At 61.6% G+C, this 55,983-nt stretch carries 57 protein-coding genes (1 of these 57 only partly in view); 36 read left to right on the top strand and 21 right to left on the bottom strand.

Annotated elements, in window-relative coordinates; translation table 11 throughout:
• The 4 genes from LB538_RS25955 to LB538_RS25940 all read right to left on the bottom strand — a co-directional run.
• Window positions 1-247, bottom strand: partial view of a hypothetical protein gene (locus LB538_RS25955; protein ID WP_224532376.1) — the 5' portion only. 59 nt of this gene lie to the left of the window's left edge; only the first 247 of its 306 coding nucleotides appear in the window; its start codon is at window positions 245-247; the stop codon falls past the left edge of the window.
• Between the two features lie 360 nt (window positions 248-607).
• Window positions 608-1,072, bottom strand: a complete 465-nt coding sequence (locus LB538_RS25950; RefSeq protein ID WP_224532375.1) for a hypothetical protein — start codon at window positions 1,070-1,072, stop codon at window positions 608-610.
• Window positions 1,073-1,251: 179 nt separating this feature from the next.
• A complete protein-coding gene (locus tag LB538_RS25945; RefSeq protein WP_224532374.1) occupies window positions 1,252-1,740 on the bottom strand; it encodes a hypothetical protein in 489 nt (162 codons plus the stop codon).
• A gap of 63 nt (window positions 1,741-1,803) precedes the next feature.
• A complete protein-coding gene (locus tag LB538_RS25940) occupies window positions 1,804-2,646 on the bottom strand; it encodes a PRC-barrel domain-containing protein (RefSeq protein WP_318011914.1) in 843 nt (280 codons plus the stop codon).
• Window positions 2,647-3,226: 580 nt separating this feature from the next.
• Here LB538_RS25940 and LB538_RS25935 point away from each other — a divergent pair.
• The 9 genes from LB538_RS25935 (at window position 3,227) to LB538_RS25895 (ending at window position 9,531) form a co-directional block, all read left to right on the top strand.
• Window positions 3,227-3,424, top strand: coding sequence for a hypothetical protein (locus LB538_RS25935; RefSeq protein WP_224532373.1), 198 nt, complete (start codon window positions 3,227-3,229; stop codon window positions 3,422-3,424).
• 2 nt (window positions 3,425-3,426) lie between these two features.
• Window positions 3,427-3,753 carry a DUF736 domain-containing protein gene (locus LB538_RS25930; RefSeq protein ID WP_224560579.1) on the top strand — a complete coding sequence of 109 codons (327 nt, stop codon included), beginning with the start codon at window positions 3,427-3,429 and terminating at the stop codon, window positions 3,751-3,753.
• Between the two features lie 271 nt (window positions 3,754-4,024).
• Window positions 4,025-4,306, top strand: coding sequence for a helix-turn-helix transcriptional regulator (locus LB538_RS25925; RefSeq protein WP_041002472.1), 282 nt, complete (start codon window positions 4,025-4,027; stop codon window positions 4,304-4,306).
• A 17-nt stretch (window positions 4,307-4,323) separates the two neighbouring features.
• Window positions 4,324-5,379, top strand: a complete 1,056-nt coding sequence (locus LB538_RS25920; protein ID WP_224532294.1) for a replication initiator protein A — start codon at window positions 4,324-4,326, stop codon at window positions 5,377-5,379.
• Window positions 5,376-5,867 carry a DUF2840 domain-containing protein gene (locus LB538_RS25915; protein ID WP_224532295.1) on the top strand — a complete coding sequence of 164 codons (492 nt, stop codon included), beginning with the start codon at window positions 5,376-5,378 and terminating at the stop codon, window positions 5,865-5,867. The genes LB538_RS25920 and LB538_RS25915 overlap by 4 nt, the downstream gene beginning before the upstream one ends.
• A complete protein-coding gene (locus tag LB538_RS25910; RefSeq protein WP_224532296.1) occupies window positions 5,864-6,409 on the top strand; it encodes a S26 family signal peptidase in 546 nt (181 codons plus the stop codon). Before LB538_RS25915 ends, LB538_RS25910 begins: the two co-directional genes overlap by 4 nt.
• A 36-nt stretch (window positions 6,410-6,445) precedes the next feature.
• On the top strand, window positions 6,446-6,775 hold the full coding sequence (locus LB538_RS25905) for a DUF736 domain-containing protein (RefSeq protein ID WP_224532297.1): 330 nt from the start codon (window positions 6,446-6,448) through the stop codon (window positions 6,773-6,775).
• Complete coding sequence (locus LB538_RS25900) at window positions 6,772-7,548, top strand: lytic transglycosylase domain-containing protein (protein ID WP_411909060.1); 777 nt, start codon at window positions 6,772-6,774, stop codon at window positions 7,546-7,548. Before LB538_RS25905 ends, LB538_RS25900 begins: the two co-directional genes overlap by 4 nt.
• A 243-nt stretch (window positions 7,549-7,791) precedes the next feature.
• A complete protein-coding gene (locus tag LB538_RS25895; protein ID WP_224532298.1) occupies window positions 7,792-9,531 on the top strand; it encodes a relaxase/mobilization nuclease domain-containing protein in 1,740 nt (579 codons plus the stop codon).
• A 404-nt stretch (window positions 9,532-9,935) separates the two neighbouring features.
• Here the strand turns inward: LB538_RS25895 and LB538_RS25890 are convergent, their stop codons facing one another.
• Together LB538_RS25890 and LB538_RS25885 are read right to left on the bottom strand one after the other, a co-directional pair.
• On the bottom strand, window positions 9,936-11,246 hold the full coding sequence (locus tag LB538_RS25890; protein ID WP_224532299.1) for a type II toxin-antitoxin system HipA family toxin: 1,311 nt from the start codon (window positions 11,244-11,246) through the stop codon (window positions 9,936-9,938).
• Complete coding sequence (locus LB538_RS25885) at window positions 11,246-11,500, bottom strand: helix-turn-helix domain-containing protein (RefSeq protein ID WP_224532300.1); 255 nt, start codon at window positions 11,498-11,500, stop codon at window positions 11,246-11,248. The genes LB538_RS25890 and LB538_RS25885 overlap by 1 nt, the downstream gene beginning before the upstream one ends.
• Before the next feature lie 285 nt (window positions 11,501-11,785).
• Between LB538_RS25885 and LB538_RS25880 the strand changes: the two genes are divergently transcribed.
• Entirely contained in the window at window positions 11,786-13,771 is a 1,986-nt protein-coding gene (locus LB538_RS25880; RefSeq protein WP_224532301.1) for a conjugal transfer protein TraG, read from the top strand.
• 5 nt (window positions 13,772-13,776) lie between these two features.
• Window positions 13,777-14,217, top strand: a complete 441-nt coding sequence (locus LB538_RS25875; RefSeq protein WP_224532302.1) for a CopG family transcriptional regulator — start codon at window positions 13,777-13,779, stop codon at window positions 14,215-14,217.
• A 91-nt stretch (window positions 14,218-14,308) separates the two neighbouring features.
• Here LB538_RS25875 and ehuB read toward each other — a convergent pair whose 3' ends face one another.
• Window positions 14,309-15,181 (bottom strand): ectoine/hydroxyectoine ABC transporter substrate-binding protein EhuB, encoded by an 873-nt coding sequence (gene ehuB / locus LB538_RS25870; protein ID WP_224532303.1) that lies wholly within the window; start codon window positions 15,179-15,181, stop codon window positions 14,309-14,311.
• 327 nt (window positions 15,182-15,508) lie between these two features.
• Between ehuB and ligD the strand changes: the two genes are divergently transcribed.
• Both ligD and LB538_RS25860 read left to right on the top strand, forming a co-directional pair.
• A complete protein-coding gene (ligD, locus tag LB538_RS25865) occupies window positions 15,509-17,278 on the top strand; it encodes a DNA ligase D (protein WP_224532304.1) in 1,770 nt (589 codons plus the stop codon).
• 309 nt (window positions 17,279-17,587) lie between these two features.
• Window positions 17,588-18,019 (top strand): hypothetical protein, encoded by a 432-nt coding sequence (locus LB538_RS25860; protein ID WP_224532305.1) that lies wholly within the window; start codon window positions 17,588-17,590, stop codon window positions 18,017-18,019.
• A gap of 992 nt (window positions 18,020-19,011) precedes the next feature.
• Here LB538_RS25860 and LB538_RS25855 read toward each other — a convergent pair.
• Together LB538_RS25855 and LB538_RS25850 are read right to left on the bottom strand one after the other, a co-directional pair.
• Complete coding sequence (locus LB538_RS25855; RefSeq protein WP_224532306.1) at window positions 19,012-20,271, bottom strand: GGDEF domain-containing protein; 1,260 nt, start codon at window positions 20,269-20,271, stop codon at window positions 19,012-19,014.
• Window positions 20,272-20,867: 596 nt separating this feature from the next.
• Entirely contained in the window at window positions 20,868-21,089 is a 222-nt protein-coding gene (locus LB538_RS25850; RefSeq protein WP_224532307.1) for an RNA-binding protein, read from the bottom strand.
• Window positions 21,090-22,633: 1,544 nt separating this feature from the next.
• On the opposite strand from LB538_RS25850, the gene LB538_RS25845 reads away from it, so the two are divergent.
• Together LB538_RS25845 and LB538_RS25840 are read left to right on the top strand one after the other, a co-directional pair.
• Window positions 22,634-23,371: a Crp/Fnr family transcriptional regulator gene (locus tag LB538_RS25845; RefSeq protein WP_224532308.1), complete on the top strand. Its 738-nt coding sequence runs from the start codon at window positions 22,634-22,636 to the stop codon at window positions 23,369-23,371.
• Between the two features lie 15 nt (window positions 23,372-23,386).
• Window positions 23,387-23,626 (top strand): DUF6894 family protein, encoded by a 240-nt coding sequence (locus tag LB538_RS25840; RefSeq protein ID WP_140695510.1) that lies wholly within the window; start codon window positions 23,387-23,389, stop codon window positions 23,624-23,626.
• 636 nt (window positions 23,627-24,262) lie between these two features.
• On the opposite strand, the gene LB538_RS25835 is transcribed toward LB538_RS25840, so the two are convergent.
• A complete protein-coding gene (locus LB538_RS25835) occupies window positions 24,263-24,730 on the bottom strand; it encodes an Lrp/AsnC family transcriptional regulator (protein WP_140721070.1) in 468 nt (155 codons plus the stop codon).
• A 126-nt stretch (window positions 24,731-24,856) separates the two neighbouring features.
• Between LB538_RS25835 and LB538_RS25830 the strand changes: the two genes are divergently transcribed.
• From LB538_RS25830 to LB538_RS25820, 3 genes are all read left to right on the top strand, one after another.
• Complete coding sequence (locus LB538_RS25830; protein ID WP_224532309.1) at window positions 24,857-27,238, top strand: transketolase; 2,382 nt, start codon at window positions 24,857-24,859, stop codon at window positions 27,236-27,238.
• 127 nt (window positions 27,239-27,365) lie between these two features.
• A complete protein-coding gene (locus tag LB538_RS25825) occupies window positions 27,366-28,304 on the top strand; it encodes a kinase (RefSeq protein ID WP_318011898.1) in 939 nt (312 codons plus the stop codon).
• The gene (locus tag LB538_RS25820; protein ID WP_411909063.1) at window positions 28,298-29,371 is read left to right on the top strand and encodes a PLP-dependent cysteine synthase family protein; all 1,074 of its coding nucleotides are present in this window, start codon (window positions 28,298-28,300) and stop codon (window positions 29,369-29,371) included. The genes LB538_RS25825 and LB538_RS25820 overlap by 7 nt, the downstream gene beginning before the upstream one ends.
• Here LB538_RS25820 and LB538_RS25815 read toward each other — a convergent pair.
• Window positions 29,366-30,703, bottom strand: coding sequence for a threonine synthase (locus LB538_RS25815; RefSeq protein ID WP_224532312.1), 1,338 nt, complete (start codon window positions 30,701-30,703; stop codon window positions 29,366-29,368). The two genes, LB538_RS25820 and LB538_RS25815, sit on opposite strands and share 6 nt — an antisense overlap.
• Window positions 30,704-30,830: 127 nt before the next feature.
• On the opposite strand from LB538_RS25815, the gene LB538_RS25810 reads away from it, so the two are divergent.
• From LB538_RS25810 to LB538_RS25800, 3 genes are all read left to right on the top strand, one after another.
• Window positions 30,831-31,097: a helix-turn-helix domain-containing protein gene (locus LB538_RS25810; protein ID WP_140721061.1), complete on the top strand. Its 267-nt coding sequence runs from the start codon at window positions 30,831-30,833 to the stop codon at window positions 31,095-31,097.
• A 168-nt stretch (window positions 31,098-31,265) separates the two neighbouring features.
• Window positions 31,266-31,994 (top strand): LuxR family transcriptional regulator, encoded by a 729-nt coding sequence (locus tag LB538_RS25805; RefSeq protein ID WP_224532313.1) that lies wholly within the window; start codon window positions 31,266-31,268, stop codon window positions 31,992-31,994.
• Between the two features lie 67 nt (window positions 31,995-32,061).
• Complete coding sequence (locus LB538_RS25800; protein WP_224532314.1) at window positions 32,062-32,676, top strand: acyl-homoserine-lactone synthase; 615 nt, start codon at window positions 32,062-32,064, stop codon at window positions 32,674-32,676.
• A 456-nt stretch (window positions 32,677-33,132) separates the two neighbouring features.
• Here LB538_RS25800 and LB538_RS25795 read toward each other — a convergent pair whose 3' ends face one another.
• From LB538_RS25795 to LB538_RS25770, 6 genes are all read right to left on the bottom strand, one after another.
• Window positions 33,133-33,519, bottom strand: a complete 387-nt coding sequence (locus tag LB538_RS25795) for an SDR family oxidoreductase (protein WP_224532315.1) — start codon at window positions 33,517-33,519, stop codon at window positions 33,133-33,135.
• Window positions 33,520-33,559: 40 nt separating this feature from the next.
• Window positions 33,560-33,985 carry a type II toxin-antitoxin system VapC family toxin gene (locus LB538_RS25790; RefSeq protein ID WP_224532316.1) on the bottom strand — a complete coding sequence of 142 codons (426 nt, stop codon included), beginning with the start codon at window positions 33,983-33,985 and terminating at the stop codon, window positions 33,560-33,562.
• Window positions 33,985-34,227: a type II toxin-antitoxin system Phd/YefM family antitoxin gene (locus LB538_RS25785; protein WP_224532317.1), complete on the bottom strand. Its 243-nt coding sequence runs from the start codon at window positions 34,225-34,227 to the stop codon at window positions 33,985-33,987. The genes LB538_RS25790 and LB538_RS25785 overlap by 1 nt, the downstream gene beginning before the upstream one ends.
• A 292-nt stretch (window positions 34,228-34,519) precedes the next feature.
• Window positions 34,520-34,936: a curlin gene (locus tag LB538_RS25780; RefSeq protein WP_224532318.1), complete on the bottom strand. Its 417-nt coding sequence runs from the start codon at window positions 34,934-34,936 to the stop codon at window positions 34,520-34,522.
• Window positions 34,937-35,171: 235 nt separating this feature from the next.
• Entirely contained in the window at window positions 35,172-35,573 is a 402-nt protein-coding gene (csgH, locus tag LB538_RS25775; RefSeq protein WP_224532319.1) for a curli-like amyloid fiber formation chaperone CsgH, read from the bottom strand.
• 35 nt (window positions 35,574-35,608) lie between these two features.
• Window positions 35,609-36,046 carry a curlin gene (locus LB538_RS25770; protein ID WP_224532320.1) on the bottom strand — a complete coding sequence of 146 codons (438 nt, stop codon included), beginning with the start codon at window positions 36,044-36,046 and terminating at the stop codon, window positions 35,609-35,611.
• A gap of 101 nt (window positions 36,047-36,147) precedes the next feature.
• Between LB538_RS25770 and LB538_RS25765 the strand changes: the two genes are divergently transcribed.
• Window positions 36,148-37,230, top strand: coding sequence for a GGDEF domain-containing protein (locus LB538_RS25765; protein WP_224532321.1), 1,083 nt, complete (start codon window positions 36,148-36,150; stop codon window positions 37,228-37,230).
• Between the two features lie 506 nt (window positions 37,231-37,736).
• Window positions 37,737-38,435 (top strand): winged-helix domain-containing protein, encoded by a 699-nt coding sequence (locus LB538_RS25760; protein WP_224532322.1) that lies wholly within the window; start codon window positions 37,737-37,739, stop codon window positions 38,433-38,435.
• 86 nt (window positions 38,436-38,521) lie between these two features.
• Here the strand turns inward: LB538_RS25760 and LB538_RS25755 are convergent, their stop codons facing one another.
• Genes LB538_RS25755 through LB538_RS25745 form a run of 3 tightly spaced genes read right to left on the bottom strand, consistent with a single transcriptional unit; the run spans window position 38,522 to window position 40,606 of the window.
• On the bottom strand, window positions 38,522-39,298 hold the full coding sequence (locus LB538_RS25755) for an amino acid ABC transporter ATP-binding protein (protein ID WP_224532323.1): 777 nt from the start codon (window positions 39,296-39,298) through the stop codon (window positions 38,522-38,524).
• Window positions 39,298-39,957 carry an ectoine/hydroxyectoine ABC transporter permease subunit EhuD gene (gene ehuD, locus LB538_RS25750; protein ID WP_224532324.1) on the bottom strand — a complete coding sequence of 220 codons (660 nt, stop codon included), beginning with the start codon at window positions 39,955-39,957 and terminating at the stop codon, window positions 39,298-39,300. Before ehuD ends, LB538_RS25755 begins: the two co-directional genes overlap by 1 nt.
• Window positions 39,947-40,606: an amino acid ABC transporter permease gene (locus LB538_RS25745; RefSeq protein ID WP_224532325.1), complete on the bottom strand. Its 660-nt coding sequence runs from the start codon at window positions 40,604-40,606 to the stop codon at window positions 39,947-39,949. The genes ehuD and LB538_RS25745 overlap by 11 nt, the downstream gene beginning before the upstream one ends.
• Before the next feature lie 420 nt (window positions 40,607-41,026).
• Between LB538_RS25745 and trbB the strand changes: the two genes are divergently transcribed.
• Genes trbB through LB538_RS25690 form a run of 11 tightly spaced genes read left to right on the top strand, consistent with a single transcriptional unit; the run spans window position 41,027 to window position 50,648 of the window.
• Entirely contained in the window at window positions 41,027-42,010 is a 984-nt protein-coding gene (trbB, locus tag LB538_RS25740; RefSeq protein WP_224532326.1) for a P-type conjugative transfer ATPase TrbB, read from the top strand.
• A complete protein-coding gene (locus LB538_RS25735) occupies window positions 42,007-42,339 on the top strand; it encodes a TrbC/VirB2 family protein (protein WP_224532327.1) in 333 nt (110 codons plus the stop codon). The genes trbB and LB538_RS25735 overlap by 4 nt, the downstream gene beginning before the upstream one ends.
• The gene (locus LB538_RS25730; RefSeq protein ID WP_224532328.1) at window positions 42,339-42,620 is read left to right on the top strand and encodes a VirB3 family type IV secretion system protein; all 282 of its coding nucleotides are present in this window, start codon (window positions 42,339-42,341) and stop codon (window positions 42,618-42,620) included. The genes LB538_RS25735 and LB538_RS25730 overlap by 1 nt, the downstream gene beginning before the upstream one ends.
• A gap of 10 nt (window positions 42,621-42,630) precedes the next feature.
• Window positions 42,631-45,081: a conjugal transfer protein TrbE gene (gene trbE / locus LB538_RS25725; protein ID WP_224532329.1), complete on the top strand. Its 2,451-nt coding sequence runs from the start codon at window positions 42,631-42,633 to the stop codon at window positions 45,079-45,081.
• On the top strand, window positions 45,078-45,836 hold the full coding sequence (gene trbJ, locus LB538_RS25720; protein WP_224532330.1) for a P-type conjugative transfer protein TrbJ: 759 nt from the start codon (window positions 45,078-45,080) through the stop codon (window positions 45,834-45,836). The genes trbE and trbJ overlap by 4 nt, the downstream gene beginning before the upstream one ends.
• 11 nt (window positions 45,837-45,847) lie before the next feature.
• The gene (trbK-alt, locus tag LB538_RS25715) at window positions 45,848-46,171 is read left to right on the top strand and encodes a putative entry exclusion protein TrbK-alt (protein ID WP_224532331.1); all 324 of its coding nucleotides are present in this window, start codon (window positions 45,848-45,850) and stop codon (window positions 46,169-46,171) included.
• Between the two features lie 2 nt (window positions 46,172-46,173).
• Entirely contained in the window at window positions 46,174-47,544 is a 1,371-nt protein-coding gene (gene trbL / locus LB538_RS25710) for a P-type conjugative transfer protein TrbL (protein WP_224532332.1), read from the top strand.
• Window positions 47,545-47,547: 3 nt separating this feature from the next.
• Complete coding sequence (gene trbF, locus LB538_RS25705; RefSeq protein WP_224532333.1) at window positions 47,548-48,237, top strand: conjugal transfer protein TrbF; 690 nt, start codon at window positions 47,548-47,550, stop codon at window positions 48,235-48,237.
• A complete protein-coding gene (trbG, locus tag LB538_RS25700) occupies window positions 48,234-49,292 on the top strand; it encodes a P-type conjugative transfer protein TrbG (protein ID WP_224532334.1) in 1,059 nt (352 codons plus the stop codon). Before trbF ends, trbG begins: the two co-directional genes overlap by 4 nt.
• On the top strand, window positions 49,289-50,425 hold the full coding sequence (locus tag LB538_RS25695; RefSeq protein WP_224532335.1) for a TrbI/VirB10 family protein: 1,137 nt from the start codon (window positions 49,289-49,291) through the stop codon (window positions 50,423-50,425). The genes trbG and LB538_RS25695 overlap by 4 nt, the downstream gene beginning before the upstream one ends.
• Before the next feature lies 1 nt (window position 50,426).
• Window positions 50,427-50,648: a DUF2274 domain-containing protein gene (locus tag LB538_RS25690; protein ID WP_224532336.1), complete on the top strand. Its 222-nt coding sequence runs from the start codon at window positions 50,427-50,429 to the stop codon at window positions 50,646-50,648.
• Between the two features lie 80 nt (window positions 50,649-50,728).
• On the opposite strand, the gene LB538_RS29400 is transcribed toward LB538_RS25690, so the two are convergent.
• A complete protein-coding gene (locus LB538_RS29400) occupies window positions 50,729-50,920 on the bottom strand; it encodes a transposase (RefSeq protein WP_224532337.1) in 192 nt (63 codons plus the stop codon).
• A 276-nt stretch (window positions 50,921-51,196) separates the two neighbouring features.
• On the opposite strand from LB538_RS29400, the gene LB538_RS25680 reads away from it, so the two are divergent.
• Together LB538_RS25680 and LB538_RS29295 are read left to right on the top strand one after the other, a co-directional pair.
• Window positions 51,197-53,866 carry an EAL domain-containing protein gene (locus LB538_RS25680; protein WP_224532338.1) on the top strand — a complete coding sequence of 890 codons (2,670 nt, stop codon included), beginning with the start codon at window positions 51,197-51,199 and terminating at the stop codon, window positions 53,864-53,866.
• Between the two features lie 782 nt (window positions 53,867-54,648).
• Window positions 54,649-54,864 (top strand): RES domain-containing protein, encoded by a 216-nt coding sequence (locus LB538_RS29295; protein WP_318011899.1) that lies wholly within the window; start codon window positions 54,649-54,651, stop codon window positions 54,862-54,864.
• Window positions 54,865-55,983: the final 1,119 nt, after the last annotated feature.

The following is a 55,983-nucleotide window of genomic DNA, read 5'->3' as shown; positions in this document are numbered from 1 at the left end:
ACCACATGGTCTCATCGATCTCACAGCAGGCGCGAAGCATGGCGTGCGCCTTCTCGAAAGCCTGGGTGGCGAGTTCATCGAATGTCATCCGCGCATCATATGGCACCGATACCACCAGTTCCTGGCCGGTCTGTGTGCCGCCTTCATCAACCTGAAGATAAAGCCAGACGACGAAATGCGCGCCCTGGCCGCTTGCGTCCGCATTGCCGATCTTGATGCGGTCGATTCCTGCTGCGGTGACTTTCATGCAAGGGCCCCTTCATTCGAATTCATGATGAAGCCGAGAAGTCCGCTGCGATCATGAAGGTTCCGAAGCCGTTGTCATTATGGTGAAGAGCCGGTTAGGCCCCCTTGAGCTTTCTTATGAACTTCACATAGGTTGGTGAAAATCAGGAATTGCTGAAAAATCAGGCCGACTGATCGCACCTAGTGCCGAACCTCGGTGGACACCGTTGGTCGGTTTACCTTTGAGGAGAGTGATCGCGGCCACCGGATGCAAAGAGAATACGGGCGACGCTCGCCCGTATTCTCATAATTAGCGGTCTTTGTGCCCAGATGCATCTGCTTGCACTTTTCACTCGCTGCCTTTTCGCTTTCCGAGGCGACGTTACTCCCTCGCATAGGTCAAAATGCGAAATACCGGCCAATGGGTAATCGCTTCACGCAATCTGCTGAAAAGCTTTCCTTCGATGCCGATGGCAGACCGAACTTGAATGGCAGCCCATCCGGCTTTCATGGTCCCGCCGACATGGCAATGGCAGACGATAGCGTGCAACTGCCAATCCGTAAGCTCGAAGAAGCGTTTCGCTTCGCCATAGGTATCGTTCTTCAATCCTTGCGCGCGCAATATCGGATCAGCGAAAGCGACGCTGAGTGCGGAGTCCAGGGACCGCGCCTTGTCACGCACGTCCAAGGTCATGTATTCCGTCCCGGGGAAAGCGGCGAGGCGCCGCTCGGGATTTCGCTCGAGCAGCATGGCCCAATGTTCCAAACGCTGCCCTCGCGTCATAGCCGGAAAGGATACTTCGACTTCCGCGACCTCATGTAGTTCTTCAAGTGTCTGATGTTTCATGGCCGTCTCCTGTTGGCGAGGCGCTCTGCCTGCAGAATGCACAGGTCGGAATGGGCCTCAGTCGTCCCTATGCAGGCGAACCAGCAGTGCGTCGGGAAGTTCCAATGGCGAGAAAATTTGACAGTGTGCCTGCTTCAATCTCCGCTGTCTGTGTGCCTTGGACCATCCCGCGCAACGAGCTACTGCGATGCTTCGACCAGCCGTCGGAGCAATGGGTAATCCTTCAGGTCCTTGTAAGGCGTGAGATCTAACTCCCCTGGCACGCACTGAAGCTGTTCTTCATCGATCGCTTTCTCGTGCCCCTTGATGACGCTTTGGTAGTGCCGCCAGGTCAGGCCAGCCCCTCTCACCGCATCTCTTTCGATGCGCGAGGCAATTTGGTGGGCGTGCAGATAATGAAGCCGCAACTCGTCCAAGAGAGCTTTTTCAACAATTTCGTGGCACACCAGAAATGGTTCGAGCCGCACGTCCTTGCCTCTCCACCTGATGGTGCGCGGCAGATGTCGGTCGATGTAAATCGTCCTTGCATCCGTGCTGTACCCAGCAATGTAGGGAATATCGAACTCGTGGCTGACCTTAACTCGTCGATGAAGTGCAGACACGACATCGGACAGGACCAGGTCGCTGATATCTTCAGAGCTATGACGGACCTCGTCGGCTAGTTTCAAGTCCGCTCCTGCGTTTTCCAGTCGAAGCGCCCGCCACACGGGCGAGCGCTGCGCGATGATTTTTTACTTGTTGACGATGATGCGCTGCTTGTCCCGGTTTTGGGCGTAAGTGGCCTTGTCGTAGGCAGTCTGCGCCTCCAACTGGTCCTTGGTGAAGTTCGTGTAGAGGTAACGGTTGCCGTTCTTGTCGGTCATGAACTTGAGGTTCTCCATAGCGACCGCGACCTTCTTTTCGCCAATGCCCAGAAAGCCGCCTACATCAACGATTATTGCGTCGACCTTCTTGTCACCAGTCAGGATGACGTCGCCGATCTCGCCGACCTTCGCATCATCTGCGCCATAGACGTTGGTTCCGATCAGATTTGCCGCACTGATTTTGTCTGACGGCATTTCGGTCAGGGACGACTTGTCGATCGAGGCTGTCGAAGTCGTATCGGTTTTGCCGTTAGCCGCTTGGCCGTTAGTCGTCTGCGCCGTGGGTGCTGCCGCGGTATCATAAGCCTTCGTATCAAAATTGGGTTGAGCTTTGAGCTCATCCTTCGTCGTCTTTGCGACTAACCAGCGATCGCCCTTCTTGTTGACCCATTGAAGCTTGCTGAAATCATAGGCTACGTTCTTTTCCCCCACGCCAAGGAATCCGCCGACGCCAATGACGACGAGCTTGGCGTTCCCGTCCTTGTCCAGGACGATGTCATTGACATCGCCTATCTTCGTCGCGTCGTCGGCGGTACTGTCATAGACCGCGGCTCCCATGATCTTGGAGACGAGCTTGCCATCGGTGACCGCGGCAACAACCTCCGTCTGGGTAGCGGGGTTGCTGGGATTTGCGGCGTGAGCACCCGCCGTGCAGAGCGCCGTCGACATGAGAGCTGCCGTCGCGGCCGCAGCTAGTATCTTGCGGATCATTGTGAAATTCCTCCTGTTGCCTGGTCGATTGACGTCGGCAGCTGCCAACGCCAATTCATCCAACGGAAGGAACTGCCTTGCGTTCCGGGAGGAGGCCAATGGTCGCAACGGGCGCCGGACTGAAGGCTCATGCAGAACCTGCACGGGTTTACCGCCCCCCGCCACCAACGAGTCAAATGACCCGACCTGCAAACAGGATTACAACTGCCGTCGATGCCGGGGACCTAGCCTAATTGTCCGAAGAGGACGTTCCGTTATCGGCCGCAACGAGACGTCCGCAATATACGGCCGCTCAATAGCAAAAGCCGGTACTTGGAGCGCGTGTCTGGACCAGCTTCGATAGCATCCAGCAACGGCATTACCAGTCATCACGCGAAGCCGAGGCCGATCCCATGCGCGATCGCCAGATGGATCAGGCTCTGATGCAGCACATGTCAGGCCCTGGTGACATCAGCACCGGCGAAATGGTCCACATCAGGTCATTTACCCGCAGATGATCGCATCGTCCCGTCTTCCATTTCACGGCGGGCACCAAACGACCTCTCGGACGGGCTGATCTGGCCGAAGGACGGCGGAAGCCTTGATCGCCTATGCCGCAATGGCGCGACGCGCGTTTCTTCCCCTGGGCGAAGCCCATTCCTCGCGCAACCAAGAAACGCGCGCCTGCGCCATCCTGCGCTTTGCTGCGGTCGCAAGCGATGCGGCAGCGGTCGCCTCCGGCCTCACGATCGCCATCGAGGCCGCATGGTGCGGGCTCGGAAACAAGAACGGAGACTGAAAATGGCTACCATCGGCAGCTTCAAGAAGACCAATGCGAACGAGTTCACCGGCGAGATCGTCACCCTCAGCGTCCAGGCCAAGGGCGTGCGCATCGTCCCCGACACCCGGGCCAGCGGCGAGAACGCTCCAAGCCACCGCGTGGTGGTCGGCAAGGCCGAGATCGGCGCCGCCTGGTCCAAGCGCTCCAACGAGGGCCGCGATTATCTCGGGCTCAAGCTAGACGATCCGAGCTTCACCGCTCCCATCTACGCCAACCTCTTCGCCGACGAGGAAGGCGAGGGCCACAGCCTCATCTGGTCCCGACCCAACCGCCGCAATAGCGAGTGACCTGGAAGACGCCCCGCCCGGCACCGGGGGGGGCGTCTCCTGATGGCGCGGAAACGTTCCGCGGCGCCGGTATCTGACCGAGGTTCCGGTTACCGGGTGCGCGGCTTGATGCGCGATACCTCCGATCGACGCACGCGCCCGAGCCACCGCCTAAGGTCTCTCAGCGGTGCGAAATAGTGCCCCTCAATTGCGCACCTGATCATCGTGCCCTTGCTCCTCCATCCTGGCCATCGATCGCCGTTCAACCGCAACGGCCGGAAGGAGAAACCTCATGAACGCCGACGCCGCGCCACTGCCGCCGCGCTACCTGCGCACTTCGGAAGCCGCGCATTTCCTCAGTCTCTCGGCGCGCACGCTTGAGAAACATCGCACCTACGGCACCGGGCCTGCCTATCGCAAACTTGGCGGCCGCGTGGTCTACGCCGTCGATGACCTCCAGCTCTGGGTTCAGCGCGGCGCGATGACATCGACGTCCGATCCGCATGGGTCGGTGCTGCCCGCCAAGCCTCAGGCCGCCCGCCTGATCCCTTATGCCGGGCGCGAAAGGCGCTGAGCCCGCTGATTTCCCCCTTGTCGGCACGACTACGCCCACCATTGGAGCGCGAACAGCTCGACCTGTTCCAGGCTCTGCCGGGCGTCGTCGCGCCACGCGATGCGCAGGACCTCATGGCCTATCCCTTCTTCTCCCTCGCCAAATCCAGGCGCATCGCACCGATCGACTTTCACGCCGGCGATATCGCGATCCGTGTCGAAGCGATGCCCGATCACGGCATGGCGACGATCTGGGATGCCGATATTCTGATCTGGGCCGCTAGCCAGATCGTCAGCGCGCGGGACGCCGGATTGCGCACATCCCGCCTGATGGCCGCGACGCCATACGAGATGCTTACCTTCATCGGCCGCGGCGTCTCCAAGCGAGACTACCTGCGCCTCAAGGCGGCGCTCGACCGCCTGCAGTCGACAAGCGTCGTCACCTCCATCCGCCAACCCGCCGAGGGACGGCGTCATCGCTTCTCGTGGATCAATGAATGGCAGGAACGTTCGGGTCGAAACGGCCGCCCGCTTGGCGTCGAAATGATCCTGCCTGATTGGTTCTATCGCGCCGTCATGGACGACACGCTGATCCTGACGATAGACCGGGCCTATTTCGGGCTGACCGGCGGCCTGGAGCGTTGGCTCTATCGCCTGGTGCGAAAGCATGGCGGGCGCCAGCGCGCCGGCTGGCGTTTCGACATCAGCCACCTGCATCGGAAATCCGGCAGTCTCTCGCCACTCAAGCGCTTCGCCTTCGAGCTGCGTGACATCGTGCGTCGTCAGCCTTTGCCGGGATATCTGCTGTTCACCGAGGTCGAAGCCAGCGGCCGCGTGTTGTTGGCTTTCGAACCGGCGCCGACGCCTGTTGATAGGATCGTGCCATCGGGAACCCGAACTATCGTGCCATCGGGAACCGCTTCCTCGTGCTTTCGGGAACCGCAATCGGCCTTAAGGAACGGACCCAAAACGAAAAATCGCGCTCTTAACTTGGAGTCTAACTCTCAATCTAACATTCTTGCGGAGCAGCCGCGCATCGACGGCGGGGAGCAGAAGCCGCGATTTGTCGGCCGACGCGGTGGAGGCGACGCATGACGCGGCCTCCTCAATCGACGCCGCGCACCGGCCTCACGACGGTGGAGTTGATCTGGATCGAGAAACGGATCGAGCACCGCATCCGCTTCGGACGCCCTGCCGATCAGACGATCATCGACACGCGGCGTCGCGTCGTGGGATTTGCGCCGGGCAGCGTTTTTGCGTTCGTCCGCTGGGCGGCGAATGACTTTGGCACCATCGTTTCGCGCATCGACATCGTGCGCGCCGTCTTGCCCGTTGAACCCTATCAGACGCTGCCTTACATCCGGCCAGGCGCCGAGATCCTGCTCAAGATCGCAGGCTGGGACAAGGTTGAGCGGGTTCTTCAACTGATCGATGCAATCGAGGCGATCGGCCTCGATCCGGTCGATGCCGCCCCTGACTATTGGCGTCAGACCCACAACCGGCTGGTTGCCGGCGGAACGCCGCGCGCCTATTCGCTCGAGCAGCACCGGGCCTTTCTGTTGCGCAAGCGAGCGACTTCATGAGCCGCGCCGCTTGCATGGCCGTGACGCTTGCGGCCGTTGCCGCGATCGTCGCTCCAGCTGCTGTGGAAATGCCGCCGCTGCTGCTATGGAACGCGTCGGCCAGCGCGCCGATCGGGCTCTATTCACTCAGGAAAATGGCCGTCCCTACGGCTGGCGCGCTCGCCGTCATCGAACCGCCGGAGACCGTCGCTCGGTTCGCCGGCGAACGCGGCTACCTTCCGCTCGGTGTGCCAATGCTGAAGCACATCGAAGGGCTTCCTGGACAGGAAGTCTGTCGCGTCGGCCGCGTCGTCACGGTGAACGGGCTTGCCGTTGGCACCGCGCTGGAGCGCGATCGCAAAGGACGCGCGCTGCCTGACTGGCAGGGCTGCCGCACCATTGTCGCCGCCGAAATCTTCGTCATGAACCGGAATGTCCAGGACAGTCTCGACGGCCGCTATTTCGGCCCGTTCCCGATGGACTCGATCGTTGGGCGCGCGATGCCGCTTTGGACCGACGAGAGGGGCGATGGCCATTACACCTGGCTTGCTCCCGCGAACTGAAATTCAGCACAGCCAACAAGAGGAAGGAGATAGTCCATGGCCGAGATCGGCGTCTTCCATGAAACGGAATCCGGTTACTCCGGACGCATTCGAACGCTGCTCGTGGACGTCGCGCTGGTGCTTGTCCCGATCAGGACGTCCAACGGCAATGCGCCGGATTTTCGCATCCATATCGGCGATGGCAGCGGCCCCGAGGTCGGCGCGGCCTGGAAGGAAACCGGGCAGACGGCTGGCGACTATCTGTCCTGCCGATTGGAAGATCCGCTGTTTGGCCGACGCTTTCGCGCCGGTCTCTTCCGCTCCGATGACGGTTCCTGGTCGCTGCGCTGGATCCGGCCGAAATGGCGGCCGGAGCGTGCTCGATGAGGGCGCCATCGGCGCCGAAATATGCGCACGAAAGCCGCCCCGTCAGTTGGTTGCCCGGTCGGAGGCAAGCACGTTGGCTTATCGCTGGCATGCTGATTTTTTGTCACGCGATGACGGAGGCCGTCGCACAGAGCGCCCCGGGGCCACGTATGCCTGCGGACGATCCATATGCCACCCATATCGCCGAGGCGTCGCATCGTTTTCGCATTCCTCAGCTCTGGATACGGGCAGTCATGCACATCGAGAGCGCCCGCGACCCACGCGCCGTGTCGCGCAAGGGTGCAGTGGGTCTGATGCAGATCATGCCCGAAACCTGGGCCGAACTGCGTCTTCGTCATCAACTCGGCCGCGACCCCTACGATCCGCACGACAACATCCTTGCCGGCACCGCCTATCTTCGCGAGCTCTATGATCGATACGGTTCACCGGGCTTCCTGGCCGCCTACAATGCGGGGCCGGGGCGCTACGAAGCCTCTTTGAGGGGCCTCCCGCTGCCGGCAGAAACCCGGGCCTATGTTGCGAAGCTTCGCCCTTTGTGGCGCGGCGGTGATGCGCCCGGCGCGCTCACCGCCGGTCATGCCAAGGCCATCACTTGGAACCTCGCGCCGCTGTTCATAGTGCGGTCCGGGTCCTTGGCGGATTCCGGTCTCTCGTCCGGCGAGCACGCTTCTGTCGCGGTCTCATCGTCACCGTTGGCGCGCGAACTTTTCGTGGCCGGTTCGCAGCCGCTGCAACTGTTCACTGGGTCGGACCTACGGACACCGCAGCGATGATGAAGTCTCCGCCAAATCGCGCCCCGGCGCCTCTTTGGGCGTCGTGGCCTTTGAGGCGCATAGGGTACAAGGCAACAACCGAAGGATGGCAAGATAAAAGGGCGCACATTGTGCTGCGGTCGGTTGGTTGCATTTATTGGGTTCTTTGCCGTTTCTCGCACATTGCGGCGCCTCGGCGCAATGTGCTGAGAACATGCAAATTATTGTATTTGCTGTACTTATGGCAAGGTGAGGGCGGGCGCCGTGTCTGATGAGCACGAGTTCCGTATCCGTCCAGGCCGCATTCGCTCGACGCGAGCTCAATCGTCGCGGCCCTTCATCGCCCAAGCGCTTGCGGCAGCGCAAAAGGCTGGCGGCAGCGTGTCCCGGTCAGGCCGGATCGGGACAGGCAAGCGCTCGCAGTTCGGACGCGGCAGGGCAGCGAGCGTTCAAGCCAATCGCTTCCTCACCGGCCGCTCCCGCCTCGCCACGATCAAGACCCGCGTGGTTCGCCATTCGAAACGTGGCGCGCCGCTGGCGACCCACCTCAATTATTTGCGCCGCGAAGGCGTCACACGCGACGACACGAAAGCCCGAATGTTCGGACCGGAGGTCGACGATGCGTCGACTGCGGATTTCGTCGATCGCTGCAAGGACGACCGGCATCATTTCCGCTTCATCGTCTCGCCCGAGGATGCCGCCGACATCGCCGACCTGAAATCCTTCACCCGTGATCTCATGGGTCGGATGCAGGAGGATCTCGGCACGTCGCTCGACTGGATCGCGGTGGACCATTGGAACACCGACAATCCCCATGTCCACGTCATCCTGCGCGGCCGGGCCGACGACGGCCAGGACCTGGTCATCTCGCGCGACTATATCAGCCGTGGCATGCGCGATCGCGCCAGCGAGCTCGTCACGCAGGAGCTTGGCCCCCGGTCGGAGCTTGAGATCCGCCGGCACGTCGAGCGCCAGGTCGAGGCCGAGCGGTGGACCGGGCTGGACCGCCAGTTGCTCCGCGACGCAGGCGAGGACGGTGTCATCGATCTCGCGCCACGTGCCGATCGCCAGCCTGACGAATTCATTGCGCCGAAGATCGGGCGGCTGCGCAGGCTGGAGACGCTCGGCCTCGCTGAACAGCTCGGTCCTGGCCAATGGATCGTCAGCGAGAGAGCCGAGGCGACGCTGCGCCAGATGGGTGAGCGCGCCGATATCATCAAACGCATGCATCGCGCATTCTCGGCCCGCGACATCGAACGCGCGAGCGCCAGCTATGTGCTGGCCGCAGAGAGCATCGGCGAGACGATTAGCGGCCGTCTGATCGAGCGCGGCCTGGATGACGAACTGAGCGGCAGTGCCTATGCAATCATGGATGGCGTCGATGGCCGCTGTCATCACGTCCGGCTCGCCGATCTCGAGGCGGCGGGCGATGGTGCGCCGGGCGCAATCGTCGAACTGCGCAAATTCGAGGACGCTCAGGGTCGGCGGCGGCTGGCGCTTGCCGTGCGCTCCGATCTCGACATCGACAGACAGGTGGTTGCGGAGGGGGCGACCTGGCTCGACCGGCAGGCGCTTGCCCGTCCTGCGGCGGCTCTTTCCGATGGCGGCTTCGGCGCCGAGGTGCGCCAGGCGCTCGATCGGCGCGTCGAGCACCTGGTCGGGCTGGGGCTGGCGGAGCGGCAGCCGGGCGGGACCGTCTTTGCCGGCAACTTGATCGACACGCTGCGCCGAAGGGAACTCGAGGCGCTGGGCGACAGGATCGCGGCCCAATCCGGCCGCTCCTTCAACCGTACGGCAAGCGGTGAATCCGTGTCCGGCACCTACAGCCAGCGCTTTGCGCTTGCGTCCGGCCGATTCGCGATGATCGATGATGGCCTCGGGTTCCAGCTCGTGCCCTGGACGCCTTCACTCGAAAGGCACCTTGGCCAGCATATCAGCGGCAGCACTCGCGGCGACGGCGGTGTCGATTGGAGCTTTGCCCGCAAGCGCGGGCTAGGTCTCTAGCAGCTGAACGAATGGTCCTGCCATGTCGGCCGCGAAAATCCTTTGGGAGCAGATCTCACGGTTTTCCTGAGCCGTGGTGCTGACGACTTGGACGGCGACACAATCGCGGCATGGAGACTTGGCGTTCGGCGGCACCTCGGGCCGCGCTGGTCGGTCGCGCCGGCCTGCCCGTCCACTTATGCGCCTGCACGCCCGAGCCGCGCGGGGGACCGGCGAACCCTAAAAGGCCTTCGTCACCGCGCGGGACAGCCTGGCGAAAAGGGGGCGAAGCTGCGCCAAGAGATTTCGGAAGACACGATCCCGTGTACCGAGAAGAGGCAGCCTTAGCTGCGCCGCAGGGGATGTCGATATCGAATGTGCGGTTGGGTGGCCCTGAATTCTTGTGCGGCCGCCCACTAGTTTGATCAGTGTATCTCGGCGAGGATTGTCGCACGCCTGATTATCGCCGATCCGACCGACTCGACGAGTTGCGCGGGAAAGTGACGTGGCAACGACGAAATCACGGCCTCGGTCCACCGCTCGGCATTTGCGGAGATGTCTTCGAAAATCTTGCGCATCAGGGGCGCCCCCACGCCGGAAACCTCGGCGGTCTGCATGAAATGGCGGGGTACAATTTCATGTATGGAATAATGCCGGCTCTTGCCGGCAGACATCGCCAGCTTGAATTTTTTGCGGGGGATCTGTCCAGCATCAAGGCTGGGCTGCGCGGTCAGCACGTCGTAGAGCGGCGTCATCCGAAACCGCCCGCCGGGCCCGAGAAAAATGCTGAAGTTCTTGGCGTGGCCGTCGGTCGCGCCAATGAGCCAGAATATTATGCAGGCACGCAAAAACAGCGAGATGTCGTCTTCGGGCCTGTCACTGCCCTTAAGCAGCTCGATAATCGACGGCATGCCGGGACCGCCCTCTGACTGGTATTTGCGTGTCGGCGGGACCGACAGTGCTTGACACATATCCTCCTGTGGAAGGCGCATGAGACGGCCATCCGCGGCCCACAAGCGGTCGAACCGCTCGACGATCAGCGTACGGCGCTCCCCGAAGTCGGCCATCTCAGTTTTGGCGGCGGGAACGCCGAACGCGTCGATCAGCTTAAGGCACAGATATTCGTTCTCAACGCTGTTGGAGAGATCGATGCCATTCGGCAACCTGCCGATCTGCGGTTTCAGGATGTGGGTGGTCGCCGCCGTGCCGACCGGCTTGTACCAGCGTCCGTCCTTGCGTAGCAGCGCCGTCTTTTCCTGGGCGCCGGCGATCGAGATGCGGAAATCCTCATCCTCGCCGAGGCCAAGCGGGGCGTCAGCGAGGTTTGCGATTATCCCGGCAATCTCCTTTTTGCTGACCGGCTTGCCTTCGCTGCTACCAGGGCTGCCGGGATCGACGCCATCAGGCAGGAATTGCAATGCGCCGACGCAGTCATGGCCGAGGGCGGCAAGCATGCTGTAGGCGTCGGTGCCATCTGCGCCGACACGTTCGGCAATCCGCTTGCGGATGGCGTCATTGTCGGGAAGCAGGTTGTCGAAGACATTGATAACCGGCGCGCCGATATAGCGGTCCTCCCGCAAGGGAAGCGAAAGCGAGACAGGGAAGGTGCCGTGCCAGTCCAGCCATTCGCGGGCATATCGAAAGTCCACGGCGCCGGTGGATTGCCTGCGCAGCACGCCCACCAGGCGACCGTTCACGTAGACATTTAGCGGCGTGTGAGCCGGCCGCCGCGCCATCAGAACAGGTCCGCGATCTCGGTCGCGCTGCTTTTGCTGCGCGGGCGAACGACAAGTTCAAGGTCGAGGGCGGAGAGTGCAGCCATCAAGGTACTGAGCTGCACTGCCGGCTCGCCGGCTTCAAGGCGAGACACGGTGGCCTGACGCAGGTGGATCCGGCTGCCAAGCATCTCTTGCGTGAGATCGGCTTGCCTGCGGGCGCGACGCAGAATGGCGCCGAGTTGCTTTTCGTTGCGAGCGATCTGGTCGGTCATGGTAGTCTCCTGGAGCGTATATACGCGATCGCGTATGGTTTTGCAATATACGCGATGGCGTATAAGTCCGTCGCATACGCAGATGCGTATAGCGACCGCAATCGCGTATGATGTCTGCTACTCAAATGCGTAGCCCAAGAGGACAGCGCCCTCGCTCGCGCCCCGGGCTCTTGGGCTTCCCGATTCCCTGTCTTTCTAGCCGACGGCAAGATGCGATGCGATCGGCGTCAGACGGCTGTTGCATCTCGCGTCACCTTGCTGACCTCTCGCCACAAGGAGAAGCGAATGTCGGGAACGAAAGTCCTTTGGGGACAGATTGTCGTGGTCTTCCTGATCGTGCTCCTCACGATCTGGGCCGCCACGCAATGGTCCGCCTGGCAGCTGGGTTATCAGGAGCGGCTGGGAGCGCCTTGGTTCGTCATCGGCCGCATTCCAGTCTACTATCCGCCTGCTATTTTCTGGTGGTGGTATTTCTACGACGCCTATGCGCCGGCCATCTTCGCGCGCGGCGGCCTCATTGCCGCCTCGGGCGGCTTCATCGCGATCGCCGTAGCGATCGGCATGTCGCTGTGGCGTGCCCGCGAGGCGAGGGAGGTCGCGACCTATGGTTCCGCGCGCTGGGCCGAAAGAAGCGAAGTGCAGGCGGCAGGCCTGCTTGCCCCCGACGGCGTGGTGCTGGGGCGCTATGGAACTCACTATCTGCGCCACGACGGGCCTGAGCATGTGCTTTGCTTTGCGCCGACGCGTTCGGGAAAGGGTGTCGGGCTTGTTGTGCCGTCGCTGCTGACCTGGCCTGGCTCGGCGATCGTCCATGACATCAAGGGCGAGAACTGGGGTCTGACCGCCGGCTTCCGCGCCCGCCACGGCCGGGTGCTGCTGTTTGATCCGACCAATGCAAGATCGGACGCATACAATCCTCTGCTCGAGGTTCGCCGGGGTGAATGGGAGGTCCGCGATGTGCAAAACATCGCCGACATCCTGGTCGACCCCGAGGGCTCGCTTGAACGGCGCAACCATTGGGAAAAGACGAGCCACGCGCTCCTGGTCGGCGCGATCCTGCATGTGCTCTATGCCGGACCGGACAAGACGCTTGCCGGCGTCGCGGCATTCCTGTCCGATCCGAAGCGGCCGATCGAATCGACGTTGGCCTCGATGATGACGACGCAGCATCTGGGGGAGGGCGGTCCGCATCCAGTCATCGCCAGCGCGGCCCGTGAGTTGTTGAACAAGTCGGACAACGAACGCTCCGGCGTGCTCTCGACCGCGATGTCCTTCCTTGGGCTCTATCGCGATCCGGTGGTGGCGGAGGTGACGCGCGCATGCGGCTGGCGCATCGCCGACCTGGTCGCCGATCCTCGTCCGGCGACGCTCTATCTCGTTGTTCCACCCTCCGACATCAGCCGTACCAAGCCGCTGATCCGTCTCATTCTCAACCAGATCGGCCGCCGTCTGACCGAGGATCTGCAGGCCAGGACGGATCGCCATCGATTGCTTCTGATGCTGGACGAGTTCCCGGCGCTCGGGCGGCTCGACTTCTTCGAATCCGCGCTCGCTTTCATGGCCGGCTATGGGTTGAAAAGCTTCCTGATCGCGCAGTCCCTCAACCAGATTGAGAAGGCCTACGGCCCGAACAATTCTATTCTGGACAACTGTCATGTACGCGTCAGCTTTGCGACCAATGACGAGCGTACCGCCAAGCGTGTCTCCGATGCCCTGGGCACCGCAACGGAACTGAAGGCGATGAAGAACTATGCCGGTCACCGTCTCTCGCCCTGGCTCGGTCATCTCATGGTGTCGCGCTCGGAGACGGCGCGACCATTGCTGACGCCCGGCGAGATCATGCAACTGCCGGCAGGCGACGAGATCGTCATGCTGGCCGGCACGCCGCCGATCCGGGCGAAGAAGGCGCGCTATTTCGAAGACCCGCGGTTGCGGGAGCGCATTCTGCCGCCACCGGCTGTCACGGCTCGAGCCGAGCCGGAGCCTGACGATTGGACGGCGCTTCCGTTGCCGCTCGCGCCATCTGGTGTGGCAGCCGCTACTGCCGTGGCGAAAGTTCAGGAGGAATCGACTGAGTCCGAATTGCGACGTCAGCCCGAGCTCGATCCTCTTCTCCCGGCTGCGGCGGAGCTGCCGCCCGTCAACGAATTCGAGATCGAAGCGCCTGACGAGACGGATAATCTCGCATCGAGCAGCAGCCGGATGGCTCGCCTTGTCCGGGGCGTGGCGCGCCAGATCGCGCTCGACCCTGACGACGGCATGGAGCTGTGAAGGTCATGACAGCACGAACGAAGAAGGTCCAGATTTCCGTCTATCTCGACCCTGCCGTGATGGCCTTGCTGGTCGATTATGCCGCCCGGCGCGATCGCTCGCAGTCGCTCGTCGCTGAGGCGGCGATCGCCTCCTTCCTTTCTCCGGAGGCCGACGCGCAACGCGAGGCGGCTATCTCCAAACGTCTCGACCGGATCGATCGCCGGATCGCGCGGTTGGAGCGCGACGTCGGCATCTCGGTTGAAACCCTCGCGGTCTTCATCCGCTTCTGGCTTGCCACCACTCCGGCCTTGCCTGAGCCGATGGCCCAAGCAGCGCGCGCCAAGGCATGCGAGCGCTATGAAGCTTTCGTTTCCGCGCTTGGCAGGCGGCTGGCCAAGGGGCCGAGCTTGCGGCAGGAAATCCCCGAAGACATCGTGCCATCCAGCGATCCTGAGCGGCAGTGATGCGAGGGCCTGCGGGCGAAGGCGCCGCCCGGGCTCGCGCGGCGCCGCCAGGTCCTGTTGATTGCTGGGCGGCTTCCCGTTGCCAATCCGGTCAGTTGGCGGCTCCGCACAACTGCGAGGTCGTCAATCCTGGCGGCACGTTTTCCGTGGGGCCGAATCCGTACTTCGCCATGATGGTGGCAATCGTGCCGTTCGACATGACCTTGGCCAGCCCCTGATTGTAGAGGTCGCGCAGGTCACCATCATCCTTCCTGAACGCGATCGCGACGTAGCTGATCGACTTCTCGTCGGTCGTGAATGGGTTGGCGCGCTCCAGATCGGGGCTCTTTTTGCCGGCCAGCAGCCCGATGACCGTCGGGGAAGAAAACACCGCGGCGTCGATGCGGCCGGCGCGCAGTGCCGCGATGTTGGTCTCGATGTCGGGAAACTGCAGGATGCGATCGGCAGGGACGCCCTCGGCGATGGCGTTCTGGATGACGTTGCTGCCGCGGCCGCCGCCCATGATGGTATCGGATTTTTTGGCAAGATCCGCATAGCTATGGATCGCCTTGGGATTGCCGGCGAGTACGATCGCTGCATCGTCCTGCCTCAGGTCGGGAGCGCCGAAGGCGACCTGCTGGCATCGCGGCGGCGTTATCGACAAGCCGGACGCCACGGCATCGAAACGCCCGGCCATCAAGCCAGGAATCAACGCGCCGAACTCGGTGACCTGGAAGTCGACCTGCTTGACGCCGAGGTCGGCGAACGCTGCTCTGAGCAGGTCCGGATGCCAGCCGAGCAACTCGCCGGTTTCTTCCTTCTTGTAGCCCCATGGCGCGCGGTTGTGGATGCCGATCACGATCCTGCCCCCTCTCAAGACGCGTTCCTTTGTCGTTTCCGCCGTGGCCGGCAGCACAGATCCAACAATCGCGGCATAGGCGATGCAGGCCAGGCCAATGGCGGCCGATCTGGCTCGAAATTTCATCGTGCAGTCCTCCCGTGAGATTGAGTTGCGCGCAGGGGTTCGGCCCCAGCCCTTCAACGCTACGTTGAGGGCCGCCAATGCGTCAATATAGGTATACAAGATATGTACAAAATATTGCCGACGCGAGGCAGCGAGAGGCGGCTCACCGCTGGATTGGCCGTTGAGCGGATAAGGCTCAGCGCACGATCATCGCCTACAAGGTTTCTAAGAGCTTTCAGAGGTAGCAGCCAACCGCGCCGGCGGTCGACGATCATATTCAATTTTGCTAATATCTTCGGAACCGATTGCTCCGGCCCGGTTTGAATCCCGGTTCAGGAGTTCGAGTGCATGCGTAAATCGACCGGTCACCTCGCCTTCATCGAATTCCAATCACCGACGCTGGTCGAGAACGCTCCTGCCGACACGGACTGGCTGCACGAAATCAAATACGATGGCTACCGGACAGAGCTTATCGTTGAAGGTGGCGGGGCACGTGCCTTCACCCGTCGGGGCTATGACTGGTCGCATCGGTACAAACGGATCGTCCAGGCGGCGGCGAACCTGCCGGTCCGATCCGCGATCATTGACGGAGAAGCTGTGGTTCTCGGCAACACCGGCCTGCCGGATTTCCAAGCTCTCGAGCGGGAGCTGGCAAACCCGAGCTCGCCGAAGCTCATGTTCTTTGCGTTCGATCTTTTGTACCTCAACGGCCGAGACATTCGACAGCAGCCGCTGATCGAGCGCAAAGCTGCGCTGCACGGGCTGCTGCAGGAAACGACTCCAACGCTGACCTTTGTCGAACACCTGGACATTAGCGGCAAGGACGTGTTCGACCATGCCTGCCGCATGGGCCTGGAGGGGGTGGTCTCAAAGCGGGCTGACTCTCCCTACCGTTCCGGTGTCCAAACGAGCTGGCTCAAGGTGAAGTGCGTCAAGAGCGACACGTTCCCGATTGTAGCTTTCGTCGAAAAGCTTGGCGCGCAGCCGCGCCGCGTTGCTTCCCTGTATATCGGCAGATGGGAGGGCGAGCGGCTGCTTTATGCTGGAAAAGCGCAAAGCGGCTATACGCTGGAGGCAGCCCGGCGAGTTCGCGAGCGACTCGATCCGCTCATCATCTGCAAATCACCTCTCTCGGAGCCGATCAAAAAGCCCAAGGCAACGTGGGTCCGGCCGGAGGTGCTGGCGGAGGTGCAATTCAGTGGCGTCACAGACCGGGGCATCTTGCGCGAGGCAGTGTTCAAGGGATTGCGCGAGGATCTCCAGGTGATCCCGGCGAAGCCGCCGTCGCCCTCCAAGCGCAGGTTGGAGGGCCAACATGGCGTTCCGCGCGAGAACATTCTCCAGCTGCTACCCGATGCAGTTTCACCTTCCAGGGAAGAGCTTGTGGGCTACTGGCGGCGGGTGGCCGACCGAGCGCTGGTTTATCTGGGCCGGAGACCACTGAAGCTGGTTCGCCATGCGTCCGGGGCCACCTTCTACCATAAGGGACCGCTGCCGCCGATACCCGCGTCGGTGCACCAGCTGCGGGTGCAAAAACGCGAAGGCGGCGAAGGCGTCCGGGTTTGGGTGGATGATCTCGACGGCTTCCTCGGCTTGGTCGAAATGGATGCTGTCGAGTTACACCCTTGGAACGCCACTATTGACGACATCGAGCATCCGGATCAGCTCGTGCTCGACCTCGATCCTGGCGAAGACGTGCCATGGGATGCGGTGATCGAGGCGGCGCTGTCGCTACGTGACATCATGGAAGCGGCTGGGTTGCGGAGCTGGCCGAAGCTCACCGGAGGCAAAGGCATTCACCTGACGGCTCCGCTGGCTTCGGGTGCGACCCACGACAAGGCGCGGCAATTGGCCAGATCGCTCGCCCAGTGCCTCATTGATGCCAAGCCGGACCGTTACCTCTTGGCAGCCGATCCGGCCGCCCGAGGGGGTCGCATCTTCCTCGACTATCTTCGCAACGGGCGCGGCAATACTGCAGTCGGTACGTTCTCGCCACGAGCGCGGCCCGGCTTTCCTATTGCCCATCCTGTCACATGGACGCAGATCGAGCGGGGAATCCAGCCGGACGTCTTCACCATCGATCATCCATTCAGGGCTGCTGTTCGAAAGGTAGCGTAGTGCGAAGTCGCTTAACTTCCCGCTCAGTTCACCCACCTTGGACGCCAAGGCGAGTAGCCACGCGGGCCAATGACATTTAAGATCTCCGCCCCTTCGATGCCGATCACCTGCGCTTGCGAAAAGCCATCAGAACGGCGGTCCAGCTATGCACCCAGTAAACGAGCCCGGAGAGCGCCATCAGATATGCGTGGGCAAAGCACTAATTTCGTCGAGGCGCAACATCCGAGGATTGTTTGCGTTCTTTAGATTGGAGAGCTGCGGCCGATCTGCCGTATCCCTCATGCGCTGAGCGGTCGGAGGCGGCCAGAAATGTCCAAGTTCAAAGAGGCCCTTGAGCGGGGCAAGAAAGCTCACCATCGGCAGGACGAGAGCGCGGATGGGAATGCTCGAAAGGTGGACTTCGGCGCCCAAGCCAGAGATTGGCTAATGGAGGTCGTCGTCGCGTCGTTGGAGGCGGCCAAGGCAGACGTGGCGGGGGAGGTGACCATCGATATAGACCCCATCCCGCGCCCCGAGGATAGCGCCATTGCGCCGTCTGTTGAATTCCGAATTTCCGGGAATGGAACAGTGGAGAAAAATCACGCAAGGGCGTTCAAGGTCAGCGTTTCGATAAGTGGGGAGGCGTCGGTTTGTGCACCCGGCACGGTGGCGGAGGATATAGGAAGCATCGGGGATAAGTCCGACCAAAGATTCCGCCATTTGCTGGCGAGATTGATCGAGGATGCGGCCAGGGGCGCCTGATGCCGGGGTTTCCCTTTTCGTCAGAATTCTCCGGGCGCAATCAGCGCCGATCGACCGCGAATCCACTCGCTTGCGCTCACGATGTCATCACAGAACGAAGTGCGTATGGCGAAAAGCCCGCCGCTTAGCTGCAGCGGACTTCCAACCGGCTGGAGGAAGGAGAGTGTCACAACGGGCCTCCTGCCTGTTCACACTTCCGTCCTGCAGGCCAGACTATCGGCGCGATATCATCAGGCACAGTTGGCGCAGGCCCCGATCGTAGCTGTCCTGACTGCCCAGCACATCGACACAACGCTTTTTCATCCGAGCCAATTGAGTGCCAGACAAGCCAGAGACAGCGCTGGCCACCTTGGGAGTCGTCGGGTTAACCGGGCTTGTCAGGCCGCTCGGATTGGTTCCTACCCCGACCCCGGCAGTAACGCCGTCGCCGACCCCAACACCAACTCCGATGCCCGTCCCACTGGTGCCGCCTACCGTAGCGCCTAAGCCAGCCGTGACGCCGCTCGCACCGCCCACTGTCGCCCCAGCGCCTGCGTTCACCCCATTAGAGCCGCCTACGGAAGCACCAGCTCCGGCATTGGCACCACTTGATCCGCCAATGGAGGCACCGAGCCCGGCGTTCACCCCGTTGGAGCCGCCCATGAGCCGCAAGATATGGTTTCTCAGCGGTTAACAATATACTCGGAGTTTTAATGTCCTCGTCGTACTACCGCTGCCAAGCCGTTGTCCTCCGATGTTGGCTTGTCGGCATGACGGGGAGGGTTGGTGAGATTGCGAGCCTGACGAACCCAAACTGCGGCGGCCGACGGCGTGGAGATCAGGGGAATCGCTAACCTTCGAATGGCGAGTCATGTTCGCCAATGCTGCGAGCCGCGCGTTGCAGGTCACCGAGCGGCGCTTGGCTTAGCCATGATGAATACGCACATTCAACTCACTTAGATTGAAATGCCAACATATTCCGGAACGGCCCACCGCGGACCCGCTCGAGAGCATCACCGTGTCGAGCGAATATGTTTACGTCCCGCTGGGTCGGGTGTGTGGAGCAGCACTCGGTTTCGGCCGGTTTGCTTGGCCAAATAGAGTGCGGCGTCCGCCTTACCCTGTAGCTGCTCCGGTGAAATGGCTTCGTCAGCGGTCTGAACTGCAACTCCAATGCTGAGAGTGACGCTGCGCGAGACGCGCGATCCTGGGTTGGGCAAAGCGGCGGCCTCAACGCTCTTACGAACCCGTTCAGCCACTGAGACAGCCTCTTCCTCTGTCACCCCGGGCAGCAGCACGAGGAACTCTTCCCCACCGTAGCGGGCAACATGATCTCGATCGCGCCTGACGTTTTCCTGGATAATGTTGGCGACCTCCACCAGACAGCGATCGCCCTCGGCATGGCCGAGGTGATCGTTCAGCTTCTTGAAGTGATCAATGTCGCACATCAGCATTGCCGCACCGTCGAGGCAACGTTTGTCATTTCCCCACAGGTGGTCAAGCGTCTCAGTCATCCAGTGCCGGTTGGCGATGCCCGTGAGCGGATCGGTCTTCGCCAGCAATTCCAGTCGATCGTTCGCTTTAGCCAATTCGGCGACCCTGCGCCGGTCGCGTAGCTCAAACAGGAAAGTCTTCTGAGCGAGAATTGTGATGATGCGCCGTGCTGCGACCGTCGCGAAGATACCGCTGGCGAAGAACAGCGTTCCAGCGACGGCGCTCCCATGCTCGATGGCCGGATTCTGCACCTGAAATACCAGATACAGTCCGAGCGCCAGCGCGGCAATCGCGACCGTCCAGGCCAGCGGGATGCCGAAGATGATGATGGCTGTAATGGCCACGAACAGCATGACGTTCAATTGCCGTTCATAGAACTCACCGCCAGCGCTTACGCCGACCAAGGCAACCGATAACAAAATCAGGAACATGCCCGTGATCAGCGAAGCCCCTTCGAACCAGGGGGGACGCGGCTTTCGCCATGCGAGAACTACTGCGATGACGACGGGCGGGATAATAGCTCCGGGCAGGAGCATAGATTGCGCGATTGCGGTTGGGAGCATCAGCATGTTGAGCGCCAGCGTCAGCATATCCAACACGGCCACCCAGATCATCCAGGCGCGGATGATCTTCGCCGTTTGCGGCCAGACACGTGCGCGAAACAGACGCCTGACCTCACCTTTGAGGCGGATGTCGCGCGTCCGGCGCGCCAGAAGCCGGTCGACTTCAGCAATTAAGGCAGGGTCATCCTGCACATCGATGTGCGTAAGATCTGACACAGTCGACAGGCCTTACGCTTTCTCCTGATCACCCATTCGGACCCCACCCGGAGTTCCGTAAAGCCCAAGCGTGTCAAACTATCCTGAAGATTTCATTTCCAGGCGTGGCGTGTTCCAAGAACCTAGGCTGCAGCCAAGGACGTGGGCATCCGGCTGGAAGCTCTGACCGGCGCACCGTGCTCTGCGCGAGATCAACTCTTGGATTTTGGTGTCTCGCGTTCGAGAGTCCCTCGGTCGTTCGTGTTCTGAGATGGCGCGTAGCCGCGCCTTAGGTTTCCGCAGCGGTTTTTTGCTTTGCGTCAAAACATCAAATGAGATTAGTTTCTCATGTATTCCGCTCAGGGAGCTCTGCATACCGATTCCTCAAGGAGCTAACCAAGCTGGCGTGTTCAGTTCGGCCGAGATCGCCTTGTTGGCACGCGTGCTCGAAGATTGAAACCGATGGTCAATCGCTTCAGCGACGTGAAGCGCTCGCGTCTCGCGTTATAGCAAGCTAATCAGGCAGGCATTAGAGACGAGGAAGAACTGGCGTCGGAAGCTACCGCTCGGACGCTAATGGCCATACCTAGGAGGCCAAATATTGGCAGGTGCCTGGACTAGGCCTTCTTGGCAATTCGGAGCTTTGAAAGCAATTTCCACAATTCCGTCTCGTCAGTGATTCCCTTATCGAAGGCTGCGATAACTTCGAACGCAAGGCATTCCCTCTGCTCCTCGTCTTTGAGGGCCAGACGTCGCTCTCTGCACAGTTGGTCGAATACCCTCTGAAGGATGTCGAGATCGCAAGGCGCGTATACGCCGCTGTATTTCTTGAAGGCCACTGCGCTTCTGTCCCCCCGGACCCGAGCAAACTGAACTGTAGATTATTGCGCTCCGTGCCAAACTTGGGCGCTAGTAATCGCATGCCGCGTAATCCGAACGAGTGGCGATATTTGGCCCTTCTGCCGCCTATCGGAACCGCTCCAAATCTGGACCCGAGAGCATGCTTTTATTGCGCTCAACCGCTCTAGCGATTGCGGCATCGATCTCGTGGCGTATTGGGCCTGATTCCAGCGTTGCGCTAAAATTTCATATCTTCAGCGAGTTGAATGATCCACGTCGAATTCACGCGGCCTCCCTCGTCCACACGTGACCGCCAGAAAGCCGCTGGAGCGACTGGCCATGCCGTCGAGCCAGATTCCTCTCGGCGTCAAGCAACTCGTGCTCCCCAGTCAAGCCGTTCATAAAAAGCTTGAGCAAATGGGACGCTAAGCGTTCCCCTTGTTCCGAAGCCGATAAAATGCCGCGCTCAGCGCAGATCGCCCGAAGAACCTGAGCTAGCATCTCGATTTCGCTCGCCTCCAAAAACCGACCTGGATACAGCATGACGTCCGCTCCCGAAAAGCCCGTTGATCGGGCGTTTACGCGACGTCAGGTACGGCACGCGATTACCTATGATAGTCTCATTCTTTTTTTTCCGATCTAATGCCGCCAAGACTCCTGTTCCGGGCGAGAGGCCGTTGGAGCAGGATCAATTCTGTCCATGCTGATGATGCCTTCTAGAGCTCACGAAAACTCCCTTGAGCAGGGAGGCGTCGCAGCTCTCGCCAAGACTCGACTTCAGCAATTTCAGTGGTGCGCAAGCTTAGAACGGTTTCTTCATGCCCCGATAACATGTGTTATTCAGCGGGAACAGGTCACGGCCTAGCTTGGAGGTTCAGGAAAGGCCCAGTGGCATGCGGGGAGGCACCATGAATTTCGTGAGAAATGGCGTCGGTCCGTTTGAGGCCGCCATGGTCGCGGTCATGACCTTAGCGGCGATCGGAATCATACTCGTCATTGTCCTAGGGATTTACTGAATTTCCCTCCGTCCGTTCATCGTCAGATCACGAATGCCCGCCAGTCACGCCAACGCAACAGCTCGATCCCACCCGCACAATCAAAGAAGATCAGGACGTGAAGGATCGCGTCTGTGCGCTCCGGCACCCGCCTACATGGATTGGCAGCCGCCGGGGGGCGGTGCAAGCGCGAACGCCGCTTAGAAATCAACGGATGAGCGGAACGACATCGAACGGCGTCGTTACCGGGCGTTGCGAATCATATCTCTTTGGAACCACGCTTATGCCGATTACCTCGGGGCGCGACCTCGTGCAGAGGCTTCTGGAGAAATCATTACCGAGGCACAAGCGCGAGAGTTGGTCTCTCTACTCGGCACGAATTGGTCTTCGCTCGTCCGAGAGGCCAAAGCCATCACCAACAAGCCGAGGCCGCCGGGACTGCGCTCGTAAGACATTTCCAAGCTCGCGCTTGGCAGCAAAGCCGCCCGCCAAATGGAACATTAGCGCCTAATCCAGGTTCGGTACGCAACTCAACCCGGTCACCCAACTTGGCACATGTCCTTTCCCCGAACGTTTTGATCCGTAAGCTTCAGAACATCTCCGATCTGACCCAGTCAGATATAGCTATTTTAGAAGGCATTCCGCTTTCAAAGAGGGACTATCATGCAAACGAGGATATTGTACGCGAGGGCGATCGACCTACTCATTCATTTGTGGTCTTGGAGGGCTTGGTGGGATCCACCAAGCTTACCGGCGACGGCAAACGGCAGATCACGTCCTTCTTTGTTCCGGGAGATATTCCCGATCTGCACGGTATGCATCTCTCGGTTCTGGACTGCACCTTTTCATCGCTCGCGCGCGCCAGTCTGGGCTTCATGCGGCATGATGCTATGCGAGCCATCTGCGACCGACATGCCTCCATAGCCGCTATATTTTGGCGCTCGACGCTGATCGACGCAGCGATATACCGAGAATGGGTTACCAACGTTGGAAGGCGCGACGCCTATACCCGTATGGCTCACATATTGTGCGAACTGATCGTCCGCCTTCACTCGATGGGGGTTATCAAAGATCACGTAGCCAATCTCCCGGTCACGCAGGCAGCCCTTGCCGACGCGTTGGGCCTGTCAACTGTCCACGTGAACCGAGTGCTTCAGGAGCTGCGACGCAACGGGCTTATATTTACCGAGGGCACCCGATTTCATGCTGTTGATTGGGACGGGCTCGTCCGAGCCGGAGATTTTGACGCCACCTACTTGCATCAAAGGACCGCAACAACATTCTGATGGCGAGCTGGTGCGATGGCGAGATACTTCTTTGATAGCGGTGATCGCGACGTTGTCCTCAAGGATGAGGTAGGCATCGAATGCGATGGGATCGGGAGCGCGCGTCATCAGGCCATAGAAGGTCTGGTAGACCTGACGAGAGAATTCCTTAAGGACCTCAATGGCCAGGAGTTGTTCATCGAAATCCGCAACGAGCATGGAGAAAAGCTGGCAAGGTTGAGCCTATCTCTGCATGCGCAACCGAGCGCTCAATGAAGGTTAGGGATTTCCGTGACTGGCGGCGGTCTTTGCCGCTTGGACGCAGACCACCCTTGATGATCGCTGACCGCCTATGTCGCCCGTAATGAGCATATCGCGACGCCAGAAATTGACAGTCGGCATCACCGCAAGCAAAGCAATTCGACCGCTTGCCAATTTGGAAAGCGCTTGGATTGCTTTGCGTTCCTGTACAACCCGCAGTGGCGGAGAACAAAGCGGCGTGGACATGATCCCAGTCCCTGTGGGACAACACTTGCACCGGCTTCTCCGATGAATCAGATCGGAAGAGTTTCGGAAACGTGAGTCGATTGGAAGCCTACGTCCAAGTGAAGAAGCGCTTTCCCGTTCTTATCGAGCAGCGAAATAAAGCTTGTTTGGCCGACGTCCCTTACAGCCACGACAGCCGGAATCTTGATGGTGCCCAGCGTAGCTGAACGTCGGATAACGGAGTACCTGTCGGCACTTGGCAAATTTGTTTGACATGTGTCGGCAAGGCCGAAACAGGATTGCCGCAGCTCTCGCGTGTGGCACGAGGGCAATGCATCTGTGGGTGAAATACTATCGGGGTAGGTGACGGGTGCCCAGCCTCGCTTCAGTTGCCGCCGCCAGCGCCGTCGCAGAATACTTGCTCGTTCAAATGGGCAGCACTTCCGAGCGCTTGACCTGGCCCAGGGCAAAGCTGCTTTCGATCGAAGCGATGTTGTCCAGCCGCGTCAGCTTGTCCTTGATGAACCGCTCATAGGCCTCGAGGTCGCGCACCACGATGCGCATCAGGTAATCGCGCTGGCCGGTCATCAGATAGCAGTCGACAACCTCCGGCCAGCGCAGCACGGCCTGCGAGAAACGGTCGAGATCGTCCTCGCGTTGCCGTTCAAGCTTAATCGACGCGAAAGCGCTGATCGGCAGACCGAGCTTCTTCTGGTCGACGACCACGGTGTAGCCCTTGATGACGCCGGCGCTCTCCAAGAGTCTGACGCGCCGCGCGCAAGGCGAGGGCGACAGACCGACGGCTTCGGCGAGGTCGTTCGAAGTCGCCTTGGCGTTCTTCTGCAGCGCGGCGATGATCTTCAGGTCGATTGCGTCAAGCGCTGGATTTGGCATCGTTCCCTCGTTTGGGCGTCGTTATTGGCTGGAGCAGCCAATATGATCGATCGGTTTGGGCAAGAATAGTCACATTCGGAAGATCGACGCAGGTATCGTTGAGCCGCGATTTCACAGGAGCCGACGATGACGATCCTTTCCGAGCTTGAGCGCAAGGTCCTCTGGCTGGCCGTCTGGATGATCCATCACGCCAATCATCTTCGGGCGTCGACGGACGGCCTCAAGGTCGGCGGCCACCAGGCGTCGTCGGCGTCCGCGTCGACCTTGATGACGGCGCTCTATTTCCAGATCCTGAGGCCGCAGGACCGCGTCGCCGTCAAGCCGCATGCCAGCCCGGTATTCCATGCCATCCAATATCTGTTCGGCAAGCAGACGGTTGAGCAGCTGCAGAATTTTCGTGGCTATCGCGGCGCGCAGTCTTATCCGTCCCGAACCAAGGATATCGACGACGTCGATTTCTCGACCGGGTCGGTTGGACTGGGCGTGGCGCAGACCCTGTTCTCGTCCCTGGTCCAGGATTATGTCACGGCAAAAGGCTGGAAGACCGATCGGCCGGAAGGCCGGATGGTGGCCCTGCTCGGCGACGCCGAAATGGATGAAGGCAATATCTTCGAGGCGCTTCTCGAGGGCTGGAAGCACGGCCTGCGCAACACGTGGTGGGTCGTCGATTACAACAGGCAGAGCCTCGACGCGGTAGTGCGCGAAGGCCTGTGGCAGCGTTTCGAATCCATCTTTCGCAACTTCGGCTGGGATGTGGTGATCCTGAAACATGGGACGTTGCAACAGGCCGCCTTCGAGGAAGAGGGCGGCGAAAAGCTGCGGACCTGGATCGATGCATGCCCCAATCAGCTCTATTCCGCGCTGACCTTCCAGGGCGGCGCTGCCTGGCGCAGGCGCCTGCTGGACGATCTGGGCGATCAAGGACCGGTCAGCCGTCTGATCGAGAAGCGCAGCGACGATGAGCTTGCGGCCCTGATGGCAAATCTCGGCGGCCACGATCTGGCGAGCATCATCGATGCCTTCGAGCAAGCGCGCGGACATGATCGTCCGACCTGCTTCATCGCCTATACGATCAAGGGCTTTGGCCTGCCGCTCGCCGGCCACAAAGACAACCACGCCGGACTGATGACACCGGCGCAGGTCGACGTGCTGCGGCAAGGCATGGGAGTCCGCGAGGGCCGCGAATGGGACATTTTCGAGGGCCTTGCCTATGACGAGGCTGCGATACGATCCTTCCTCGCGTCGTCGCCTTTTGCGCAGCCAGCCCCGCGTCGTCACAAAGCCCCAGCTGTTCCGGTGCCAGCGCGCATCGGCTTCGGCGCTCAGCCGGCCATGTCGACACAGCAAGGTTTCGGGCTTTTGATGCACGAGGTCGCAAAATCGGACAGCGAGTTTGCGAGCCGTGTCGTCACGACATCCCCCGACGTCACCGTCTCGACCAATCTCGGCGCCTGGGTAAACAAACGGGGTCTGTTCGCGCGCGGCGACCAGGCGGACATTTTCCGCCAGGAGCGCATTCCCTCCACCTTCAACTGGACGTTTGCGCCGTCGGGACAGCATATCGAACTCGGCATCTCGGAGATGAACCTTTTCACCATGCTTTCGGCGCTCGGGTTATCGCACTCGCTTCACGGCGAGCGCCTGCTTCCCGTCGGCACGCTCTACGATCCCTTCATCGAGCGCGGTCTCGATGCGCTCAACTATGCCTGTTACCAGGACGCCCGCTTTATCCTGGCGGCGACGCCCTCCGGCGTGACGCTGGCTCCAGAAGGCGGAGCGCATCAGTCGATCGCCACGCCGCTGATCGGCATGGCGCAGGACGGTCTGGCGACGTTCGAGCCTGCCTATGTCGACGAACTGGCAATCATCCTGCGTTGGGCATTCGACTACATGCAGCGTACCGGCGAAGCCGAGCCTGACGACCATACCTGGCTGCGAGATCAGACCGGAGGTTCGGTCTACTTGAGGCTCTCGACGCGCTTGATCGAGCAGCCAACACGCCCGATGGAAAGTAAGCTGGCGCGCGACATCGTCGATGGCGCCTACTGGCTGCGCCCGCCCGGGCCAAACGCCGACCTGGTGATAGCTTATTCCGGCGCAGTCGGGCCGGAAGCGATACAGGCGCTGGGATTGATGGCCGGCGACCGGCGCGATGTCGGGCTTCTGGCCGTGACCTCCGCCGATCGGCTGAACGCCGGCTGGTCAGCCGCGGCCCGGGCGCGCCAATATGGCCATCCGCGCGCTTCAAGTCATGTCGAGCGCCTTTTGGCCGGTCTTCCGCCGTCCTGCGCCATCGTGACGGTGCTGGACGGGCACCCCGCGACGCTCGCCTGGCTGGGGTCGGTCCATGGCCACCGTACACGCGCTTTGGGCGTCGAGCATTTCGGCCAGACTGGTACGATCGCCGATCTCTACCGGCATTACGGGATCGATGCGCAAGGTATCATGGCTGCAGCGCAGGCGGTTTCGATTGGCCGGCCGCTGAGGCACCTCGGCTCCGCCGCCTGACCATCGATCACGCGCCTCCCGGCCGGCTCGTTCGATAGCAAGCCGTCAATACCGGAATTCCTTGAGAGCGGGTGTCAGCCGCCGGCGCCATCCTCCTGCGCTGCGAGAAAACCGTGGGGGAATGGAAATGACTGGCGCCGGCGATCTTGTGAGCCGTGAAACGCTGCGGTCTTCGATCGGGACGGGGGCGGCGATCGCGCATCACGGCGAGCTCATCCAAGGCGTCTTCAAGGATGATGGCGGGCGCCTTCATCGCGGGCTCGTCACACTGCCGATCGCCGGTTTGAGGTCCGAGGCGACCTTTGCCAGAACCGACGGCGATGCGGTCATTGTCCACCCCGATCATAAGATCAAGGCGTCGGCAGCCGCGCGGTTCACGCTCGATTTCTTGAATGTGACCGGTGGTGGCGTGCTGACGCTTCAAAGCTCGATTCCCGTGGGGCACGGCTACGGCTCATCGACCGCGGACGTCGTCGCTTCCATTCGCGCTGTGGCCGCAGCCTTCAAGGTCCAGTTGCGACCCTCGAGCATCGGGCGTCTCGCCGTTGCCGCCGAGCGCGCCAGCGACGCGATCGCATTCGATGAGCATGCGGTCCTGTTCGCGCAACGCGAGGGCACGGTCATCGAGAATTTCGGCGGCTCGCTGCCGCCGCTGCTACTGGTCGGGTTCAAGGCGAATGGCGGCGTCCCGGTCGACACGTTGCAGCTGCCGCCAGCGCGCTACGACAGTGCCGAAATCCAGGAATTCGGCGTGCTTCGGGCGCTGGTGGCGCGCGCGGTTTACCGTCAGGATCCAAATCTTCTCGGACGCGCCGCCTCGGCCAGTGCCGTGATCAGTCAACGGCACTTACCGAAACAGGGCTTCGACGAGATCGCCGAAATCGCCAGGCGAGCCGGGGCGTGCGGGATGCAAGTCGCCCATAGCGGCTCGTTGTCTGGTCTGATTTTCGATCTTTTCGCATCGAATCTGAAGCGGCGGGCAGCTTTGGCCGCACAACAGATAAGACGCGCCGGCTTCCAAGACGTCGAGGTCCATCTGGTCAATGCGGAGGGCTGGACATCGTGACCGTCGCAGTTGACTATTTCAGGGACCTTGAGACCCCACGCCTTGCTCGCCTGGCGCCAAATCTGGTGGCGGCGGCTTTTCCGTTGATGAAGCTGATGCCGGCCCGCTACATTCTGGATCGGGCAGAGTCGAATGGCGAACTGAAGGCAGGCTCCCACATTGTCGAGACGACGTCCGGCACGTTCGGCATGGCGGTGGCGCTGCTCGCGGCGGCGCGTGACTATCGCCTTACCCTCGTCACCGCTTCGACGCTTATCGACGCCAAATACAAAGCCCGACTGGAGCGCATCGGCGCCACGGTCATTGCACTTGACGATCCGCGCGGTGACGGCAATCAGCCTGGCCGGCTTGAGCGCCTGGAGGAAATCCTGGCACAGGAGCCGGATGGCTTCTGGACCCGCCAATACGACAGTCCGGGAAACTGGCTCGCCTATGCGCGGCTGGCTGAACTTTTCATCCGGGCAATGGGAAAGGTTGATTGTCTGGTCGGCTGCGTCGGGACGGGCGGTTCGCTATGCGGCACCGCGTCCTTTCTGCGAACGGTCTTTCCCCATCTGACGGTGTTTGCCGTCGATACCCATTGCAGCATTCTGTTCGGGCAGCCCGTCGGCAAACGTATGCTGCGGGGCCTGGGCAACAGCGTTCTGCCGAAAAACGTCAGGCATGAGCTTGTCGACGAGATCCATTGGGTCGGCGCCTATCCGGCGTATCTGAGCGCGCACCGTTTGTTGCGCGAGCACGGCATCTTCATGGGGCCGACCAGCGGCGCCGCTGCGTTGGTGGCGCAGTGGGTTGCAACAACCCTTCCGGACGCACAGGTCGCGGTCATCATGCCTGACGAAGGCCATCGCCATGCCGAGACCGTCTACAATGACGACTGGCTTGCAACCCTGCCTGGCTGGCCCTGCAAGGAACCGTCTGAGCCGAGGACGCTGACGACAATCGCACCGGCGGCAGAGACGCAATGGACGCGCTTTCTTTGGCTGCGGCGCAGTCTCGACGATGTGCTCAAAACCCAGGCAGCAAGTGCGGTGCCGTCGGCTATTGGTGCTGTGGAGAATCTATGAAGCGAGATCCAGCCCGCTTTTGTCCAGCCAGCGCCAGGCGTCTTGCGTCGTCTGGAAGATTCGATCGTGTTCGTTCGATCGAGTGGACCGATCGAGGTCCTTGAGACCGCTGGCGGTCACGATGGCCACGACCCGGTCTGTGGCTGCGATGACCCCTCGATCCTTCAACGTCGATATGGCGATCAGCGGCGTAACCGATGCCAGTTCGGCAAAGATCCCTTCGTCGCGCGCAAGGCGTTCCTGCATCGCGATCAGGCCATGATTGTCGACGGGGACCGCGTGCCCGCCCGATTCGCGCAGAGCCTTCAGAGCCTGAAAGGTGCTGCGCGGCGTGCCGATCGATACGGCAAGGCTGTCGAAGAGCATCTTGCGTTCACTCAAGGCATCGGCGCCGCTGGCAAGGGCGTCCGCCAACGACCCATGCACCTCCGCGGCGACGAGACGGGGCAGCTGCGTGATGGTCCCTTGCGTGTACAACTCGCAAAAACCCGCCCACACGCCGGACAACGCATCGCCATAGCAGACCGGCAGGACGCACCAGTCCGGCGCCTTACCATCCGATTGCTCGACGATCTCGTAGGCGATCGTCTTGTAGCCCTCGATGCCGAGTGGATGGCTGCCGACGACCGGACCGTGATAGGGCGAAGCGATGAACCAGTCATAGCTGGCAGCCGCCTGTTCCAGCAGCGACCATCGGTCCATTTTGTTGACCAAGGGCAGCACCGTCGCCCCATATTTTCGGATCTGCGCCAGCATCGCGCCGGCCGACCCGGCGAAGGTAGTGACAACGCACTTCAGCCCGGCTCTGGAAGCGTAGGCCGCCAGCGAGGCGCCGGCGTTGCCAGAAGACGCGGTCGCGACGGTCTTCGCGCCACGTGCGCGCGCCACGCTGACCGCGACGGTCGAGAAGCGATCTTTATGCGACAAGGTCGGGTTTCGGCCTTCGTCCTTGATTGCGAGGTTGGGCACGCCGAGAAGCGCGCCGATGCGAGGCGCGGCAAGCAACGGTGTCAAACCCTCGCCAAGGCTCACTGCATCCGCGGCTGTGCAAGGCAGCATATGCGCAAAACGCCATAGAGAGCGCGAGGCGGTGGCGCCGCCCAGGGGATGAGGCGAAGGATCCGCATAAACCGGCCGAAGATTTGCGGGTGCCGTCCCCTGGCACCGCACGCACCCTTTGGAGTCGATGGTGATATCGGCGGGATAGGCGGCACCGCATCGGATGCAGACGAATTCCAGAACCCGGCTTTCTTCCGTTCCGGGTCGGCTAATCTCGCCTGAGGAATGCACGGAACTGTTGTGCGCGAGGTCGCGAAACGGCCGGCTCGGCATGGCTATTCCTGTGTCAGGAAACGATGAATTCGCTGGTTGTTTCAAACAGTCAACAGCACCGCTGTCAATGCGGAATGTGCACTATAGTGTGTCGCACCATAGTGCGCGTCGTAGCATCCGTTGTTTGATGAAACTTCGCGGCGTTTTTGGTCTGAACGTGCAGCGGCTTCGGAGAGAAAGAAAACTTTCTCAGGAGCAATTGTCTTTCGTTTCGGGCCGCACGCGAGCCTATATCAGCAGCGTCGAGGCCGGTCGGCGCAACGCCACGCTGGATACAGTCGAGATCCTGGCGAAGGCCTTGGATGTCGAGCCGCAAGAGTTGATCACGGCTGTTCCGTCGAATCGACGAGCAGTCCGCGGGACAAAGCAGACGACGCCAAAGTCAGCGGAATGAAGCGCGGTCTGGTTCGCGTAACATTTGATCCGGCTTTCAGGTTCTTTATCTTTGCGCCAGCTAATGACTCCTGAAGTGTGCATTCGGCGCAAGTCCCATTGAATATATCGTATTTGTGACCGTAAGTTCTTGGCGGGGATGGGGCCTGACTCTTGTCGAGGTCTGCCGATGGAGATCGATAATCTTGTTGGGTTGTTTGCAGCGATCTCAAGGATCGATGCCGCGTGCTCGGTGGATGACATCCTGCAAGAGTTCCGCTCTGCCATCGAGCGTTATGGCCTGCGTTATTTTCTGATCACCGGCCTGCCCGTGCCGCACGACACCGACTGGAGGCGAGAGATCCTGGTCGATGGTTGGCCGGCCGAATGGTACCTTCGCTACATGGCAGAGGATTATTTTTCGCATGATCCCTGCGTCGCGCAGTGCCGGCATTCGCCGAAGCCATTCCTGTGGCACGAGCTTCCGCCGGCAAAGCTTTTTGCGCGCGCAAAGCTGGTGATGGATGAAGCGGCGGACTTCGGAATGGGCCAAGGTCTCTGTGTTCCCGTCCACGTGCCGCTGGCAGGCCCATGTGTCGTCTCGGCAGCGGGCGATCGCATCGAAATAGCGCCGAGCGTCGTGCCATTCATCGAGACGCTTTGCGTGCATACGTTTCGACGCCTGTCAGGGCTGGAAGAATCCGCCCAGGGCGCTGAGGCCGCGCCCTTGACGCCGCGCGAGCGCGAACTCCTGGAGTGGAGCGCCGAAGGCAAGTCGAACGAAGACATCGCCTGCATCCTGGGCGTCACCAGGAACACAGTTGAAAGCCATCAGCGCAACATTCGAGGCAAGCTCGATGCAGCCAATGTCTCGCATGCCATCGTCAAAGCTCTGCGACGACAGGAAATCCAGATTTAGCAATACCTGAATACCATCATACGGGCACGAAGCATGTTTTCCTACGACCTCCACTTTTGGAGGCGACATGGTCCGTATTCATCTGGTCACCTGGGAAAACAGGAAGCAGTATAGAAAAGTGCTGGAGCGCTATTTTCGTATCCGGTACGACATTTACGTCAAGCATAGACGATGGCGCGCCGTCGCCCGCCCCATCAACATCGAGATCGACGCATTCGACAACGAGCATGCGCTTTATGTTCTGGCGCTCGACACCAACGGCAAGATCGTCGGCGGCTCCCGTCTTGTACCGACGCTGGAGCCGCATCTGATGAGCGAGGTCTTCCCAGTTCTCGCCGGCGGCACGCCTCCGAGAGCGGCTGAAATTTTCGAATGGACGCGTTTTTTTGTCGTCCCGTCGCTTCGCACGCACGGAGCGTCGTCGCCGATCGCCGGCTTTGTTCTGTGCGGCCTTCTTGAGACGGCGCAAAGTCTGGGGATTCGACAGATTAGCGTGGTGTGCGAAACATTCTGGCCGAAACGCCTGCGTGCGCTTGGCTGGACGCTTTTCGAACTCGGCAACGCTATCGAGCATCCGGATGGCGACATTATCGCGCTGCTGATCGATGTCACGCCTGAGGCTATTGAGCAGACGCGCCGCGCTTATGGCATCAGCGGCGTCATACTTGCGGATAAAATCTAGGCTGATTGCCACCGGCAGCTGAAGGTTCGCTCGCCAGAGGATGTTGTCATCGCGCCCATTTGCGCGGTAGTCAGCGCTATGATGCACAGGAACCATAGACACATATCTCAGCGCTCCTAGAACTGCACTAGGAAGCTCGGTTCTTGACCTGCTCCTGCGTCGAGGCTTGAGCTTTCGAGTGGGGCGGATCTCACAATGTGAGCAATGCACTCGCTGCAGCATTGAACATCGGGCTGTCATCTCAGATGAAGCGCAGGGGCATCAGAAAACCCTGCCTGTTCGGGCCTTTTCCTTGTAGCATCGAACGAGAGTCCAGCGTCGTTTCAAGTCGCCATGTTGAACCTGTCTCGGCCTGCAGCGACAGCCTTGAGCAACGGAAGCAAAAACTCCGCTGAGAGCCTCCGCCGGTGATCATCGATTAGAGCGATGGTGAAGATCTGAGCCGCGGCATCTATTTCACCGGCAAGTGCATCCGCCGTCGATGGGCAGGTGGACCCCGGTGATCATCGAGGCTGCGTCGCTGAGCAGGAACACGATCGGGCCGGCGACCTCATCCTCGGTCGCCCAGCGCCCGAGCGGCATCTGCTTCAAGAATGGCTCAGCGACAGGCGGCTGGCTCCAGTGGCCGGACGAGATCGGCGTCATCACCACGGTCGGGTTCACGCTGTTGACGCGGATGCTGTATTTGCCCAACTCCAGCGCCGAGCAGCGGGTGATGTTTTCGAGCGCTGCCCTGGACGAGCCGCAGGAAATGTGTCCCTCGAGCGCAACCAGCGCCGCCTGGCTGCAGACGTTGACGATCGCGCCGCCTTGCGGATCGCCACCATCTGGCGCACCGCCCATCGGCGCCCCAGGCAAGGTCAATGGGGCAGGAGGGGCATGATCATGCCAGCAGTTGTGTCGGCACACCGAGCACTGGCCCGGCTGTGGCAAGCCGATGGTCAAGGGTGTACACCGTCGTTCCATGCTCCGACGCCGTCGCGAGATGCAATGCATCACCGGCACGAAGCCCCAGCGTATGCTGATCGACGAACTTCGCCGCCGCTCGAAATTGCCCGCTTGTGACCGAAAGCACGGTGAAGCTCTCGGCGACCAGCTTGTTGAACATTGCCAGCGCTGCGGCACGCTGCTCCAGGTTGATCTGCCCGGTCCGTAGCTTGACCGCCATGGCAGAGGACATCTCGGTGATCGTCCAGTCGCTGATCAGAAGCTGAGCAGGATCCTGCTGAGCGAGCCACATTTGGGCGCGTGGGGTCGTCGCTTCGTTGGAAAGCGCCGCCACGATCAGCGACGTGTCGAGATAGAGCATCAGTAGCGATCGCCATCGCGCATCGACCGCACCAGATCGGCGGCACTTTGACCCTCCGGCGGCATGCTTGCCGTCAAGGATCGGAGCAGGGCGGCATCGATCCGCATGCGTGGCCTGGCCGCCGCTGTGAGGCGGGCGACTGGCTTGCCGCGTCGAGTAATGTCGATCGAATCACCAGCCTCAACTCGGTCAACGAGTTCGCTCAGATGTGCCTTGGCGTCCGCCAGATTGATAGCGTGCATGTCATGCTCCTGACCATGTAGATGGTCATATAGCGTACTGGATTAAAGAAATCCAGTGGGAGAGAAATCGGGTAGTGCAATCCGGACCTGAGGGCTCGGTCTGGTCCAATGGACAACCCCCTGAAAGCTCACAGTTGGGTCAGCTTTAACGCTCATATGTTCAGCCGAAAATCAAAGTGATCACTGCCGCCCCAAATTGCCCCCAATCAGCGGGCCCCATGCTGCAATTGATCGACGGCGGCGGATGCGTGGCGGACAGTTGTCACGCATCCGCAACCGCGCAGTTTCTTTCCTACCACCCGAACAGGAGAGCCGCGCCGCTCTGCCTGTCGCCGGCCTGCACGACGTTTGCTTCGGTGTTTCGGCCAAACTGGAAGATACCGTAGGAACTGTCGTTGCCGTCCTGCCGCAGGGTGGCCGAGTGTCCGCTGCCCTCCTGTCGAACTATGCCAAGATTGCCGGCCCCGTCCTGATCTATGCCGGCACGGTTGTTCCAGCCGCGCTGCCGTATGTGGGCGCCGCTGCGCAGCCCTTTGTAGGCCGAATAGGCGCGCAGACCGAAATCCAGCGCCCGCGCATCGCGGGCCGTCGGAGGCGAGTAATAGAACCCGATCGCGCCGCCCGCCCTCGCCGGAGCGGAGACAAGGGGCAGACCGATGGCTGTCGCGAGCGCGATGGCTGCTATCAGTTTTGTGACTTGGCGGTTCATGATGCCTCTCTTTGTGGTTTCATCATCTGATGAGCCACAGTCGCACAGCGAAGCTGAACCGTGACGGAAGGTTTTGTTCAGCCGCGGTTCAAGACATGGAGCGGCGCGAGCTTCGGCGCACCGTCAAAGCCCAAGTGTTTGTTGCATCACTCCGGAAGGAAAAAACCCATCGTGTAAGAAGAAAGGGCTCCGGTCGCCCGGAGCCCTTCTTTCGATTATCGAAGACAGACGGCGCTCAGTTCGCGCCGGACACCTGTTTGAGGCAGTTGACGCTGGCCCCGCCTGCAGTCACCTTCAGCTTAACGTCGTAGGCAGCGCCATTGGCTCCCACGCTCATCCGGCCCACTGACGCCGGATTGCCGGGACCGGCCTCGAAGGCGCCGCCCTGGCTGATTTTGGCGGAGCCGGACGTTCCACCCCCGGAGACGCTGACCGTGTAAGTGCCGGTGGTTTTCCTGTCGGCATAAACCACGGGCTCCAGCAGGATAGCGTCGCCTTGCACGGTATGCCGGATCTCGCATCGCAGCGGCTCGTGACTCGAGCCGTCCTTGTCGGCCGTCGCGGCGGTCGCGGCGGCGACCATGACAGCCACGAGCGCGGCCGACACCGCTGCTGCTCGCTTTTCCAGTCTGGTCATGAATGATCTCCTCGCGATTGCGGGCCGTCCATGGTTCAGGGGCAGTCCTGGACGAAGGCGGCGACATTGCCGCTGCCGCCCTGGCTGACATCGGCATTGCACCCGTGGCCGACCTGGACACCGGCTGCGATGTTGCCGTTGCCGTCCTGCGTCATAATTGCGGTGTGGTTCGAACCGAACTGGGCAATCCCCGCGGCATTGCGGTTGCCATACTGGTACGTCGCGCCGTAATTGTTGACGCCTTGCTGTCCGATCACCGATCGGTTGCGATGACCATATTGCTGGCCGATCGCGGTGTTGAAGCGGCCATCCTGGTAGACATGGATGCGGTTACGGGAGCCGTGCTGGCCGCCGCCGGCGGAATTGCGCCAGCCGTATTGTTCGATATTCACATCGTTGGCCTTGGCGGGCGCGATGGTGGTGAGGCCGACCAAGGCGGCAAAGGCTGCAGCGACGACTGATGTGCGGGTCATGGGGCTTCTCCTTGGGTGCGGTAGGGTACCGCGGGTTGAACGGTCTCTTTGTAAGAGGATGGCCCGGAACGGTGGCTGAAGGCTCCATTCAGTGAAAATTCATGATCGCTACGTTTCTGCTGCGGAGTTGGCAGCGCGCCTCCCTTCGAAAGCGGCCATGGCTGCGAGAGGAACATGTCACAAAACCGGAAGGCACGGAGTATCAGAGGTACTCTTCTGCAGGGCGCCACCTTAGGGCCCGCGCATCGAATGTCCCGATCGGCAATTGCAGGACGAAACTGAAATTCCCGTTGCCCGTGCCGGATCTGCGCTCGCGAGGTCCGAATAACCTTAGTCGAACCGATAACGTCGCGTTCAGCGCCAGCGGTTATAAAGACGGTATGACGCCGCGCACCAAGCGTATTCTGGGCAAATCGATCGTCGTGACGATAATTGCAGTCGTCGCGACTTTCGGTCTGTCGTTCACAGCCAGAATTGCCTTGCAGATGCCGATCGATTGGTTGAGTTGGGTGGAATGCACCGTCATCCCCATTCTGATCGGAATGCCTGTCGGTGCCTATATCTTCGCCCAGTCCGAAACGATCCAGGACACATGTGACAAGCTGGAGAAGTCGTACGCAGACCTGAAAGAGGCGCACGACAGGTTCACCTTCGTGACAAGCCATGATCCGATGACGGGACTCCTTAGCCGCGGTGAATTCATCGCAAGGATGGACAGAAAGCGTGATGAAGGGGAATGCGACACGCTTCTTCTGATCGATCCGGATCATTTCTCCTTGATCAATGACAAGCACGGACATTCCAAAGGTGACGAGACATTGGTTCGGATCGCCAAGGCGCTTGTCTATACGACGCGCCCAGGGGACTCGATTGGCCGGCTTGGCGGGGGAGAGTTCGGGGTCCTGCTACGTGATGTGCGCAAAGAGCAGGCGATCACCATAGCGGAGAACATCCGCCGGCATATCGAGGGAGGTCCCTGGGTCAAAGGGCGACAGGATGGCGTAAGGGTGACTGTCAGTATCGGCGGAGCGGAAATACCTCGCGCTGCTGATGCTGAGGATATCCTTCGTGTTGCCGGTCGCTGCCTTTTTGAGGCGAAACAACTTGGACGGAACTGTGTTTCCTTCACCCATGAGGTGGCCAGGTTGCGGGACATCGCGCTCCCCAAAATGCGACTCGAATAATCGGCGGTCGCCATCAGCGTTTGCGTAGCTCCGCCACTTGATCTCGCTCGACACGAAAGACCGCTCCTTCTTCAGCGAGGGCCGCGGCCTTGGAGCGGCGAGGGGACTTGCCTACGTCGCATATGTCGTCGATATGGACGTCGATAGTTCGCCGGAAGTTTCAGGCGCGCTATACGTGACCTGGTCTGCGTCTCTCCACGATCCACTTGGCGCTCGGTTCCGGTCGCCCAGCGGCGTGCATAGTCACGGCGCAGGAAAGTCTCGCTGGCGTGGAGCGACCTTCGCGACGGATTTGCACGCGCCAGGAACCGGACGAGAGCTTTGTGTAGGTTGCCATTTTCGTGTGCGCTCCGTGTGCAGTGAGATCGAAACGTGACGAAAAGGGTCGTATTCTGGCGTGAATTCGGGTTGGCTAAACAATTTGATGTTAAAGAAAAAATGCTGAAAAACCAACGGCATAGAGTCGGCATGGCACCACAGATGCACCGCATTCGGTTGATGGACTCATGACGCCGCTGGTCCTGATCTCTTCGAAGGACCCGGATTTCTTTCTGGTTTTCGGGCACATCCTTTCAGCAGCCGGCTTCGAAACCCGGCTGATCACGGCAGACACGGAGATTGCGCGCGCCATCAAGGCCGCTGCGCCGCTTGCCATCGTCCTGGACTGTCATCCGGGCGACCGCGCAATCGTCAAGCAATGCCTGGCGCTGAAGTCGGCCGAAGCGACAAAAGCGACGCCCCTTGCAGGCTTGGTCGCGCCTCGTTCCGGCAAGCTGCACCTGGACCTTATCAAGGCTGGCGTCGATGAGATATTTTCGCGGCCCTTTGCGCCCGAACAGCTTCTGAGTTGGCTGCATGGCAAGGCGCGTGTTGCGAAGCGTTCGCGCGAAACCAAGACAGGCGATCTGGTGCAGGGCGATTTCCGGTTGGAGCGACAGACCCACCGGACATTCTTCAAGCAAAAAGAAATCGTGATGCCACCGATCGAGTTCAAGCTTTTGCGCAGCCTTCTGGCGCAACCTGGCAAGGTGTTCAGCCGGGAGGAACTGGTCGCGATTGCATGGCCTGAACACGCCGCCGCAACCGATATACGCGGTGTTGACGTTCATATTGCCAGGTTGCGCAAAAGGCTTCGGGCATCTGTGGGAAGCGATGTGATCCGGACCGTTCGCTCTGCTGGTTACGCCTTCGCGCCGGACTGGTAGTCCGCGCGGCGGTTCCGGCACCGATGCGATTGTCATGTTGCTGATCGCGCCGCGGTTGCGTGCGCCACGTTCGCAGGCATCAGCTCTCAATGGCTCAGGATGGTATCCAGGAACAGCCTGGCGCGCGGATGAGCGGCGCTAGAGAAGAAATCACTGGAAGACGCGTGCTCGACGATGCGGCCTTCATCCATGAAAACGATCTCATCCGCGACTTCGCGTGCAAAACCCATTTCATGCGTCACGCAGACCATGGTCACGCCGGTTTTGGCGAGCGCGATCATGACGTCGAGCACTTCCTTGATCATTTCCGGGTCGAGCGCGGAGGTGGGTTCATCGAACAGCATGATACGGGGACCTAGGCACAGAGCGCGCGCGATCGCCGCCCGCTGTTGTTGGCCGCCCGACAGCTGGGCCGGATAGGCGCGTGCCTTTTCGGGGATGTGCACCGCCGTCAGATGCCGCATGGCGATCTCTTCGGCCTCATGCGCCGACTTCAAGAGGACCCGGCGCAGCGCCAGCGTGCAGTTGGCAAGCACGGTGAGGTGAGGGAAGAGATTGAAGCTTTGGAACACCATGCCTGTCAGGCGGCGCGCCATCGCGGCATCGCGATCGCTTTTTCCCAGACTTCCGCCTTCAAACTCTATCGTCCCTTTTTGGAAACGCTCAAGACCGTTGATGCAGCGTATCAATGTCGACTTGCCGGACCCGGAGGGTCCGCAGACGACGACACGCGCGCCCGGCCGTAAGCTCAGGTCGATGTCTTTCAAAACGTGCAGGGCACCGAACCACTTGTTGAGACCGTCGATCCGCACGAGCGGGGAGGATTGAAGCGTCGAGGTCGCAGGCGCGCGTCGGTCGAGCATCAGCGGAGCCCGCTCGCAAGCAGGAGCTTCTCCATGCGCTTCACCCCATAAGAAACGATCAGCGCCAGCGCGAGAAACAGAACGCCGGCGACGGTCAGCGGCTCCGCGTAGCGATAGGTCTCGGAAGCGATATCGAAGGCGCGCCCGAGCATTTCCGGCACCGCCAGGATCGCGAGATAAGGCGTCGCCTTAAGGATCGAAACCAGGTAGTTGCCCAGGGGCGCGGCGATGTTGCGCAGCATCTGGGGTGCGATGACGAAGATGACCGTGTCGCGGCGGGTGAGCGACAGGGCTCTGGCTGCTTCCTGCTGGCCCCTCGGAATAGCGTCGATGCCCGCCTTGAACACCTCCGCCAGATAACCGCTGTAGTACAGGCTTAGCCCCAATATGCCCACCGTCATGGCGCCAAGCCTGATCCCGTAGAAGGGCAGGACGAAATACAGGAAATAGAGCCAGGCCAAGACCGGCGTCGAGCGGATGAAGTCGATCAGGAAGCGCACGGCGAGGCCAGGCGCGCCGCCCCCGCGCCGGATGATTTCGAAAGTGAAGCCAAGCGCCGACGCACCGAGGCAACTCAAGACCGTTGCGAGCAGGGTAGTCCCGATCGCACCGATTATGATCGGGATGGTCGAGAGCGCGAAGTCGAGGTTAAATCCCACGAGGCGCTCCTCTTTCCGGATTGACCCGCGCCTCGAGCCAGCGGCCGGCGAGCGCGATCGGATAACAGACGACGAAGAAGGCTAGCAGCAACGCCGAATATATCGCGACCGGGTCGTATTCGGTCTGCGAGATTTCCTTGGCGCGGAAGGTCATGTCCGTCAACGTGACCAACGAGACAAGGGAAGTCGCCTTGACCAGCTGAATCAGGTTGTTGACGAATGTGGGACTCATGGCGACCAACGCCTGGGGCAGCTCGATCAGAAGCAGGATCGCCGGGCGCGAGAGGCCGAGCGCCATTCCAGCCTCGCGTTGGCCGGCAGGAAGAGATTGGAGCCCGGCCCGCACCGCTTGGCTGGCGTAGCCGCCGCTATTGAGGCCGAGCACCAACGCACTGACGGTCATCGCCGACAGAGTGACCCCCATGACCGGCAGAACGTAGTAGAAGACGAAGAGCAGGACGACGACCGCCGAACTGCGCCAGAATTCGATCACTGCCGTGACCAGAAAGCGCGTCAAGCCGGTGGTCACAAACTGCGCGACGCCGAAAACAAGCGCGAAGGGCACCGCGAAGAGCAAGCCATAGGCGGTGACCGCTGCCGTTATGCGCAGCCCTTGCAGAATCCCAAGCCAGATGTCGAGCATGCTCATGAAGCTTCGCCGCCCCTTGCCATCAAGGGGCGCGGCGTAGCGACTCTCGGAGCGCTTCGAGCATATTTGGAAGCGGCTGTCTGGCGCCGCGAAACCGAGCCTTCCGGACCAACCCGCATGACAATCCTCCTCGCCGTGGAAAGGGCGATCGCCGCCCCTGCCAGGAGATTTCATAATCCCGGCGGGAGTCATGTGTCAATAAACATGTACATAATATTGCCGAACTTAACATTCTGCCGATGTTGGAAGGCCGCGATACGCCGGCATAAAACTTCCTGAGCTCGGCGCCGCCGTTCGCCGGTTTTTACTCGCTGCGCTACGACGGCGGTCGAAAGCTGTTGAATCGGGCTGCTTCAGGCCTCTTTTGCTCATCCCGACCGGGAACTGCTCGATGAGTTCCCGCACCCAAACGGGGACAGCATGGCTATCTTGCACAACGACACCGAAGCACGTTCGCGCAGCTCGCGTATGCTGCGCACCGCGCTCGGGCCCGCCATCGCCCGTTTCCTGGACGACCCCGCGATCGTCGAGATCATGCTGAACCCGGATGGCCGCATCTGGGTGGATCGGCTCACGGAGGGCCTTGCCGATACGGGGGAGATGCTCGCGCCTGCCGCTGGCGAGCGGATCGTGCGCCTGGTCGCCCACCATGTCGGCGCCGAGGTCCATTCCCGTTCCCCGCGCGTCTCGGCCGAGTTGCCGCAAACCGGCGAGCGTTTCGAAGGCCTGCTGCCGCCCGTGGTCGCCGCGCCGGCCTTCGCGATCCGCAAGCCTGCGGTCGCCGTGTTCACGCTCGATGACTATGTCGCGGCGGGCATCATGACTTGTGCCCACGCCGCTGTGTTGCGCGCCGCGGTTGCTGGCCGGGCAAACATCCTCGTTGCCGGCGGCACGTCGACCGGCAAGACGACCCTGACCAACGCGCTGCTCGCCGAAGTGGCGAAAGGGACGGACCGGGTCGTCATCATCGAGGACACCCGCGAACTGCAATGCGCCGCCCCCAACCTCGTCGCGATGCGCACCAAGGATGGCGTCGCCACGCTTTCCGACCTCGTTCGTTCCTCGCTGCGCCTGCGGCCCGATCGCATTCCCATCGGCGAGGTGCGCGGCGCCGAAGCGCTGGACCTCTTGAAGGCATGGGGCACCGGGCATCCCGGTGGCATCGGCACCCTCCATGCGGGCTCCGGTATTGGCGCTCTGCGCCGACTTGAACAACTGATCCAGGAGGCCGTCGTCACTGTCCCGCGTGCGCTGATCGCCGACACCATCGGCTTTGTCGCCGTGCTCGCCGGACGCGGCGCCGCGCGACGGCTTATCGAACTGGTCAGGGTCGAGGGTCTGGGCCGCGATGGCGACTATCGCATCGCTGAAGCCACACCGATCAACACAGGAGACATTCCATGATCCGCCTGCTTTCGCGCTGCCAGGCCAGCCTGGTCGCACCCAGCGCCGCCATTGCCTTCAACCTCATGGTCGCGCCGGTCGCCCTTGCGTCGGGCTCCTCGATGCCGTGGGAACAGCCGCTCGAGAAGATCCTGCAGTCGGTCGAAGGACCGGTATCCAAGATCATCGCCGTCATCATCATCATCGTCACCGGTCTGACGCTGGCCTTCGGCGACAGTTCGGGTGGCTTCAGGCGGCTGGTCCAGATCGTTTTCGGCCTTTCGATCGCCTTCGCGGCGTCAAGCTTTTTCCTTTCGTTCTTCTCGTTCGGCGGCGGAGCGTTGATCTGATGACAACCGCTTTTGAACAGCTTGACACAGTGCCGGGGTGGATGGTGCCCGTGCACCGGGCGCTCACCGAGCAGATCCTGCTCGGGGGCGCGCCGCGCGCAATCGCGATCCTGAATGGCACGCTGGCGGGCGTTGTCGGGCTTGGGCTGCGGCTCTGGCTGGTCGGTCTTCTCATATGGGCAATCGGACATTTTACGGCGGTATGGGCTGCCAGGCGCGATCCGCTTTTTTTCGAAGTCGGCCGCCGGCACCTGCGGCTGCCCGGGCATCTGTCGGTTTGAGGGCACTGCCATGATGAGCCTTGCCGAATACCGCCGGACTGCTGCTCGCCTTGCCGACTTTCTGCCTTGGGCGGCACTCGTCGCCCCCGGGGTCGTGCTCAACAAGGACGGCAGCCTTCAGCGCACCGCGAGATTTCGCGGACCCGATCTCGACTCCGCCGTAGCGGCGGAACTTGTCGCGGTGACATCGCGCATCAACAATGCCTTTCGCCGCCTCGGCTCTGGCTGGAGCATCTTCGTCGAAGCGCAGCGGCACGAAGCAGCTTCTTACCCCGAAAGCCAGTTTCCCAATGCGGCCTCCGGCCTGCTCGATGCCGAGCGCAAAGCCGACTTCGACGAGGAGGGGGTTCATTTCGTATCGAGCTACTTTCTCACATTCCTATTCCTGCCGCCGCCCGAAGACGCCACGCGCGCCGAGGGCTGGCTTTATGAGGGTCGCGACCAGTCGGGCGCGGATCCGGGCGAGATCGTCCGCGCTTTTGTCGATCGCACTGAGCGTGTGTTGTCCCTGCTCGACGGCTTCATGCCTGAATGCCACTGGCTCGATGACGGCCAAACGCTGACCTACCTGCATTCGACCATCTCGACCAAGCGCCATCGGGTGCGCGTCCCCGAGACCCCGATCTATCTCGATGCGCTGCTGGCCGACGAGCCGCTCGCCGGCGGGCTCGAACCGCGGCTTGGCGACAAGCATCTTCGCGTGCTCACCATCGTCGGCTTCCCGACCGCCACGACACCCGGCCTGCTTGATGACCTCAACAGGCTGGCCTTCCCGTACCGTTGGTCGACCCGCGCGATCCTGCTCGACAAGGTCGACGCTGTCCGCCTTCTGACCAGGATACGGCGGCAATGGTTCGCCAAGCGCAAGAGCATCGCCTCGATCCTGAAGGAGGTGATGACCAACGAGGCATCAGCACTCCTCGACACTGACGCCGCCAACAAGGCGGCCGACGCCGACACAGCGTTGCAGGAGCTCGGCGCCGACATGGCTGGCATGGCCTATGTCACCGCCACCGTCGCCATATGGGATTGCGACCCGCGCGTGGCCGACGAGAAACTGCGGCTTGTCGAGAAAATCATCCAGGGCCGCGACTTCACGGCCATTGTCGAGACCGTCAACGCCGTCGACGCCTGGCTCGGCTCATTGCCCGGGCACGCCTATGCCAATGTCCGCCAGCCGCCTATCTCGACGCTCAATCTCGCCCACATGATCCCCCTTTCTGCCGTGTGGGCGGGGCCGGAACGGGACGAGCATCTGGTCAGTCCTCCCTTGCTTTACGGCAAGACCGAAGGCTCGACCCCGTTCCGGTTGGTTCTTCATGTCGGCGACGTCGGTCACACGCTGGTCGTCGGCCCGACCGGTGCCGGCAAGTCGGTGCTGCTGGCGTTGATGGCGCTGCAATTCTGCCGCTACCGCAAGGCTCAGATCTTCGCCTTCGACTTCGGCGGCTCGATCCGCGCGGCGACGCTCGCCATGGGCGGCGACTGGCACGATCTCGGGGGTCATCTCACCGAAGGCCTGGACGCTGCCGTTGCGCTGCAGCCGCTCGCCCGCGTTCATGACACGTACGAGCGCGCCTGGGCGGCCGACTGGATCGTCGCGATCCTGACGCGAGAAGGCATCCAGATCACGCCGGACGCAAAGGAGCATATCTGGGCGGCGCTGACCTCGCTCGCCTCGGCCCCGGTCGAGGAGCGCACCATCACGGGGCTCAGCGTGCTTCTGCAGGCCAATGACCTGAAACAGGCGCTTCGCCCTTACTGTGTTGGTGGCCCGAACGGCCGGCTCGTCGACGCAGAGGCCGAACAGCTCGGCCAGGCATCCGTGCAGGCGTTCGAAATCGAAGGCCTGGTGGGCACGCCGGCCGCGCCGGCCGTCCTGTCCTATCTGTTTCATCGCATCGGCGACCGGCTCGACGGTCGTCCGACACTGCTCATCATCGACGAAGGCTGGCTTGCGCTCGACGATGACGCGTTCGCCGGGCAGTTGCGCGAATGGCTGAAGACGCTCCGCAAGAAGAATGCCAGCGTCGTCTTCGCCACCCAGTCGCTATCCGACATCGACAATTCGGCTATCGCGCCGGCGATCATCGAAAGCTGTCCAACCCGGCTTTTGTTGCCCAATGAACGCGCGATCGAGCCGCAAATTACCGCCATCTACCGCCGCTTTGGCCTGAACGACCGCCAGATCGAGATCCTGGCGCGAGCCACACCCAAGCGCGATTATTACTGCCAGTCCCGTCGCGGCAACCGTCTCTTCGAGCTCGGCCTGTCCGAGGTCGGGCTTGCGCTTTGCGCCGCGTCCTCCAAGAGCGATCAGGCCCTGATCGGCAGCATCATCGCCCAGCATGGCCGCGACGGCTTCCTGTCGGCCTGGCTGCGTGCCCGCGACGTCGGGTGGGCCGCCGACCTCATTCCCAACCTCTCCGTTCCCGAACCTGAAAAGGATTCCAAACCATGACTGTTCGTCAAAGCCGCCGGCGCGTCCTTCTTCTGATCGCGGCGACGCTCGCCGCGCCGATCGCGATCTCGCCGATGATGACTGCGCCAGCGCATGCCTTGATCGTGTTTGATCCATCGAACTATTCCCAGAATGTCCTGACGGCTGCGCGCTCGCTGCAGCAGATCACGAACCAGATCACCTCGCTTCAGAACCAGGCCCAGATGCTGATGAACCAGGCGCGCAACCTGGCGAGCCTGCCTTTGTCCTCGCTGCAGCAACTGCAACAGTCGGTGCAGCGCACGCAACAGCTTCTCGGCGAAGCACAGAACATCGCCTTCGACGTCCAGCAGGTCGACAAGGCATTTCAGCAGCAATACAGCAGCGTCTCGCTCTCTGCTTCCGACCAGCAACTCGTCGCGGATGCGCGCTCGCGCTGGCAAAACACGGTGGGCGGCCTCCAGGACGCAATGCGCGTCCAGGCGGGTGTCGTCTCAAACATCGACACCGGCCGCGCGCAGATGTCGGCGTTGGTCGGCGCCAGCCAGTCGGCGACCGGTGCGCTGCAGGCGACGCAAGCCGGCAACCAGTTGCTTGCGCTTCAGGGTCAGCAGCTTGCGGACCTGACAGCCCTGGTCGCCGCCAATGGTCGCGCCCAGGCGCTGACCGAAGCCGAACGTGCCGCGGCGGTCGATCAGGGTCGCGAGCAACGCCGACGCTTCCTGGCGGCTGGATCCGGCTACCAGGCCGGCTCGGTCCAGATGTTCAACCGCTGAGGTCGATCGCCATGGACGGCAAAACCTTCGCTCGCGTCGTGGCGGTCTTCGTCGCCGTCGCCATGGCGGCGACGGCGCTCGAGATGAGCCGGAAGGAAGACAAGCCGGCGGGGGAGGGGCTGCACACACCGGTGGCTTCTGGGCCTAATCCGCTTCGCGATGGCCTGCGCCGCTGCCAGGTCCTCGGCGAGGCTGCCCTGCGTGACGAAGGATGTGCGCGGCTGTGGGCCGAACAGCGTGATCGCTTTCTCGGTCTCGAAAAGCCCTCGCGGCGTTCGACGAGCGAGCCGGCCGCTTCGCGATCGCCGGATGCTGGCCTGCACGAGGTCCGATAGACATGGGCAATACCGGCGTTATCGACCAATTCCTTGCCACCTTCACCCGCTATATCGACAGCGGCTTCGGCCTGCTCGGCGGCGAGGTCGCTTTCGTCGCCACCACGCTGATCGTCATTGACGTGACGCTTGCCGCGCTCTTCTGGAGCTGGGGCGCCGATGACGACGTCCTCGCGCGGCTCGTCAAGAAGACGCTCTTCGTCGGTGTCTTCGCCTATCTGATTTCGAACTGGAATGGCCTCGCCCAAATCGTTTTCGAGAGTTTCTCCGGTCTTGGTCTCAAGGCGAGTGGAACCGGCTTTTCGGCACAGGACCTGCTGCACCCGGGCAAGGTGGCGCAAACCGGCCTCGACGCCGGACGACCATTGCTTGAGGCGATCTCCGGTTTGATGGGCTACATCTCCTTCTTTGAAAACTTCATCCAGATCGCTTGCCTGCTCTTTGCCTGGGCGCTCGTCCTGCTCGCCTTCTTCATCCTGGCGGTGCAGCTCTTTGTGACGCTGATCGAGTTCAAGCTGGCGACGCTGGCCGGTTTCGTGCTGATACCCTTCGGCCTTTTCGGTAAGACGGCCTTCATGGCCGAACGCGTGCTCGGCAACGTCATCTCGTCCGGCATCAAGGTTCTGGTGCTTGCCGTGGTCATCGGCATCGGATCCACGCTCTTCGGCGAATTCACCCAAGGCTTCGGCGGCGAGAACCCCACCATCGACCAGGCCATGGCGATCGTGCTGGCGGCGCTGTCGCTGCTTGGCCTCGGAATCTTCGGTCCCGGCATTGCCAACGGCCTCGTCGCGGGCGGACCGCAGCTCGGCGCCGGCGCGGCCGTCGGGACCGGCCTTGCCGCGGGCGGCATCGCAGTCGCAGGCTACGGAGCAGCCAGCCTCGCGGCACGAGGCGCGACAGCCGCGTTGGCGGGGGCGGCGTCGGCCGCGCGTGGCGCGACGTCACTCGCTGGCGGCGGTTCGGCCGCCTATATGCTTGGCGTCGCTGGCCAGTCGGGCGTGGCAGGCGTCGCCTCCGGCCTGGGTGGCATTGCGCGCGCTGGCGCTGCGGCGGCAGCCTCTCCGCTCAAGCGCGCCGCCGCAAACACCGGTCAATCGCTCAAGTCAAACTTTGCCTCTGGCGCCGGTTCGGCCGCTGAAATCACCGGCGGTTCGTCGACCAAGGGAACGATTGGCGGCGCCGCTGCGCCAACGGCGGCGGAACCATCCAGCGCGGGCAAGCCACCCAGCGCTCAAGGCGAGCCCGAATGGGCCAGACGCTTGCATCGTTCCCAACGCCTCGCCCACGGCGCCCAGACCGCCGCCCACGCGGTGCGCGCCGGTGACAGCCATGGCGGCGGAGCCTCGATTTCTCTTTCTGAAGGCGAATGACCCATGAACATCTTTAGGCGCCCCGCCGTCCACTATGGCAAGAGCCCTCGACCGGAAACACCCTATCAGAAGGCGCAGCAGATCTGGGATGAACGCATTGGCTCCGCACGCGTTCAGGCACGCAACTGGCGCGCCATGGCGTTCGGGTCGCTCATCCTGTCGGCGGGGCTCGCCACTTCGCTGGTCTGGCAGTCGGGCCGCGGCACTGTCGTGCCCTGGGTCGTGCAGGTCGACAAGCTGGGCCAGGCTCAAGCGATCGCGCCAGCAACCGCCGACTATAAGCCGAGCGATCCGCAGATCGCGTGGCATCTCGCCCGCTTTATCGAGCAGGTACGCTCCATCCCCGCCGATCCGATCGTACTGCGCCAGGATTGGCTGCGCGCCTATAATTGGACCACCGACCAGGGTGCTGCGGCGCTCAACGACTATGCTCGCGCTGCGGATCCTTTCTCCAAGGTCGGCAAGCAGCAGGTCGCGGTGGACATTTCTTCGGTCATCAGAGCCTCGCCGGGCTCCTTTCGTGTCGCCTGGATGGAGCACCACTACGAAAACGGTCAGCTTTCAGGCACCGAGCGCTGGACCGCGATCCTGACGATCGTGACGCAGATGCCAAGCGACGCCGAACGGCTTCGCGCCAATCCGCTCGGCATTTACGTCAACGCCATCAACTGGTCGCGGGAGATGAGCCAATGAGCCCGACATCGCGTCCTGTTGCCGGCACGACTTTCTCAAGATATCTGCTGTCGGCGCTGGTCTCGGGGACGACGCTGCTTGCGGGTTGCGCCACGCCTGCGAAGAAGCCGCCGACGATCAGCTACGATACCTACGTTCCGCCCTTGCCGCCGGCTCCGGCCGCCGCGACCGACCAAAGGCCGCGACCTCTTCGCGTGCCACCAGGCTGGGCGCCCGCGCGGGGCGGCGCCATCGGGCAAACACCGGCCGCCCGTGTCGAGAACGCAAATGCCGCGGCGCGCGTCGAACCCCGCCGTGAGGGCTACTACAACGCGATTCAGATCTACCCGTGGAGCGAGGGAGCGCTCTATCAGGTCTACGCCTCACCTGGCCAGATAACGGACATCGCGCTAGAGCCTGGCGAGAGCCTGACCGGAGACGGTCCGATCGCGGCCGGTGACACCGCGCGCTGGATCATAGGCGACACCGAAAGCGGGTCCGGCATTGCCCGACGCGTCCACGTCCTGGTGAAACCCTCGCGGGCGGACATCACAACGAACCTTATCATCACGACGGACCGGCGCAGCTACATGCTTGAGCTACGCTCAGGCGCCAAGCCCTACATGCCCGCCGTTGCGTGGTCCTATCCGGCTCCGAAAGCAGGCCTCCTGCAGACGATCGCCACAACGCCGATCATACCGCAGCTTACGGCGCGAAATTATCGCTATGGCATCACCGGCGACAGCCCTCCCTGGAAGCCGGTGAGCGCCTACGACGATGGCCGCCGGGTCTATGTCGAGTTTCCCCGCGGCATCGTGCAAGGCGAGATGCCGCCGATTTTCGTCATCGGCGCGGACGGCGAGGCTGAAATCACCAACAGCCGCGTCTATCAAAACATCCTCATCGTCGACCGCCTTTTTGGTGCGGCCGAACTGCGTCTTGGCGCCGGCAAGCGGCAGCAGGCGGTCAGGATCGTGCGTGTCGATAGAAGAACCGATGGGCTGCGGCGGGGCCCAAGCGACAGCGCCGCGTCGAAGTTGCCGAACGCAACGCTGAGGGGAGCGCTGCAGCCATGAACGAGAAGAACATGGCCGTCGAACCCATGCGGCTTCGCGCCGACCCGCCGCGTGTGACGCGTCTGTCGCGCAAGATGCTCGCAGGCATCGGCTTCGTCGCCTCGCTCGGTGTCGGCGGTGCGCTGATTTACGCTCTGCAGGATGCCAACACGCTCAAGCAGGGCGAGGAGCTCTACCCAACCTCCAATCGGCCGCCCGCCGACGGACTGGCAAGACTGCCGCGCGACTATGCCGGCCCGATCCTTGGGCCGCCGCTGCCTGGCGATCTCGGCAGGCCGATCCTCGATGCTCAGAACAAGGGGCAGGCGGTCGTGCCGCCCTCAATCGCAAGCCCCGCGATTGACGAAGCCGAGCAGCGCCGGCGAGCCGATGAGGAAGCGGCCAGAACCTCGCGCGTCTTCTTCCAGGCAACGCAAGGAGATCCCAGGCCCGCCGAAGCGTCCGCTCCTGCTGTTAACGACTTTGCCGGTCAGTACGGTCAGCCAAATGCGCAGGATCGCCAGCTTTCCTTCCTGTCCGCCGCCGCTGACCGGCGGACCGTGGCCCCGGATCACACAACGCCGCCCGCGTCACCCTATGTGCTTCAAGCCGGTGCCGTGATCCCGGCCGCGCTCATTACCGGCATCCGCTCGGACCTTCCCGGGCAGATCAGCGCTCAGGTGACCGAAAATGTCTATGATAGTCCCACCGGCCGCTCGCTGCTCATCCCGCAAGGTACTCGTATCATTGGACAGTACGATAGCGGAATTGGTTCCGGGCAGCGCCGCGTGCTGCTTGTCTGGAACAGGCTGATCTTTCCCGACGGACGCTCCATCGTGCTGGAGCGGCAGCCTGGCGCCGACGCTCAGGGCTATGCCGGCCTGGAGGATGCCGTCGACTATCACTGGGGCGAATTGTTCAAGGCTGCGGCGTTGTCGACCATTCTGAGCGTTGGCGCGCAGGCCGGTTCTTCTGACCAAGACAGCGATATCGTGCGTGCTGTGCGAAGCGGCGCTTCCGATAGCGCCAGCCAGGTAGGCCAGCAGGTCGTTCAGCGGCAACTCGCTATGGCACCGACGCTCACGATCCGGCCGGGGTTTCCCGTTCGTGTCCTTGTCACCCGCGACCTTGCCCTTGAACCATACGGAGGTTGACATGGCCAAGTTGAAACTCGCAGCGATTGCTGACGACAAGCCAGTGAAGATTACGCTGGAACTGCCGGCGCCCCTGCATCGCGATTTGGTGAAATACGCAGAGATCCTCGGGCGCGAGACCGGGCGGCCATCTGCCGATCCATCGCGCTTGATTGCGCCGATGCTTGAACGGTTCATCGCAACGGACCGCGGCTTTGCGAAAGCGAAGAAGGAGCAGGCTTAGAAGATCAGCAGGCGGCGGTGCCGCCCAACCGCGGCTGTTCTGGGGTTGCCCAGATGATCGCAACTCGGCTGCACCGCCGCTCAGATACTGGCCCGCCAGTGATACAGCAACTTGTGTGCCCGCCACCCCAGCTCTCTGGTCAGGGCCGCCACATTCTCTCCCGCCAGCATTCGCTCAGCGGCTGCTAGCTTCACCTCCCGGCTAAATCTCCGTCTTGCATCAGTCCCTCTCTCAGGGCTTCCCTTATCCTTCCAATTTGGGGTGCACTCCAACAGACAATCATCCTATTGGCGGAGGACTGCGGCGATTCGACTTTGCTCAGACTTTTCGGTTTCAGGTTCTTTTCGCTTCCTATCCACCAGTAAAAGACTTGTTCAAAGTCGGTAATTACATGGATGCGGTTAGTCGTCACGTCAGGCTCCGGCTGGCGATCGGCTTCGCTGCGGACGTTCACAGACAATTAGTAGATCACAACTAACTTGTGCGGGATTTTTGCTCGCACGCGGCCAATTGTATTTGCAGCGCAGGCCGAAACGGAGGAACTCTGTTTGGCCCCAAAATCATCCAGTCGCATTGCCAAGCCGGCGGACCAATCGGGCCTGGTTGTGCTGTCGAAACTGGCAGTCGTCTCATACGAGAACCTGGAGAGCGAGCTTCGGGCCACGAACGCGACGCTCCAAGCACAGACACGGTGTTTCGAGGCGGCGCTCGACAACATCTCGCAAGGCATTTGTTTCTTCGACGCCGACGAGCGGCTGATCATGTGCAACCGCCGCTACGCGGAAATCTATCGTGTCGCGCCCGAGAAACTGCATGCCGGCGCAATGCTCAGCGAAATCGTCGAGCTGAGGCTCGCTGCAGGAACATCGCCAATGACCGGCGAGGACTATCTCGCTTTCGCGCGCTCGATCAATGCGGGCAGCCGTTCGAAAACCTGGACTGCCGGCCTCAAGGACGGCCGCACGATCCGGGTCTGCCATCAGCCGATGCCCGACGGCGGATGGGTGGCGACACATGAAGATCTCACCGAACTCGCCGCCAGCCGCATGGTCGCCAATGAGCGCGTTTCATTGCAGGCGCTTATCGACTGGGTTCCCGACTATCTGTGGGTCAAGGATACCGAAAGCCGTTTCGTCGTGGTTAACCGGGCGCTTGCCGCGGACAGTGGCCGGCAAACGGCCGAAATGATCGGCCTGACCGATTTCGACCTGCATGCCCCAGAGCTCGCGCGGCAGTTTCGCGCCTGCGAGCTGGACCTCTTGCGCCGTGGCCAGCCGATGGTCGACGAGGAAGAATTCGTTGTCGATGCCGCCGGCGCCGGCAAGTGGCTGTCCTCGACCAAAGTGCCGTTGCGCAACGACCAGAATGAGATCTTCGGCCTGGTCGGCATCGCCCGCGACATCACACAGCGCAAGCGGGCGGACGATTTGCGAAACGGACAGGCGAAAATTTTGGAAATGATCGCCGCAAGCGCCCCGCTCGAGGATGTGCTCGACCGACTCATGCGCCTCGTCGAGTCGCAGTTGAATGGCATATTCGGCTCCGTGCTTCTGCTCGACAAGGATAGCAGCCACTTGCGCCATGGCGCGGCGCCGAGCCTGGCAAAGGACTATGCAAGCGCCATTGACGGCGTCCGAATTGGCCCCAACGTGGGGTCTTGCGGCACCGCCGCTTATCGCCGCGAACCCGTCATCGTGACCGATGTGATGAGCGATCCACTCTGGGACGATTATCGCGACATCGCAGCCCCGTACGGCTACCGCTCGTGCTGGTCGACGCCGATCCTGTCGCATACCGGCGCGGTGCTGGGGGTCTTTGCCATGTATTCGATGACAGTGCGCGGGCCGGACGAGAGCGAGACCAGCCTCATCGACTTCACCACCCGTATCGCCGGCATCGCCATCGAGCGCAAGCTTGCCGAAGACCGCATCCACTTCATGGCCAACCATGACACGCTGACCGGGCTTCCCAATCGCGCCTTGCTGGGGGACCGGCTTTCGCAAGCGATCCTGTATGCGCAGCGCTATCACCGTTGGGTGAGCGTGGTGTTCATCGATCTCGACAATTTCAAGCTCGTTAATGACACGCTGGGCCACAATGCCGGAGACACGCTGCTGAAAACTGTTGCCGACCGGATGGTCGAATGCGTGGGGGCGACCGACACCGTCGTGCGGCTCGGCGGCGATGAGTTCGTCGTCGTGCTTTTCGACCAGGACCCGGATGGTGAGCTTGTTGCCGCGACGGTGCAGAAGATCCGTGCGGCGATCGCGGAGCCGGTTCAACTGGGCGAGCATCATCTCAGGACGACAGCCAGCATGGGCGTGGCGAGCTACCCCAAGGACGGGGCGAATGCCGATGCGCTGCTGGCCAATGCCGATGTGGCCATGTACCGGGCCAAGGAACTCGGCCGCGACAATTTTCAGTTCTACGCGCCCGAATTCAACGCCAGCAGCCACGAAAAATTCCTGCTGCAGGAGGAGTTGCGCAACGCGTTGTTGCGTGCCGAATTCACGCTCCTGTACCAGCCGCAAGTCGATCTTCGCTCAGGTCGTGTATTCGCGGTCGAGGCGCTGATCCGCTGGAAGCATCCGGCGCTGGGGCTGATCTCGCCGATGAAGTTCATTCCGATGGCCGAGGAGACGGGCTTGATCGTGCCAATCGGCGACTGGGTGCTGCACGAGGCCTGCCGACAGAACAAGGCCTGGCAGGACGCGGGGCTGCCGCCGATGGTGATGTGCGTCAATGTGTCGGCGCGACAATTCAAGGAGAGCAACCTGATCAATGGTGTCGTTGCGGCGCTGGAAAATAGCAGCCTGGAGCCGAAATACCTTGAGCTCGAACTGACCGAGAGTCTGATCATGCAGAATATCGAGACGGCGGTCGCCACGATGAACGCGCTACAAAATCTGGGTGTCCAGATCTCGATCGACGATTTCGGAACGGGATATTCGAGCCTGAGCGCGCTCAAGACTTTCCCGGTGGCGCGCCTGAAGATCGACAAGTCATTCATCAACGACCTCGCCACCGATGCGAATGACCAGGCCGTGGCCAGCGCCATGATCTCGCTCGGCCAGAAACTGAACCTCAGAGTCATTGCCGAGGGCGTCGAAACGGACGAGCAGCTAGCGTTCCTGCGCAAGAACAATTGCGATGAAATACAAGGCTATCATTTCAGCAAGCCGGTCGCCGCCGAGGATATCGTCAAATTGCTCAACTGAGATCGAGACGACCACACACTTCACCAGAAATGAGAGATCACCGCCAGTAACAAAAACGTCTTCGCTCCCAGCCGTGGACTTCCACACGCAAGCTATCTTCTAGCGAGAAAGGTTGCTGCACCTGGCTTCATTCGGTTTTTCAATCTGGCGATATCTGGCCAGCGGATCATGCCGCGATTTGCAGGGCGCGGAAGCGCTCGAGCATTTGCGGCCGGTTGAACGGCGTTAACAGGTCGCCATGGGCACCGGCCCACTTTGCCCTCATGATCGGAGCTTCTTTTGCATGCCCTTTAGGGAAGCGGCAAAGGCGGACTAGCGCACCGTGGCGAGTTGTCACCGTATCGAGCCAGCACGGCCTGAAGCGCTTCGATCGCTTCATCCGGCACCTTGCCATCCGGCAAGACGAAGAATTCATGGCTCTGCCGGCCTATGTAATCGGGCACGATTTGAAACCGGTAGGCAGGGAGCGCTGCGTGGAGATCCTTAGCCAGATCGTCAACAAGCTTTGGGGTGACCGCGCACATGCGAGGAGGCACAACGATCATGCCGGTGGCCGGCTTAGAAGTCATTGGTGCCTGATCCGTCAAAAGATACCGGCGGCCGACGCATACCTGGATTTGGGGTCCGCACATGAAAGCGTCGGCCGCCAGTTTGGGCGGGGGCGTCTCAAATGACGCAAGGGTAGACTAGGCGCGTTGGGGGCACCTTCAATCAAGTTGCCGCGATATGGTGAACAGGCGGTTACTATCCACAGGGCGACTGACTGCGGAGTTCGGCCGCCAATGCTTCGAGCGCTTCCGCATCGTGTGCGTAGTTGGCTGCATCGCCCCGCCATCACCTATTCGGGCCGGCTCTACCGCGCTCTCAATCCGGTGTATGCCCGCAAGCCTATGTCGGAATGGGGTGCCGAGCTTTATGGAGGGCGCTTCAATCCCAAAGGCATGCCGGCGCTCTATGCATCGACCGCGGTCGTGCCGGCTTTGCGCGAGGCCAACTAAGTGGGTGATCTGCAGCCGACGACACTGGTCGCTCGAGGCCGTCTTCGAGCGGGCGACGCCACTGCTCTTATAGCGTGGGTCTCCATACGCGGCTCTCGCGGACCCGACGTAGCGCGATCAGATGAGAGGCCATGGCGAGGCGCATACGCAGCGATTTGCCCGTGAGCTGGTCGCGCGAGGCTACAATGCCTGCTTGTGCCGAGCTTCGCCAAGGGCGCAGCAATCGGCGACCTGAAACTCGTTGCGGGGCGATGGGTGACGCTGCCCCATCCAGTCTCGAGCTGATCGACGACGAGCCCGGCTCGGTTGATCTAGCCGGCGGCTGCCCGCGCTGGCGCCGACTTCTGCCTCGCTCGTGGACCCCGCGGAACAGATGCTTTTGGGCATTCAGCGAGTTTGTGGAAACGAGGGGCGGCATCAAGACCGACTTCACCGACATAAGATGTCTCGTCTGAAGGATCAGGCAAAGGAGATGTTCGACAGACAGTTTGGAGATCGGCATTCTCGGCAAGGCCGGCTCTCTTGCCGAGGAGACTGCCACCATCGGGATGCCCGGTTGCATTCTCATACCTTAGGAATGCCCTCGGCAGTCGTTTTGTCGGCTTCCGCAGCTAGGGCGTTCGCCAGCGTTTCGAAATGGCGAGCAAAACGCATCGAGTTCGGCGCGGGATTGGTCAATCTCCGGCTTCGCCGCGGGAGGCTCCCAAGCAATCCAAAGGGAATTCCTCGACCCGGGCGCTGGTGCGGCGATGAATGGTTCGGCCGCCTGCCTGAATGCCGGCGCCTCGTAGGGTACCCGCCGAACCCGCCAGCGATCTGCGGCCACCTCCTTCATCGATGCCTTGGCGTTGGTGATGATGGGGCCGTTGGGAAGATGCACTGCGCGACCGTTTCGTGGCAAGGTCTTCCTCATGTCGCTTCCAGTGGGATCGTTGAATAAACATCCCGAGCGTTTCTAGATTCCGATCGGTTCCATAGCTTCCAATCGCCGAACCAGGCTCCTTCGGGCTCCGGATCTAGTGCTATGGGGACACACGTCACTGTCCTGCTTCCTTGATGCTTTGCCTTCCCTTAAAATCCCTATCGGACAAGAGAGGAGTTCCGCCGTGAGCGAAGATG

It is taken from the genome of Mesorhizobium sp. Ca11, from assembly GCF_020165275.1.
Classification (GTDB): Bacteria; Pseudomonadota; Alphaproteobacteria; order Rhizobiales; family Rhizobiaceae; genus Mesorhizobium.
This window is presented reverse-complemented; position numbering and strand designations above follow the sequence as displayed.

What these genes read in the sequence shown, in the direction of transcription:
- LB538_RS25950 (WP_224532375.1), bottom strand. Translation starts at nt 1,072, where the DNA reads ATGAAACATCAGACACTTGAAGAACTACATGAGGTCGCGGAAGTCGAA.
- LB538_RS25940 (WP_318011914.1), bottom strand. Translation starts at nt 2,646, where the DNA reads ATGATCCGCAAGATACTAGCTGCGGCCGCGACGGCAGCTCTCATGTCG.
- LB538_RS25930 (WP_224560579.1), top strand. Translation starts at nt 3,427, where the DNA reads ATGGCTACCATCGGCAGCTTCAAGAAGACCAATGCGAACGAGTTCACC.
- LB538_RS25925 (WP_041002472.1), top strand. Translation starts at nt 4,025, where the DNA reads ATGAACGCCGACGCCGCGCCACTGCCGCCGCGCTACCTGCGCACTTCG.
- LB538_RS25915 (WP_224532295.1), top strand. Translation starts at nt 5,376, where the DNA reads ATGACGCGGCCTCCTCAATCGACGCCGCGCACCGGCCTCACGACGGTG.
- LB538_RS25910 (WP_224532296.1), top strand. Translation starts at nt 5,864, where the DNA reads ATGAGCCGCGCCGCTTGCATGGCCGTGACGCTTGCGGCCGTTGCCGCG.
- LB538_RS25905 (WP_224532297.1), top strand. Translation starts at nt 6,446, where the DNA reads ATGGCCGAGATCGGCGTCTTCCATGAAACGGAATCCGGTTACTCCGGA.
- LB538_RS25900 (WP_411909060.1), top strand. Translation starts at nt 6,772, where the DNA reads ATGAGGGCGCCATCGGCGCCGAAATATGCGCACGAAAGCCGCCCCGTC.
- LB538_RS25890 (WP_224532299.1), bottom strand. Translation starts at nt 11,246, where the DNA reads ATGGCGCGGCGGCCGGCTCACACGCCGCTAAATGTCTACGTGAACGGT.
- LB538_RS25885 (WP_224532300.1), bottom strand. Translation starts at nt 11,500, where the DNA reads ATGACCGACCAGATCGCTCGCAACGAAAAGCAACTCGGCGCCATTCTG.
- LB538_RS25880 (WP_224532301.1), top strand. Translation starts at nt 11,786, where the DNA reads ATGTCGGGAACGAAAGTCCTTTGGGGACAGATTGTCGTGGTCTTCCTG.
- LB538_RS25875 (WP_224532302.1), top strand. Translation starts at nt 13,777, where the DNA reads ATGACAGCACGAACGAAGAAGGTCCAGATTTCCGTCTATCTCGACCCT.
- ehuB (WP_224532303.1), bottom strand. Translation starts at nt 15,181, where the DNA reads ATGAAATTTCGAGCCAGATCGGCCGCCATTGGCCTGGCCTGCATCGCC.
- ligD (WP_224532304.1), top strand. Translation starts at nt 15,509, where the DNA reads ATGCGTAAATCGACCGGTCACCTCGCCTTCATCGAATTCCAATCACCG.
- LB538_RS25860 (WP_224532305.1), top strand. Translation starts at nt 17,588, where the DNA reads ATGTCCAAGTTCAAAGAGGCCCTTGAGCGGGGCAAGAAAGCTCACCAT.
- LB538_RS25840 (WP_140695510.1), top strand. Translation starts at nt 23,387, where the DNA reads ATGGCGAGATACTTCTTTGATAGCGGTGATCGCGACGTTGTCCTCAAG.
- LB538_RS25835 (WP_140721070.1), bottom strand. Translation starts at nt 24,730, where the DNA reads ATGCCAAATCCAGCGCTTGACGCAATCGACCTGAAGATCATCGCCGCG.
- LB538_RS25830 (WP_224532309.1), top strand. Translation starts at nt 24,857, where the DNA reads ATGACGATCCTTTCCGAGCTTGAGCGCAAGGTCCTCTGGCTGGCCGTC.
- LB538_RS25825 (WP_318011898.1), top strand. Translation starts at nt 27,366, where the DNA reads ATGACTGGCGCCGGCGATCTTGTGAGCCGTGAAACGCTGCGGTCTTCG.
- LB538_RS25815 (WP_224532312.1), bottom strand. Translation starts at nt 30,703, where the DNA reads ATGCCGAGCCGGCCGTTTCGCGACCTCGCGCACAACAGTTCCGTGCAT.
- LB538_RS25810 (WP_140721061.1), top strand. Translation starts at nt 30,831, where the DNA reads ATGAAACTTCGCGGCGTTTTTGGTCTGAACGTGCAGCGGCTTCGGAGA.
- LB538_RS25805 (WP_224532313.1), top strand. Translation starts at nt 31,266, where the DNA reads ATGGAGATCGATAATCTTGTTGGGTTGTTTGCAGCGATCTCAAGGATC.
- LB538_RS25800 (WP_224532314.1), top strand. Translation starts at nt 32,062, where the DNA reads ATGGTCCGTATTCATCTGGTCACCTGGGAAAACAGGAAGCAGTATAGA.
- LB538_RS25795 (WP_224532315.1), bottom strand. Translation starts at nt 33,519, where the DNA reads ATGGGCGGTGCGCCAGATGGTGGCGATCCGCAAGGCGGCGCGATCGTC.
- LB538_RS25790 (WP_224532316.1), bottom strand. Translation starts at nt 33,985, where the DNA reads ATGCTCTATCTCGACACGTCGCTGATCGTGGCGGCGCTTTCCAACGAA.
- LB538_RS25785 (WP_224532317.1), bottom strand. Translation starts at nt 34,227, where the DNA reads ATGCACGCTATCAATCTGGCGGACGCCAAGGCACATCTGAGCGAACTC.
- LB538_RS25780 (WP_224532318.1), bottom strand. Translation starts at nt 34,936, where the DNA reads ATGAACCGCCAAGTCACAAAACTGATAGCAGCCATCGCGCTCGCGACA.
- csgH (WP_224532319.1), bottom strand. Translation starts at nt 35,573, where the DNA reads ATGACCAGACTGGAAAAGCGAGCAGCAGCGGTGTCGGCCGCGCTCGTG.
- LB538_RS25770 (WP_224532320.1), bottom strand. Translation starts at nt 36,046, where the DNA reads ATGACCCGCACATCAGTCGTCGCTGCAGCCTTTGCCGCCTTGGTCGGC.
- LB538_RS25765 (WP_224532321.1), top strand. Translation starts at nt 36,148, where the DNA reads ATGATCGCTACGTTTCTGCTGCGGAGTTGGCAGCGCGCCTCCCTTCGA.
- LB538_RS25760 (WP_224532322.1), top strand. Translation starts at nt 37,737, where the DNA reads ATGACGCCGCTGGTCCTGATCTCTTCGAAGGACCCGGATTTCTTTCTG.
- LB538_RS25755 (WP_224532323.1), bottom strand. Translation starts at nt 39,298, where the DNA reads ATGCTCGACCGACGCGCGCCTGCGACCTCGACGCTTCAATCCTCCCCG.
- LB538_RS25745 (WP_224532325.1), bottom strand. Translation starts at nt 40,606, where the DNA reads ATGAGCATGCTCGACATCTGGCTTGGGATTCTGCAAGGGCTGCGCATA.
- trbB (WP_224532326.1), top strand. Translation starts at nt 41,027, where the DNA reads ATGGCTATCTTGCACAACGACACCGAAGCACGTTCGCGCAGCTCGCGT.
- LB538_RS25735 (WP_224532327.1), top strand. Translation starts at nt 42,007, where the DNA reads ATGATCCGCCTGCTTTCGCGCTGCCAGGCCAGCCTGGTCGCACCCAGC.
- LB538_RS25730 (WP_224532328.1), top strand. Translation starts at nt 42,339, where the DNA reads ATGACAACCGCTTTTGAACAGCTTGACACAGTGCCGGGGTGGATGGTG.
- trbE (WP_224532329.1), top strand. Translation starts at nt 42,631, where the DNA reads ATGATGAGCCTTGCCGAATACCGCCGGACTGCTGCTCGCCTTGCCGAC.
- trbJ (WP_224532330.1), top strand. Translation starts at nt 45,078, where the DNA reads ATGACTGTTCGTCAAAGCCGCCGGCGCGTCCTTCTTCTGATCGCGGCG.
- trbK-alt (WP_224532331.1), top strand. Translation starts at nt 45,848, where the DNA reads ATGGACGGCAAAACCTTCGCTCGCGTCGTGGCGGTCTTCGTCGCCGTC.
- trbL (WP_224532332.1), top strand. Translation starts at nt 46,174, where the DNA reads ATGGGCAATACCGGCGTTATCGACCAATTCCTTGCCACCTTCACCCGC.
- trbF (WP_224532333.1), top strand. Translation starts at nt 47,548, where the DNA reads ATGAACATCTTTAGGCGCCCCGCCGTCCACTATGGCAAGAGCCCTCGA.
- trbG (WP_224532334.1), top strand. Translation starts at nt 48,234, where the DNA reads ATGAGCCCGACATCGCGTCCTGTTGCCGGCACGACTTTCTCAAGATAT.
- LB538_RS25695 (WP_224532335.1), top strand. Translation starts at nt 49,289, where the DNA reads ATGAACGAGAAGAACATGGCCGTCGAACCCATGCGGCTTCGCGCCGAC.
- LB538_RS25690 (WP_224532336.1), top strand. Translation starts at nt 50,427, where the DNA reads ATGGCCAAGTTGAAACTCGCAGCGATTGCTGACGACAAGCCAGTGAAG.
- LB538_RS29295 (WP_318011899.1), top strand. Translation starts at nt 54,649, where the DNA reads ATGCTTCGAGCGCTTCCGCATCGTGTGCGTAGTTGGCTGCATCGCCCC.